At 70.8% G+C, this 57,671-nt stretch carries 48 protein-coding genes and 4 pseudogenes; 24 read left to right on the top strand and 28 right to left on the bottom strand.

The window, feature by feature from the left end:
- Positions 1-1,441: 1,441 nt before the first annotated feature.
- The gene (locus tag ACGFIG_RS29840; protein ID WP_393008556.1) at positions 1,442-1,894 is read right to left on the bottom strand and encodes a hypothetical protein; all 453 of its coding nucleotides are present in this window, start codon (positions 1,892-1,894) and stop codon (positions 1,442-1,444) included.
- 65 nt (positions 1,895-1,959) lie between these two features.
- Between ACGFIG_RS29840 and ACGFIG_RS29835 the strand changes: the two are divergent.
- Both ACGFIG_RS29835 and ACGFIG_RS29830 read left to right on the top strand, forming a co-directional pair.
- A pseudogene (locus ACGFIG_RS29835) lies at positions 1,960-2,447 on the top strand (transposase); the annotation flags it as partial.
- A gap of 308 nt (positions 2,448-2,755) precedes the next feature.
- A complete protein-coding gene (locus ACGFIG_RS29830) occupies positions 2,756-3,343 on the top strand; it encodes an LmbU family transcriptional regulator (RefSeq protein WP_393008553.1) in 588 nt (195 codons plus the stop codon).
- A gap of 190 nt (positions 3,344-3,533) precedes the next feature.
- On the opposite strand, the gene ACGFIG_RS29825 is transcribed toward ACGFIG_RS29830, so the two are convergent.
- Positions 3,534-4,562 carry a radical SAM protein gene (locus tag ACGFIG_RS29825; protein ID WP_326564258.1) on the bottom strand — a complete coding sequence of 343 codons (1,029 nt, stop codon included), beginning with the start codon at positions 4,560-4,562 and terminating at the stop codon, positions 3,534-3,536.
- Positions 4,563-4,675: 113 nt separating this feature from the next.
- A complete protein-coding gene (locus ACGFIG_RS29820; RefSeq protein WP_393008551.1) occupies positions 4,676-5,554 on the bottom strand; it encodes an alpha/beta fold hydrolase in 879 nt (292 codons plus the stop codon).
- 104 nt (positions 5,555-5,658) lie between these two features.
- Here ACGFIG_RS29820 and ACGFIG_RS29815 point away from each other — a divergent pair, with 104 nt between their 5' ends.
- Positions 5,659-6,876, top strand: coding sequence for a macrolide family glycosyltransferase (locus ACGFIG_RS29815; protein ID WP_393008549.1), 1,218 nt, complete (start codon positions 5,659-5,661; stop codon positions 6,874-6,876).
- 12 nt (positions 6,877-6,888) lie between these two features.
- Here the strand turns inward: ACGFIG_RS29815 and ACGFIG_RS29810 are convergent, their stop codons facing one another.
- Together ACGFIG_RS29810 and ACGFIG_RS29805 are read right to left on the bottom strand one after the other, a co-directional pair.
- Positions 6,889-8,637, bottom strand: a complete 1,749-nt coding sequence (locus ACGFIG_RS29810; protein ID WP_393008547.1) for an ABC transporter ATP-binding protein — start codon at positions 8,635-8,637, stop codon at positions 6,889-6,891.
- Positions 8,634-10,319, bottom strand: coding sequence for an ABC transporter ATP-binding protein (locus ACGFIG_RS29805; protein WP_393008545.1), 1,686 nt, complete (start codon positions 10,317-10,319; stop codon positions 8,634-8,636). The genes ACGFIG_RS29810 and ACGFIG_RS29805 overlap by 4 nt, the downstream gene beginning before the upstream one ends.
- Before the next feature lie 233 nt (positions 10,320-10,552).
- On the opposite strand from ACGFIG_RS29805, the gene ACGFIG_RS29800 reads away from it, so the two are divergent.
- The 11 genes from ACGFIG_RS29800 (at position 10,553) to ACGFIG_RS29750 (ending at position 19,908) form a co-directional block, all read left to right on the top strand.
- A complete protein-coding gene (locus ACGFIG_RS29800; RefSeq protein WP_393008543.1) occupies positions 10,553-11,329 on the top strand; it encodes a hypothetical protein in 777 nt (258 codons plus the stop codon).
- Positions 11,330-11,334: 5 nt separating this feature from the next.
- Positions 11,335-12,384, top strand: a complete 1,050-nt coding sequence (locus ACGFIG_RS29795) for a pyruvate kinase (protein WP_245715991.1) — start codon at positions 11,335-11,337, stop codon at positions 12,382-12,384.
- Positions 12,374-12,649, top strand: a complete 276-nt coding sequence (locus ACGFIG_RS29790) for a phosphopantetheine-binding protein (protein ID WP_091632298.1) — start codon at positions 12,374-12,376, stop codon at positions 12,647-12,649. Before ACGFIG_RS29795 ends, ACGFIG_RS29790 begins: the two co-directional genes overlap by 11 nt.
- Positions 12,646-13,803 carry a nucleotidyltransferase family protein gene (locus ACGFIG_RS29785; protein ID WP_091632293.1) on the top strand — a complete coding sequence of 386 codons (1,158 nt, stop codon included), beginning with the start codon at positions 12,646-12,648 and terminating at the stop codon, positions 13,801-13,803. The genes ACGFIG_RS29790 and ACGFIG_RS29785 overlap by 4 nt, the downstream gene beginning before the upstream one ends.
- 14 nt (positions 13,804-13,817) lie before the next feature.
- Positions 13,818-14,804 carry a nucleoside-diphosphate kinase gene (locus ACGFIG_RS29780; RefSeq protein ID WP_393008541.1) on the top strand — a complete coding sequence of 329 codons (987 nt, stop codon included), beginning with the start codon at positions 13,818-13,820 and terminating at the stop codon, positions 14,802-14,804.
- 169 nt (positions 14,805-14,973) lie between these two features.
- Positions 14,974-15,438: a flavin reductase family protein gene (locus ACGFIG_RS29775; protein WP_393008539.1), complete on the top strand. Its 465-nt coding sequence runs from the start codon at positions 14,974-14,976 to the stop codon at positions 15,436-15,438.
- A gap of 345 nt (positions 15,439-15,783) precedes the next feature.
- The gene (locus ACGFIG_RS29770; RefSeq protein WP_326564252.1) at positions 15,784-16,554 is read left to right on the top strand and encodes a hypothetical protein; all 771 of its coding nucleotides are present in this window, start codon (positions 15,784-15,786) and stop codon (positions 16,552-16,554) included.
- Between the two features lie 17 nt (positions 16,555-16,571).
- Positions 16,572-16,829, top strand: coding sequence for an acyl carrier protein (locus ACGFIG_RS29765; protein WP_091632279.1), 258 nt, complete (start codon positions 16,572-16,574; stop codon positions 16,827-16,829).
- Positions 16,826-17,971, top strand: a complete 1,146-nt coding sequence (locus tag ACGFIG_RS29760) for an acyl-CoA dehydrogenase family protein (RefSeq protein WP_393008537.1) — start codon at positions 16,826-16,828, stop codon at positions 17,969-17,971. The genes ACGFIG_RS29765 and ACGFIG_RS29760 overlap by 4 nt, the downstream gene beginning before the upstream one ends.
- Positions 17,972-17,973: 2 nt before the next feature.
- On the top strand, positions 17,974-18,888 hold the full coding sequence (locus tag ACGFIG_RS29755; RefSeq protein ID WP_393008535.1) for an aminoacyl--tRNA ligase-related protein: 915 nt from the start codon (positions 17,974-17,976) through the stop codon (positions 18,886-18,888).
- A gap of 87 nt (positions 18,889-18,975) precedes the next feature.
- Positions 18,976-19,908 carry a hypothetical protein gene (locus tag ACGFIG_RS29750; RefSeq protein WP_393008533.1) on the top strand — a complete coding sequence of 311 codons (933 nt, stop codon included), beginning with the start codon at positions 18,976-18,978 and terminating at the stop codon, positions 19,906-19,908.
- Here the strand turns inward: ACGFIG_RS29750 and ACGFIG_RS29745 are convergent.
- Positions 19,871-20,368: pseudogene (locus tag ACGFIG_RS29745) on the bottom strand (IS5 family transposase); the annotation flags it as partial. The gene ACGFIG_RS29750 and the pseudogene ACGFIG_RS29745 overlap by 38 nt on opposite strands.
- Here ACGFIG_RS29745 and ACGFIG_RS29740 point away from each other — a divergent pair.
- Positions 20,289-20,636 (top strand): annotated as a pseudogene (locus ACGFIG_RS29740) (MFS transporter); the annotation flags it as partial. The pseudogenes ACGFIG_RS29745 and ACGFIG_RS29740 overlap by 80 nt on opposite strands.
- A gap of 382 nt (positions 20,637-21,018) precedes the next feature.
- On the opposite strand, the gene ACGFIG_RS29735 reads toward ACGFIG_RS29740, so the two are convergent.
- The 4 genes from ACGFIG_RS29735 to ACGFIG_RS29720 form a co-directional block, all read right to left on the bottom strand.
- Positions 21,019-22,656 (bottom strand): ABC transporter permease, encoded by a 1,638-nt coding sequence (locus ACGFIG_RS29735; RefSeq protein ID WP_393008532.1) that lies wholly within the window; start codon positions 22,654-22,656, stop codon positions 21,019-21,021.
- Positions 22,653-23,543 (bottom strand): ATP-binding cassette domain-containing protein, encoded by an 891-nt coding sequence (locus ACGFIG_RS29730; protein WP_393008531.1) that lies wholly within the window; start codon positions 23,541-23,543, stop codon positions 22,653-22,655. Before ACGFIG_RS29730 ends, ACGFIG_RS29735 begins: the two co-directional genes overlap by 4 nt.
- A 295-nt stretch (positions 23,544-23,838) precedes the next feature.
- The gene (locus ACGFIG_RS29725; RefSeq protein ID WP_393008529.1) at positions 23,839-25,470 is read right to left on the bottom strand and encodes a sigma-70 family RNA polymerase sigma factor; all 1,632 of its coding nucleotides are present in this window, start codon (positions 25,468-25,470) and stop codon (positions 23,839-23,841) included.
- A 266-nt stretch (positions 25,471-25,736) separates the two neighbouring features.
- Entirely contained in the window at positions 25,737-26,207 is a 471-nt protein-coding gene (locus ACGFIG_RS29720; RefSeq protein WP_393008527.1) for a TspO/MBR family protein, read from the bottom strand.
- A gap of 579 nt (positions 26,208-26,786) precedes the next feature.
- Here ACGFIG_RS29720 and ACGFIG_RS29715 point away from each other — a divergent pair.
- On the top strand, positions 26,787-27,362 hold the full coding sequence (locus ACGFIG_RS29715; protein ID WP_393008525.1) for an NADPH-dependent F420 reductase: 576 nt from the start codon (positions 26,787-26,789) through the stop codon (positions 27,360-27,362).
- A gap of 52 nt (positions 27,363-27,414) precedes the next feature.
- Here ACGFIG_RS29715 and ACGFIG_RS29710 read toward each other — a convergent pair whose 3' ends face one another.
- Positions 27,415-27,582 carry a hypothetical protein gene (locus ACGFIG_RS29710; protein WP_393008523.1) on the bottom strand — a complete coding sequence of 56 codons (168 nt, stop codon included), beginning with the start codon at positions 27,580-27,582 and terminating at the stop codon, positions 27,415-27,417.
- Between the two features lie 65 nt (positions 27,583-27,647).
- Here ACGFIG_RS29710 and ACGFIG_RS29705 point away from each other — a divergent pair.
- From ACGFIG_RS29705 to ACGFIG_RS29695, 3 genes and pseudogenes are all read left to right on the top strand, one after another.
- Positions 27,648-27,716 (top strand): annotated as a pseudogene (locus tag ACGFIG_RS29705) (hypothetical protein); the annotation flags it as partial.
- A gap of 154 nt (positions 27,717-27,870) precedes the next feature.
- A complete protein-coding gene (locus ACGFIG_RS29700) occupies positions 27,871-28,338 on the top strand; it encodes an SAM-dependent methyltransferase (protein ID WP_393008521.1) in 468 nt (155 codons plus the stop codon).
- A 353-nt stretch (positions 28,339-28,691) separates the two neighbouring features.
- A complete protein-coding gene (locus ACGFIG_RS29695; protein WP_393008519.1) occupies positions 28,692-30,338 on the top strand; it encodes a cellulose-binding protein in 1,647 nt (548 codons plus the stop codon).
- A gap of 110 nt (positions 30,339-30,448) precedes the next feature.
- On the opposite strand, the gene ACGFIG_RS29690 is transcribed toward ACGFIG_RS29695, so the two are convergent.
- Both ACGFIG_RS29690 and ACGFIG_RS29685 read right to left on the bottom strand, forming a co-directional pair.
- On the bottom strand, positions 30,449-31,501 hold the full coding sequence (locus ACGFIG_RS29690; RefSeq protein ID WP_393008517.1) for a S1 family peptidase: 1,053 nt from the start codon (positions 31,499-31,501) through the stop codon (positions 30,449-30,451).
- 422 nt (positions 31,502-31,923) lie between these two features.
- Entirely contained in the window at positions 31,924-32,487 is a 564-nt protein-coding gene (locus ACGFIG_RS29685) for a hypothetical protein (protein ID WP_393008515.1), read from the bottom strand.
- Between the two features lie 87 nt (positions 32,488-32,574).
- Between ACGFIG_RS29685 and ACGFIG_RS29680 the strand changes: the two genes are divergently transcribed.
- Positions 32,575-32,856, top strand: coding sequence for a hypothetical protein (locus tag ACGFIG_RS29680; RefSeq protein WP_393008514.1), 282 nt, complete (start codon positions 32,575-32,577; stop codon positions 32,854-32,856).
- 36 nt (positions 32,857-32,892) lie between these two features.
- Here the strand turns inward: ACGFIG_RS29680 and ACGFIG_RS29675 are convergent, their stop codons facing one another.
- The 3 genes from ACGFIG_RS29675 to ACGFIG_RS29665 form a co-directional block, all read right to left on the bottom strand.
- The gene (locus ACGFIG_RS29675) at positions 32,893-33,828 is read right to left on the bottom strand and encodes a hypothetical protein (protein WP_393008512.1); all 936 of its coding nucleotides are present in this window, start codon (positions 33,826-33,828) and stop codon (positions 32,893-32,895) included.
- 149 nt (positions 33,829-33,977) lie between these two features.
- Entirely contained in the window at positions 33,978-37,100 is a 3,123-nt protein-coding gene (ileS, locus tag ACGFIG_RS29670) for an isoleucine--tRNA ligase (RefSeq protein ID WP_393008510.1), read from the bottom strand.
- 326 nt (positions 37,101-37,426) lie between these two features.
- Positions 37,427-39,295, bottom strand: coding sequence for an ABC transporter ATP-binding protein (locus ACGFIG_RS29665; protein ID WP_393008508.1), 1,869 nt, complete (start codon positions 39,293-39,295; stop codon positions 37,427-37,429).
- 190 nt (positions 39,296-39,485) lie between these two features.
- On the opposite strand from ACGFIG_RS29665, the gene ACGFIG_RS29660 reads away from it, so the two are divergent.
- The 3 genes from ACGFIG_RS29660 to ACGFIG_RS29650 all read left to right on the top strand — a co-directional run bounded on the left by ACGFIG_RS29660 (position 39,486) and on the right by ACGFIG_RS29650 (position 42,203).
- Positions 39,486-39,980: a pyridoxamine 5'-phosphate oxidase family protein gene (locus ACGFIG_RS29660; protein WP_393008506.1), complete on the top strand. Its 495-nt coding sequence runs from the start codon at positions 39,486-39,488 to the stop codon at positions 39,978-39,980.
- Positions 39,981-40,254: 274 nt separating this feature from the next.
- Complete coding sequence (locus ACGFIG_RS29655; RefSeq protein ID WP_393008504.1) at positions 40,255-41,022, top strand: RluA family pseudouridine synthase; 768 nt, start codon at positions 40,255-40,257, stop codon at positions 41,020-41,022.
- A gap of 230 nt (positions 41,023-41,252) precedes the next feature.
- Positions 41,253-42,203 (top strand): alpha/beta fold hydrolase, encoded by a 951-nt coding sequence (locus ACGFIG_RS29650; protein WP_393008502.1) that lies wholly within the window; start codon positions 41,253-41,255, stop codon positions 42,201-42,203.
- Here ACGFIG_RS29650 and fxsT read toward each other — a convergent pair.
- From fxsT to ACGFIG_RS29590, 12 genes are all read right to left on the bottom strand, one after another.
- Positions 42,197-46,108, bottom strand: coding sequence for an FxSxx-COOH system tetratricopeptide repeat protein (gene fxsT / locus ACGFIG_RS29645; protein ID WP_393008500.1), 3,912 nt, complete (start codon positions 46,106-46,108; stop codon positions 42,197-42,199). The two genes, ACGFIG_RS29650 and fxsT, sit on opposite strands and share 7 nt — an antisense overlap.
- Entirely contained in the window at positions 46,105-47,304 is a 1,200-nt protein-coding gene (locus ACGFIG_RS29640; RefSeq protein WP_393008498.1) for a TIR-like protein FxsC, read from the bottom strand. Before ACGFIG_RS29640 ends, fxsT begins: the two co-directional genes overlap by 4 nt.
- On the bottom strand, positions 47,291-47,968 hold the full coding sequence (locus ACGFIG_RS29635; RefSeq protein WP_393008497.1) for a TIR-like protein FxsC: 678 nt from the start codon (positions 47,966-47,968) through the stop codon (positions 47,291-47,293). The genes ACGFIG_RS29640 and ACGFIG_RS29635 overlap by 14 nt, the downstream gene beginning before the upstream one ends.
- A 77-nt stretch (positions 47,969-48,045) precedes the next feature.
- The gene (locus tag ACGFIG_RS29630; protein WP_393008588.1) at positions 48,046-48,843 is read right to left on the bottom strand and encodes an aminoglycoside N(3)-acetyltransferase; all 798 of its coding nucleotides are present in this window, start codon (positions 48,841-48,843) and stop codon (positions 48,046-48,048) included.
- The gene (locus ACGFIG_RS29625) at positions 48,840-51,185 is read right to left on the bottom strand and encodes an FxsB family cyclophane-forming radical SAM/SPASM peptide maturase (RefSeq protein WP_393008586.1); all 2,346 of its coding nucleotides are present in this window, start codon (positions 51,183-51,185) and stop codon (positions 48,840-48,842) included. Before ACGFIG_RS29625 ends, ACGFIG_RS29630 begins: the two co-directional genes overlap by 4 nt.
- A gap of 242 nt (positions 51,186-51,427) precedes the next feature.
- The gene (locus ACGFIG_RS29620; protein WP_393008496.1) at positions 51,428-52,330 is read right to left on the bottom strand and encodes a DUF4231 domain-containing protein; all 903 of its coding nucleotides are present in this window, start codon (positions 52,328-52,330) and stop codon (positions 51,428-51,430) included.
- Positions 52,331-52,389: 59 nt separating this feature from the next.
- The gene (locus ACGFIG_RS29615; RefSeq protein ID WP_393008495.1) at positions 52,390-52,836 is read right to left on the bottom strand and encodes a SitI3 family protein; all 447 of its coding nucleotides are present in this window, start codon (positions 52,834-52,836) and stop codon (positions 52,390-52,392) included.
- Between the two features lie 12 nt (positions 52,837-52,848).
- Positions 52,849-53,271: a hypothetical protein gene (locus ACGFIG_RS29610; protein WP_393008584.1), complete on the bottom strand. Its 423-nt coding sequence runs from the start codon at positions 53,269-53,271 to the stop codon at positions 52,849-52,851.
- A 200-nt stretch (positions 53,272-53,471) separates the two neighbouring features.
- Complete coding sequence (locus ACGFIG_RS29605; protein WP_393008493.1) at positions 53,472-53,999, bottom strand: DUF6244 family protein; 528 nt, start codon at positions 53,997-53,999, stop codon at positions 53,472-53,474.
- A gap of 161 nt (positions 54,000-54,160) precedes the next feature.
- The gene (gene trpS, locus ACGFIG_RS29600) at positions 54,161-55,219 is read right to left on the bottom strand and encodes a tryptophan--tRNA ligase (RefSeq protein ID WP_393008491.1); all 1,059 of its coding nucleotides are present in this window, start codon (positions 55,217-55,219) and stop codon (positions 54,161-54,163) included.
- 85 nt (positions 55,220-55,304) lie between these two features.
- The gene (locus ACGFIG_RS29595) at positions 55,305-55,481 is read right to left on the bottom strand and encodes a hypothetical protein (protein WP_393008489.1); all 177 of its coding nucleotides are present in this window, start codon (positions 55,479-55,481) and stop codon (positions 55,305-55,307) included.
- Positions 55,482-55,522: 41 nt separating this feature from the next.
- Positions 55,523-55,972, bottom strand: coding sequence for a PRC-barrel domain-containing protein (locus ACGFIG_RS29590; protein ID WP_393008582.1), 450 nt, complete (start codon positions 55,970-55,972; stop codon positions 55,523-55,525).
- Between the two features lie 831 nt (positions 55,973-56,803).
- Here ACGFIG_RS29590 and ACGFIG_RS29585 point away from each other — a divergent pair.
- Entirely contained in the window at positions 56,804-57,076 is a 273-nt protein-coding gene (locus tag ACGFIG_RS29585) for an SCO4848 family membrane protein (protein WP_393008487.1), read from the top strand.
- Positions 57,077-57,671: the final 595 nt, after the last annotated feature.

Below are 57,671 nucleotides of genomic sequence, written 5' to 3'. Positions count from 1 at the left end.
GCGGGAGATGAAGGCGGTCATTGGGAAGCGTGCGTGCTACCCAATTGTCGACATCGCCAGAACCCTCGGCGCTCAGATCCGAGGGATATCGCGGCCTGCATGGTGCTCCGATGGTGCTCGGATGTTCGGCACCGGTCGAGCACGGGCGGGTCGAAATCAGCACGGTGAGCCCGGCAGCGGCGAGCCCATCACCCTGCCCGTCGCCTGCAGCGCGTGGACCAGCCGAAACAAAAAGCCCTCCGCGTGGACGAAGGGCTTGCAATACAGTACGAGCTATGAGACTTTGTATTCGGTGGGGAAGGTGGGTTACCCTTCCTCCTACGGATCAGAAGGTTAGGGGTTCGAGTCCCTTCGGGCGCACCACTTGAGCAGGGAATATAGCCGATCGGCTATATTCCCTGCCTTCGTATGGGTCATGTGTGGGTCGCGGTTGTGACCCACGTTTGAGCAGCTCAGAGGCGCTTTGGTTCGCGGTCGCGCCGCTCGGGCGGCTTCTGGGCAGCCGAGCACCATCGGAGCACCACGGTCTCGGTATGTGGGATATCTGAATGTGAAAATGGGAGGCCCAGGAGGCGGGGGCGCATGTTTTCGCAGGTAGCGGCCTTAGTCCGGCATGCGCTGGCGGCACCCCTGCGGCCCGACCCATCTGATTACTGCTCAGATGCTTCCAGTCACGAGAGACGACATCGACCGAGACCGCAGGCTGGGCGAAGAGCCGCTCGTCGAGCATCTTGTCCACCTCGTCGGCGACCCTGCTCGCGTTGGCGTGTTACGTCTGCTCAGCGAGTCGGCGAGGCGGGGCAGGAACCGTGTCGGTGGCCTGGTCGCGTCGTGGGGATGGTCTGTTGGCCGCATGGTCGTGGGGCCGGATCGCGTTTGGCCGACGCCGTGTCAGCAGTGCAGTAGTCCCAGCCGCAGGTGAACCTATGGCTGGGACTCTGTGTGAACACTGGACCTAGTGACTTGTGGGAGCGGGTTGTCCGGCGAGCTCCTGGTGGTTGGTGAGCTGTCGGCTGGTGAGCACTCGTCGCGCTTTCGCGCGCTGTTGGGTGCGGCGCCGCGGCACCCTCAGTTGGGGTGTGTGCTTCGGTGGCTTTCGGGCTCCTGCCCCGGTGATGTCCGGTTCCGGGTGTGGCTTGGTCGGCGCTGGGGCGGTGCCGTCGTCGGTGTCTCGGGTGCGGTCGATCTGTCGTTTGATCTCCGCGCCGGGTTTGCCGGCCTCGATGAGGTAGGAGGCCGTGATCTCGGCGGCCTTGTGCGCGGCTGGCGGTAGGACGGTGGTGTAGATGTCGGCGGTGACGCGGATGTTGGCGTGTCCGAGTTGGTCCTAAACGGTTTTGATGTCCGCGCCAGCGGAGTGGGCGAGTGAGGCCGCGCCGTGTCGGAGGTCGTGCAGCCGGATCGGTGGGAGTCCGGCGCGGTCGACGAGCAGCCGCAGGCGTTAGGGGAGGTAGCCGGGGTGCAGGGGTAGTCCGTCGGGGCTGGTGAACACGTAACCGCTGTCGTGGCACACCTTGTTGGCGTCGACGCGTCTGGCGCGGCGATCCTGCTGCCGTTGTCGCTGCTGGCGCAGCACCTGCACGGTGTGCTTGTCGAGCGCGACCAGGCGGCGGCTGGCCGCGGATTTCGGTGGTCCCTCGTGCACGTCGTACCCGGCCGTGGTCCGCTGCCGGACCACCGACAGCTGCCCCTCGTGCAGGTCGACGTCGGCCCATCGGAGCCCGGCGGCCTCGCCGCGTCGCAGTCCGCGCAGCGCGATCAGCCACCACAGGGCGTAGAGGGTGTCGTCGCGGACGAAGTCGAGGAAGGCGGCGAGCTGCGCGGCTGTCCACACCGCGATCACCGGGCGCTCGCCGATGGCCTTCCACTCGGCGACGCGGGCGTCGGTCCACACCTCGGGCTGGAGGCGTTCCCGAGGGGGTAGTTCCAGACCTCGGGCCGGGTTGTCGGTGATCAGGCGCGAATTACCACAAGCTGCACGGGTCCGGCAGTTCCACGGCTGCTACTCCGTCGGCGACGACCAACTCTGGGGCGTCGTGCGGCGGCGTAAGAGCGCCGCGAACACCCTCGCGGCGCTCAAGTCGATCCGCGCAGCCCGCCCGGACGGGGCACCGATCTACGTCATCCTGGACAACCTGTCCGCGCACAAAGGCCTCAAGATCCGCAGGTGGGCGGCCCGGAACAAGGTCGAGCTCTGCTTCACCCCGACCTACGCCTCCTGGGCCAACCCGATCGAGGCCCAGTTCGGGCCGCTACGCACCTTCGTCATCGCCGGCTCGAACCACTCGAACCACCCGGCGCTGACCCGGAAACTGCAGGCTTACCTGCGCTGGCGCAACGCCAATGCCCGCCACCCCGACGTCCTGGCCGCCCAACGCCGCGAACGCGCCCGCATCCGCAGCGAACGACAACGACGCTGGGGCCAGCCAGCTACCCGCGCAGCCTGACCAACACCGTCAACGTTCGTGGTCACGGCACTAGTCGATCTTTCGGCGCGCACAGACAGTCGCCCGCTGCTCCGACCGCGGCAACTCGCGAACGCTTCGCTGCGGAGTCCGCCAACCGCCGGGACGAGTTCCCGCCGCATAAGAACCAGAGCGCCACAAGACAGTACCAAGTGGACAAGCAGGATGCCGACAAGTGTCACTGATGGAAGCACTTCGAGCGGTGCGTCCCTTCGGATAGGCTTCCTTGCAGTTTGTAACAGATCCAAAACGGGGAGTGAATCTGCGTGGTTAGCGCCAGGAAAACGGCCGTGGAACGGGGCAACGGAGGCACCGGAATCTTGACGACGCGGACAGGCCTGGTCATACCCTCCGACCTCGCCTTCGACGACTGGGCCGACGCCGGCTTCCGGATCAGTCGGCTGGTCGACTCCTTCGCGTGGTGCCTCGGCGACTGGTTGATCTACGGGCAGGAACGCTACGAGCGCAGATACGCCGAGACCGTGGAGCGGGTTGGCCTGGAATACCAGACATTACGTAACTATGCCTGGATCGCCCGCAAGTTCCCCATCGGTCGCCGCCGTGAGGAGCTGAGCTTCCAGCACCACACGGAGGTGGCCGCGTTGCCGGAGCCCGAACAGGACCACTGGCTCGACCTGGCAGCCGAAAAGGGATGGTCGCGTAACCGACTGCGGATCCAGTTGCGCAATCACCGACGAGCCGCCCAGCGCGCTGACCGGAAGGCCGCCGAGTTGCCCCGGGTCCGGGTGTCGACGGACCGGATCGACACCTGGCAGAAGGCCGCCGCCGAGTTGAACACCTCGTTGGACGCCTGGATCGTGCAAGCCCTCGATCGGGCTGCGGCGCAGGCCCTTGGCGCGACCGGCGGCCAGCGGTAGCACCCATGAAGGGCGTCGACGGCGTGGCGGGGGTGAGACCTCCGGCGAGGCGTGGGGCGCCGACGTCCACACCGAAACCGGAGGTCTCAATACCCGCCGACGTTCACGGCCGGCGCCCGCAGCACGCCCGGTCGACGCGCTGCGCCGGCATTCAGCGGCTTTCCTGCGCCGCCGCATCCTGCTCGCGACGTCAGGACGCGACCGCTGCCGCGGGCCGCAAATCGTGGGTCCGGCACATCACGTCGAACGAGTCCGGTGTCGACCTCGCGTTGTCGACGTCGGCCAGAATCGCGGTCACCCGCTCGGTCAACTGCTCATCGCTGAGGTCAGGATGCAGCAGGTTGCCAAGGTCCTCCCGGTCACTCGGGCAGGTGGTCAGCCACCCCTCCACCGAGTGTTTGATGCCGTAGATGCCCTCCTGGCAGTAACTGGCACAGCCCTCACACTTGGGCGCGCGCATCGTGGCGCTGTAGGAGTCCTTGAGGCGCACGCTGAAGCCGTTAGCGTCGTACCAGTAGAAGCGGCATCCGAACCGCTCCTGGATCTCCGGCTCGCCGTAGCGGTCGGTCAGCAGTTCGAGGACCTTGTCGGTAGGCAGGTAGTCCTCCTGCCACTCGGCCCGCCGGCTGGGTGAGTAGTAGAAGTCGAGCAGGCTCAGGTGCACTGGTGAGCGCGCGTCGGACACCAGGTCGGCGACAAAATCGATGGTCTGGTCCAGGACGTCACGGGTGCGACGCATCAGGACCGCGTTAAGAGCAAGGGGCACACGTTCGCTGATCGCCCACTGGATCGATTCGGTCGCGTGGGCGTACGCGAAGCGGCGGCCGGTGATCTGCAGGACGTCGGATTGCCGCACGCTGTCCAGCGAGATCTTCAGCAGATCGATGTGCCGGCTCACCGCGTCGGTGATCTTCGGCAGGCGGGCGCCGTTGGTGGTCAACTCCACCCGTTCGTACATGGGGCGGACCGCCTCGATGATGTCACCCAGGTCTGGGCGCAACGTCGGCTCGCCACCGGTGAACGAGATGCCGCCAATGCCGGCCGAAGCGATCGCCGCGGCGTTGCGCAAGTATTGCTCAGTGGTCAGTTGCTGTCCGGCGTACCTTGCCGGTACACGATTTTCCATTCCCTCTTCGACCGGGCAGTAACGGCAGACCAGATCGCATTTCGGCCAGACCGAAGCGCGCACGTAGACCGGGTCTTTCTGAGGTTTCTGCATTCGTCTCTCCCAGCACTTGTGAAGAGGGTGATGAGCATGCGCCGAACGCCCTTCCAAGGGGGTGGGCAATTGCCGGGCGCCGATTCCTATCCTGGGGCCTCGACGTGGTCGACTCAAGTCGGGGGAGGTCCGAACCGATGTCCCGCCGGCGAGACGAATCCGGCGACCTGAGCCGCGATCTGCGGAGCCACGAGCGGATGTATCAAGTGAGCCATGTCGGCGAGGGTGACGCGGCGGGAGGTAGGAATGGACGCGGTCAGAATGGCCGCACAGGGCGGCGGATTAACCGGGTCGCAGGACCCCTCCAGCACCAGTGTGGGCACCCGCACGCGGGCGAGTTCCGGGCGGCGGGCCAGTCTGCCGGGATCGGCACGGACGTGCGGGCCCAGTAGCGGTCCGGCCGGCCCTCGTGCGGCGGCGGCACGACGCTCCAGCCGGCGGTAGGCGTTCTCGGCGAAGGGCAATCGCGGCCCGTTGAGCAGCCGCCACTGCTCAACTTTCCACTCCACCACCTCCGCAGGGTCGCGAGCTTCCGCCAGGCCGCGCCACACCCGGGCCAGCGCGGGCGACGGGCCCGGGTGGTCGGACTGCCGAGCGTCGGGCATCGGCAGCGCCGCCGCGCAGAGCAGGACGGCCGAGGCCACGCGATCGGCGGCGTCCAGCAGGAGAAGCTGGGTCAGCTGCGCGCCGAGCGACGTGCCGACCACGATCGCGCGGGAGATGCCGAACGCGTCGAGCACGGCGACCGCGTCGGTGGCGAGGACGGTCACCGGGTACGGGTCCCGGTCGAAGACCCGGGTCGAACGGCCGGTGTCGCGATGGTCGTAACGCAGGACCCGGTGATGGCGGGTGAGCTGCGACACCAGGCCGTCCGGCCAGCTCGACCCGGCGGCATTCGCCCCCGCGACCAGCAGCACGACGGGCCGGCCGGCCGGCCCGTCCAGCCGTGCGTACAACTGAATTCCGGGGGCGACGTCGACATATTTTTCCATTTTTCTCCTCGGTCGGGAATGGTTGTTCGTAGGGCATGCGGCGATACTGGACCGAGGATATTGAATTCCTCCGCCACGGCGGGCCGAACATTCGGGAGATTTCCATGAGAAAGATCGCCGACGAGCAGGTCGGCCGGCACCTGCTTTTTGTGTGCCTTCCCGCAGACGGCCACGTGAATCCGACACTGCCGTTCGCCGCCGAGCTGGTCCGTCGCGGCCATCGGGTCACCTACGCGACCAGTGATCGATTCGCCGCCGCAGTGACGGCAACCGGGGCAGAATTCCTGCCGATCGGGTTCGCGCTGCCGCCGGGCACTCCGACGGCGGACAGCGGACCGACTCGATACGTCGAAAGAATGCGCCTCTACGCCGACCTCGTCGAGAACGGATACCAGGCGCTGTATCAGTGGGCCGTCGCGCACGGACCGGACAGCGTCTGTTACGACATGTCGACGCCGCCGGGCCGGATGATTGCGGAGCGCCTCGGCCTGCCCGGGATCCGAATGTTGCCGACGATCGCCGGCAACGAGCACACCCGGGCACAGTTCCAGGCCGCCGGCATGAGCGGCCCGGAGCGCGCCGCACTGCGACCGGTCTGGCGGGACATGCGCCGCCTGGCGGTGCAGCACGGCGTCAACACCGCCGCGGTGATGATGGCGGAGCCCACCCCCGGGTTGAACATCGTGTTCCTGCCTCGGGCCTTCCAGCCGGCCGGTGAGACCTTCGCCGACGATTTCGTGTTCGCCGGACCGAGCGCGATGCCCGCCGGCACGGACGACGGCTGGCAACCACCGCCGGGCGAGGCGCCCCTGGTGCTGGTCGCGCTCGGCACCGCGTCGAACCGTCCGGAGGTGTACCGGGCCGCGCTGGGCGCGTTCGGCACCGCCGACTGGCGGGTGGTGCTGGCCGTCGGTGAGCATCTCGACGTCGCGGCTCTCGGGCCGGTCCCCGAGGGCGTCGTCGTCGCGTCGGTGGTGCCCCAACCGGCCGTCCTGCGCCACGCGGATGTCTTCGTGTCGCACGGCGGGATGAACTCGGTCATGGAGTCCCTGCTGGCCGTGGTGCCCACCGTCGTCGTGCCGGAGCGCCCGGAGCAGAAGGTCAACGCGGCCCGGGTGGCGGAACTCGGCCTCGGTCGCCGGCTCACGGCGGGAGAACTCTCCGCGAGCGCGTTACGGGACGCCGCCACCGCCCTGCTCGGCGACTCCCCGGAGCGCGCCGCCGTACGCGGCTTCCGCGACCGGCACCTCCGCGGCGACGGGGCGATCGTCGCGGCCGACGCGGCCGAGGCCTTCCTCGCCCGACGTGCGGTCGCTGTCTGAGCCACCCCTGCCTCATCCGTCCGTACGCTGCGCGCGGTGCAGCCGCGCATAGGCGCCGTCAAGGGCGAGCAGGCCGGCGTGGTCGCCACTTTCGACGATCCGGCCCTCGTCCAGCACGGCGATCCGGTCCGCGTCACGGATGGTGGCGAGTCGGTGCGCGACGATGACCGCGGTGCGCTGGTGCGTCAGCCGCCTGATGGCCTGCCGGACGAGGCGCTCCGTATGCGAGTCGACCGCACTGGTCGCCTCGTCCAGCACCAGCACCGCGGGATCGCGGAGGAAGGCCCGGGCGATGGTGACCAGCTGCCGCTCACCGGTGCTCAGATAGCCGCCGTCCTCGATGACCGTGTCGTAGCCGTCCGGCAGCGCGCGGATGATGTCGTCGACGTGGGCTGCGCGCGCTGCCGCCTCGATCTGCTGGCGAGTCGCGTCGAGCTGCCCGTACGCGATGTTCTCGGCCACCGTGCCGTGCCGCAGCCAGACGTCCTGCGGCACCAGCGCCACCACCGACCGCACCTGCTCGCGGGGCAACGCATGCAGGTCCGCCCCGTCCAGGCGGATCGTTCCGTGGTCCGGGTCGTAGAAGCGGAGCAGCAGGTTGACCAGCGTCGACTTTCCGCCGCCGCTGGGGCCGACCATCGCCAGCGTCTCGCCGGGCGCGACCGTCAGGTCCAGCTCGCGGAGCACCGGGGTCGCCGGGTCGTACCCGAAGCGAATCCGGTCGAAGACCAGCTGACCGGCCGGCCGGGTCCGCTGGACCGCGACGCTGGGCCGGCTGTCCAGCTCGGGCGCGTCGAGTAGTTCGAAGATGCGGTCGAGGGACACCAGGCCCGACCGGATCACCGCATTGAGCGTGGCGAGCTGGGTAAGCGGTCCGTTGAACTGGCGGGAGTATTGCAGGAACGCCTGGACCTCGCCGATCGTCACGGCACCGGCCGCGACGCGTGCGACGCCCACCACTGCGATCAGGACGAAGCCCAGGTTGGACAGCAGGGTCATGGCAGGTGTCACCAGTCCGCTGGTGGTCTGGGCCCGGAGCCCGTCGGCCCGGAGCCGGTCGTTGAGGCGCCGGAAGCCGCGCAGCGCCTCGCCCTGCTGCTGGAACGCCACGACGGTGGCGTGGCCGGTGTACATCTCGGCCACGTGTGCGTGCAGGTCACCTGAGGTGGCCCAGCGTGCGCCGAACCGCTCCTGGGCCCGTCTGCTGAGCGCGATGTTCAGGACGACCAGGACCAGCACCGTGGCCGTGATGACCGATGCGAGCAGCGGCGAGATGATGATCATCATGGTCAACAACCCTGCGCAGAGCAGCAGCGAGTTGGTGATCTGGCTGATCGTCTGCTGCAGGGTCGCCGCGGCGTTGTCGACGTCGTTGGTGGCGCGGCTCAGCATCTCACCGCGTGGCTGCCGGTCGAAGTATCTGATCGGCAGGCGGTTCACCTTCGCGGCCAGATCGGTTCGCAGCCGGAGCACGGTCTGCTGGATGAGCCGACTGGTGACCCGGCCCTGCAACGCCCAGCAGGCCGCCGAGAGCACATAGGTGGCCGCCGCGAGCAGCAACACGCGGGCGAGTGCGGAGAACGGGACGCCCCGGTCGCTCGTCACGCCCGCGACGATCAGGTCGGTGGCGCGGCCGAGCAGGGCAGGGCCGAGCACGTTGAGCGTCACGCTGGTCAGCCCGAGCAGGAACAGGCCGACGAACAACCGGCGGTGGGCACCCAGGCGAGCGGTCAGTCGCCGTGCCGAGTCCGAGCGCTTCACGCGGGTATGTCCATGACGTCGTCGTGGCTGGGCTCGGCCGCCACGATGTCCCGGTAGATGGCGTTGCCGGCCAGCAGCTCGGCGGGTGTCCCGAGGCCGACGACCCGCCCGGCGTCCAGCACGACGACGCGGTCGGCATGCCGGATCACCTCGGCACGTTGGGCCACCACGATCCTGGTGGCGTTCGCGTGCGCCAGTGCCAGCGCCCGTTCCACCGCGGTCGCGGTGGTCTGGTCCAGCGCCGAGGTGACATCGTCGAGCAGATAGATGTCGGGGCGGCGGACCAGCGCGCGGGCGATGGCCAGTCGTTGCCGCTGGCCGCCGGAGAGGTTGGCGCCGCCGGGCCCCACCTCGGCCCGCAACCCACCGGGCAGCCGTTCGACGAACTCCCGCGCCTGCGCCACGTCGAGCGCCTCCCAGAGGTCCGCGTCGGTGGCCCCGGTGCGGCCCTGGCGCAGGTTCGTCGCGACGGTCCCGGAGAACAGCATCGGCCGCTGCGGTACGAGTGCCACCGCGCGCGACAGGACCGTGGGGTCGAGCTGCCGGACGTCGGAGCCGCCGACCAGCACCGCCCCGCTGGTGCTGTCCGCCAGCCGTGCCACCAGGTGCAGCAACGTCGACTTGCCGCTTCCGGTCGCGCCGATCACCGCGACCTGCTCGCCGGGCCGGATGGTCAGGGTGACGTCCACGAGCACCGGCCGGGCCGCGCCCGGGTAGCCGAAACGGAGGGCACGCGTCTCGACCGAGCCAGGGGTGGGTTGCGCGGTCCGTGGCCGGGCCGGCGCGACGACGTCGGGCCGCTCGGCAAGCACCTCGCCGATCCGGACGGCGCACACCTCGGCGCGCGGAAGCGTGGTGAACAGGAAGCTGAGCGTCGTGATCGAGCTCAGCACCAGGGCCAGATAGCTGATGAAGGCGATCAGCTCACCGATCCCCAGGGAGCCCTGGGCGATCCGGCCCGCGCCGAGCCAGACGGTGACGGCGCTCAGCAGGTTCACCAGGAGAGAACCCGCCGGGAGCACCAGTGTGGACAGCCGGCCCGCGCGCAGGGCGACCCCGGCGAGCTCGGCCCCGGACCGCTGCAGGCGTTGCTCCTCGTGCGACTCGGCGCCGAACGCCCGGACGACGCGTACGCCGGTGATCTGCTCGTCGAACAGCCGGTCGATGACATCGATGCGACCCTGCACCACCGAGGTGAGGGGCCGCATGGCGCGGAGCACGCCGGTGGTCAGCAGCATCAGCGCCGGGATCGCGGCCAGCAGGATCACGGTGAACTGCACGTCGCGGAAGGCGGCGAGCACGATGCCGCCGACGCAGATCATCGGCACCGGCACCGCGACCGCGAGCAGCATCTGCAGCAGTTGCTGCACCTGCTGGACGTCGTTGATGGTGCGTACCGTCAACGAGGACGTCCCGAAGCGGGCCACCTGCGCGATGCTCAGCCGCTGGGCGGCGACGAAGACCTCCTCCCGCAGGTCCCGCCCGATCGCCTCGGCGATCGTGGTGGCCGTCCGTACGGCGACAGCGGCCGCGAGCGCCTGGACGACGGCCACGCCCAGCATCACCGCCCCGGTCACCGCGATCCGTCCGCGGTCCCCGAACGCCAGGCCGTCGTCGACCAGGCGGGCGGTCAGCAGAGGCAGCCACAGGGCGGCGGCCGCCTGCACGAGATGGGACGCCATCACCACACTGGTGCCGCCCCAATGGTCACCGAGGCGGCGCAATATTGTGCCGATGCGCATAGCGGCGACACTACCCGCAGTCTGTTCGACCATGCCGTTCGCCGATGAGCCACGGATGCGGAAACTTTGACGATCGTCTCGTCTCGCCGGCGAGACAGGACGTGTGCAGAATGGCGAAAGGTGCGCCACAGCGGTGCGAGATCTCCCGATGACCGGAGAGAGCGAGCCTTGGAATGATTACCGAACCCCCACCTGCCCCCGAATCGATGCGTATAAGGCGGTCGGCGCTGGACCGGATGGCGGTCTCCGGCACGGCAGTGAAATTGCCAGCATTTACCGACATCACGGTGCGGATCTCTGATCACGGCGGTGATGTCACCGCTCCCGCCCTGGTCGGTGCCGTGGTGGATCGGCTGCTGCGTCCGGCGGAGCGGCCAGCCGCCGGTGCCGCCGTGGTCGACGGTCTGCCCATGGCGGACGTCGCCGACGGCCGCCGACTGCACCGCGTTCTGTTTTCCGCAGTGTGGGAACAATTCGTCACCCGATGCGACGAGCTAAGTTCTTCCGCTACGCCGATTGTCAAGGAATCAGTGACCCGCGATGGTGTCATTCCGCCGGAGCAGTACGGCAGCAGCTGGAGCTTCAAGGCACTGCATACGGACCGCGATGCGATGCTCTTCTCGCACTTGTACGGTCCGGTCCGCGGGTTTGTCGGCGGCGAGTTTCTGCTGGTCGACGCGCGGGCCCTCATGCAGGCGCGAGAGCTGTCCTTCGACGATGCGTTCGAGTGGTCCGTCGAGCCCACACCCGGCAGCAAGCCGGTGCTGCGCGCGGAGTACGGCGACGCGGCGACACGTGAGTTCGGCATCAACCTGGGAGCTCCCGCACCGGGCCAGGTGTTCTTCGTCAACAACACCTACGGCGCCGGCATCCTGCACGGTGTCACCCCGGTGATCGCCGACGACCCGGGCCGCATGGTGCGCGAGTACCACCGATGCAGCGCGCGGTGATGGCCGTGAGCACAGCGACGGCCGCCGTACGGCGTACCCGGATAGTCGCAACCATCGGCGCGGCCAGCGCCGACCCCGCGTGCCTCGCCGCGCTGATCAGGGCGGGCGTGGACGTGGTGCGGCTCAGCATGGTCAACGGCAGCCGCGAACGGCACCTCGCCACGGTCCGTACCGTGCGGGCGGAAGCCGACCGGCAGGGCCGGACGGTCAGCGTCCTCGCGGACCTGCAGGGCCGCAAGAACCGGATCGGCCGCCTGCGTGACGGGGCGGCGCGGTGGGAGCCGGGCGAGAAGGTGGTCCTGGCCGCAGCACCGGGCGATCTCGATTCGCACCGCACCTGGCTCATCCACGGCTGGCGAGCGGTGCCGCAGGCGGGCTCGCACGTGCTGATCGACGACGGTGCCGTGGTGCTGCGGGTGGAGGAGGCCGACGACAGCACCATGACCTGCACGGTCACGCAGGGTGGCCCGGTGACCGACGGGCGCGGGGTGACCCTGCCGGGCCGGCAGCCGATTCCGGTGGGGCTGACCCCGCGGGACCGCGACGATGCCGCCTTCGCCCGTCACCTGGGGGCGGACATGATCGCGCTGTCCTTCACCGCCCATCCGTCCGACCGGGAGGCGCTGCACCGGATCGCGCCGGAAGCGGCGTTGATCGCCAAGATCGAACATCCGGATGCGGTACGCGCGCTCCCGCCGCTCATCGATGCCTTCGACGGGCTGATGGTGGCCCGGGGGGACCTGGCCCTGGAGATCCCGTTCGAGGACGTGCCGGTGGTGCAGAAGCAGGTCACCGCGAGCTGCGCGGCCCGCGGACGTAGCTCGATGGTGGCCACTCAACTGCTGCACTCCATGCGGACCGCGGCCAGTCCCACCCGCGCCGAGGTCGCCGACATCTTCAACGCCGTACTCGACGGTGCCGACTACCTGGTGCTGGCGGGCGAGACCGGATTCGGCCGCCGCCCGGTCGACGTGGTGGACGTCTGCCGACGGGTGATCGAACGCGCCGAACGCCACCGGACCGAACAGATGGAGAGGGAGACCCATGCCCGATAGCTGGCCGTCCGCCTTCGAGAAGATCATGCGTGCCCACCTGCCTCGGCTGGACCCGGCCGCCCCGCTGACCGCGACCCTGCGACCAGCCGATCAGGGCGTCGACTCGCTCGCCCTGGTGAGTCTGCTGCTCGAACTCGAGGAGGAGTTCGACGTCCCGGTGCCCGACGACGCACTGCTCGATCTCCACTCCGTCGATGTCGGTCAGCTCGCCGCCCTGATGGGCTGTGCCGGCAACGCACCCGGCGAAGCGGAGGTCGGCCGATGACCGGTCCTGAGCTCGAGTTGCCGGCGGAGGCGCGCCTCCTGGTCGCGCTGGCGCGGCTACGGCCCGACACCGACGTGCGTGGTCGGGTCCATGACCTGTTGACCCGACACGAGGAGTTCGACTGGGGACGGTTCGTCGATCTGGCGAGCCGGCACATGGTGCTGCCGCTGATCTCCCGGAACGTCCTGCGCAACCGGCTCTCGCACGACGACGACGGACGCCAGCAGATGCCCTACGCGTGGCTCTACGCCGACGTCTACCAGGGCACCCGGCGTCGGAACCTGGCCCTGAGCGACGAGTTCGGCCGGGTGCTCGGGCAGCTCAACGCCGCCGGGCTGCGGTATGTCATCCGCAAGGGCCCGGCCCTCACGGACGGCCTCTATCGGGATCCCGGCACCCGGCGGATGTCCGACCTCGACGTCCTCATCCGGCGTACGGATCTGCCCGTCCTTGCCGAGGTGGCCACCACGGCCGGCTACGACGTCGGGAAAGTGACGCCCACGGGCACCCGGATCGCGCCCTTCGACCGGCGCACCACGCTCTATTGGCAGGTCAACCTGGGCAACGTGGCACTGCCCTATCTCAAGCTGGGACACCGGCCCGAGGTGGAGACCTTCATCCTCTCCCCGTGCTTCAGCCTCTTCCAGCCCAACGCCGGCCTGCCGCTGAGCCCCGACCCGTTCCTGGAGCGTGCGACGCCCACCGTGATCTATGGCCAGCCCGCCCGGGTGCTGGACCCCGCCGACCAACTCATCGACGCCTGCGTGCAGTTGCACGCCGAAGCGACCCTGCTCTACTACATCGAGAGCGACAAGGACCTCACCTTGCGCAAGTTCGTCGACCTCGTCGAACTGCTGCACGTCAGCACGGCGCAGGACCTGTCCCGGTTCCGTACTCGAGCACACGAGCTGGGCTGCGGGCCGAGCGTGCACTACGCCCTGCACTACACGCGGCAACTCTATCCGGAGGCCGTGCCGCCGGGGCTCGCCGAGGAGTTCCAGCCGGCCGACACGGCCTATCTCGACGAGTACGGCGGCTTCGACGGCACGCCGAAGCGGTGGGACGTCGGCTTCACCGAGCGCATGTTCGACCGCGGCCGGCGCCACGCCGTCGAGGTGCGCAGCAACGTTCCCGGCACGAGATCGAGCGTGTAGCAGTGTCATCGATGGTGGATGTGATCGATGCCCTGCCGCTCGACGACGGGGCCGTGACCCGGTTACGGGCGCGGCACGGCGAGCACTGCACGCCCCTCGCGTTTCTGCTGGTCCGGCCCGACGCGGTGCGACAGGGGTTGAGCTGGGCGATCCTGGACGAGCTTCGCCGGGAGGGCCTGACGCCGCTGGAGATCGGTGTGGTCCGGCCACACCCTCGGCAGCTCGAGGAGCTGTACCTGTCGACCCAGATCCGGATGGCCGAGGCGGGACAGCGGCCCATGTGGTGGTACATGCCCCGCTACTACGAACTGGCGCCTGCGGTCGCGGTGCTGCTGACCGGTGGGCCGAACGAGACGGGAGCGGCCGAGCGGCTGACCGTGCTGAAGGGTCCGGCCAACCCGGCGCAGACGCGTCCGGGGCAGCTCCGCTACCGCTACCGGTCACAGAACATGCTGATGTCGATCGTCCACTCGTCGGAAGACGCCGACAGCGCGATCCGGGAGGCGTGCCTGTTCTTCGGCGAGCAACGGGTCGACGAGGCGATCAGCCGACGTTGCCCGGCCGTGCTCGACGCCGCCGAAATCCCGGCCGTGCCGGCGATGCTGCCGACCTTTCACCAGATCGTGGCCGCCACCCAGATCGCCCTGCTTGACCGGCTCCAGCCGCGCATCGAGTGCCGCCGGGAGGCAGTCATGGTGCGCACCGCCCTCCAGCAGGCGCACGGCGGTGACCTGACGGACCCGGTCTACCGACGCCGGACCCGGGCGTTGCGGGCACCGTGGCGGTACGCCAGCCCGCTGCGCGAGGAGCTGAGCAGCCGCCGCGACCCCGAGTCCGTCTACCTCACCTGGTCGATGCAGATGTCGCAGACGGCGGCCACCTTCGGCGACGGTGTCGTCGGCCACCTGCGGAACCTGCGCGTGGACCTCGACGACTGGGCGGAGACGGTTCTGGTCAGCGGCTGGGGCTTCCACTCCCTCATAGAAAGGACAGGGCCATGACCGAGCCGAGCGCCTCCCGCGTCACCGGCAGCAGACGCGACATCGGCACCGCGCCGGGTGGGCTGCCGAAGCTCACCCCGGCCAGTTGATCGGCTGAGCCGTGACAACCGACTGCTCGCCACACCACATGTCATCCGGACGGCCGGACGCTGCCGCCTTCCGGGAGGTGATGGCGCTGTTCCCGACCGGCGTCGTCGCCGTCACCGCCCAAGGCGACGACGGCCCGACCGGCTTGACGATCGGGTCGTTCTTCTCGGTGTCGATCCACCCGTGCCTCATCGGGTTCTGCGTCAACCGTTCGTCGCGCACCTGGCAACGGATGAGGAAATCCGTCCGACTGTGTGTGAACGTCCTCGCCGAGGACCAGCACCGGGTCAGCAGGATTCTGGCCCACCAGGTGGATCCCGAAGGCTTCTCCCTGGTCAGTTGGCCGGCGAACGGTGCGGGCATACCGGCCGTTGCCGGCGCGCTGGCCTGGATCGCGTGCGACATCGTCGACCTGCACGATGCCGGCACGCACTCGGTGGTCATCGCAGCGGTCGGTGACCTGGCCATCGTCCGATCCGGCGGCCCGCTCGTCCACTGCCAACGCCGCTACCACTCGATCACCCGCATTGTCGCGCCCACGTCGTAGTTCGTGCCTAGGCCATCCCGCCAGCGAAGGAGAAGACATGCTGAACCTCCGTGCCGATGCCGCGCGTTCGGCGGCCGACGAGCCCCCGGACACGGTCCCATCGATGGCGACCGTCCGTCACCGACGTCCGCGACCGGTCGGCCCGGCAACCCCCACCACGACTGGCCTGGCCGCCACAGCCCGGCCGACGACGACGGCATGACAACGCCCACCGGACCGAGCATCGTCATTCGAGGCCAGGCACCCTTCGGTACCTGCTTCATGCAGGCGGTCGCGGCGGTGGCCACCGAGCACGGAGTGCCCGACGCAGCGGCTCGACTCGGGCCCAGCTGGGGTTTTCGGCGGGTGGCGGGACATCGGCTGGGCGGCGGGGAACGGTGGCTCGCGGGCACGGCCCGGCTCACCGGTCTGCGGCTGCAACGATTCGCGCAGACCGACTGGGCCGAGCTGGCCCAGGCCGAGCGGGCGGCCCTGGCCGACTCGGCGCAGCTGATCGTGGCGGTCGACTCGTTCGACATCGAGTCCCCGTACCGGGATCACGAGCACCTGACGCACGCGTTGGTGCTGCACCGGTATGCCGGGGACGAGGTCGTCGTGGCCGACATGACGAACCGCCCTGAGCCGCACTCGCTCCCGCTGCACGTGTACCAGAAGACCCGGCTCAGCCCGGTCGCCGGCGGATTCGGCATCGTCTGTCGCGGCGTCGTCGGCGTACCCCCGCCGTCCGACATCGTGGCGGACAGGTTACGAGCAGAGCTGCCCGCACACCGGGGTGAGCTCGCTGTCCTGGAACAGTTCATCACCGACGTCCGCGAGGGACGCACCGGCCCCGACGTCGACATCGCGGACGTGGCCGCCGAACGGCTGGCACTCAGCCAGGTCGTCGCCCCGCCGAACGGACCAGACGATCGGTGGACGCCGGTAGCCGAGGCGTTCGCCGATCTGTCCCACCGTTGGTACATCGTGCACGCGATGGCCTGGGCGGCCACCCGCGGCACCGGCACCCTTCGGCCGGCCCGACTCGTCCGCATGCTCACCGACCTGGCGACCCGCGAAGCCGACCTGAACACCCGGCTGAGCGCGATCATGCAGGTCGGCTCCCCCTGTCCACGTTGACCGATGAGGAGACACCAGTGGAAGACCGTGTATCCGCACTCGTGTTGCGGTTCGCCCAGCTCGATGCCGCGGCGGATGCCCTCGACCCGAACACCGACCTGTGGGACGCAGGCATGTCGTCGATGCACAGCGTCAGCGTGATGATGGCCGTCGAGGAGGAGTTCGGCGTCGAGTTCCCCGAAGGGCTACTGACCCGCGCGACGTTCACCTCGGTCGCGTCCATCGCACACGCGGTGCGGAAGCTGCGCGACTCGGATCCGGCGGTGGCCCGATGACGGCCACGGTGACGGAAACGCCGAGCGACGTGGTGGCCGCCGCCCGACACGTCGCTGCCACCCTGGCAGAGCATGCCGACTCAGTCGACAGCGAAGCGGCCTTCCCTGCGGCGTCGGTCGCGGCACTGCACCGGGCCGGTCTGCTCGCGCCAGTCCTCGATCGCTCCCTGTCGGACCTCGTCGCGATCGCCGCCGAGCTGGGCAAGGCGTGTGGCTCCACCTCGATGATCTGGGCGATGCATCAGGTCCAGCTGGCCTGCGTCGCCCGCCACCACGGTGGATCCGCGCCGTTACGCACCGCGCTCAAGGACATCGTCATCGACGGGACACTGATCGCCTCCGTCACCTCAGAGGCCGGTATCGGCGGCAGCCTGCGTACCAGCGGCGCGGCTCTGGAACGCCACGGAGATCGGGTCCGCCTGACAAAGCGGGCACCTACCGTCTCGTACGGCGCTTACGCCTGCGCCTATCTGGTCACCGCCCGGCGGGACGCGCAGGCCGCGGCCGGCGACCAGATCGCTGTGCTCGCCCCGGCGGACGCCTGTGCGCTCACGCCGGCCGGACCCCCGTGGAATCCCATGGGCATGCGGGGCACCTGTAGTCCGGGGTTCGAGTTCCACACCGAGGTGCCGGCCGGATACGTCCTGACCGACCCCTTCGAGCGGATCGCCAGCGCGACCATGGTGCCGCTGTCACACCTGCTGTGGGCAGCATGCTGGTTCGGCATCGCCGCTGCCGCGTTCCGCCGTGCGCAACAGGCCGTCCGGGGACGCATGCGCGGCAACCCCGACCTGGTCGATCCGCGGCTGGCGGAGGCCGCCGGGCGGATGGACCAGATGGAGGCCGCGCTAGCAGCCACCGCCCGCCGCTTCGAGCCGATCTGGGCGGACCCGGGTGCCGTCGACGAGCACGGTGGCCCCACCCTCACCTTGGCCGTGAACAACCTCAAGGTCACCGTCTCCACCCTCGCCGTCGACGTCGCGGTTGCGGCCCTCGAAATCTGCGGGATGCCCGGCTATGCCGAGGCCGGCCCCCTATCGGTCGCTCGGCCGCTGCGCGACCTGTACTCCGCTCGCCTCATGATCGGCAACGAGCGCCTGATGAACGCCAACGCCCGACTCAGCCTATGGAAACGAGCCTAGCCGTGACCGACACCTCCATCGCGGCCCAGCCGCACCTGTCCACCGCCGATGCCGCCCTCATCCCGACCGAGACACCGGGCATCGCCGTCGCCAACCGATCCTTCGACGCGATCGTGGCTGCCCTGCGATCGGCGCTGCTGACGCTAAGCGCACCCCAGCAGCCGGTGTCAGTGGCCGTACCACCGGTCATCGCCCGGGCCCTGCTGGAGCGGGTCGGCTACGTCGACGGGTTCCCGAACCTCCTGGGAACGGTACACAGCTTCGCGGGAAGTCCCGCGCGCTGGCACGAGTTGCAGCTCGCCCGGGACGAACAGAATGCGCCGTGGCACACCGCTCAGCAGATCACCGACGTAGCGGTGCTGCCGGCGACGTGCTATCACCTCTATCCGCTCTTTGAGGGGAAGGACCTGACCGAGCCGGTCGTCGTCACCGCGGAGGCGTACTGCTACCGCAACGAGGGCACCCATGAGCACGGCCGGCTCCGGAGCTTCCGGATGCGGGAGTTCGTCCGGATCGGCGTGGCCGACGAGGTCACGGAATGGCGGGACGCCTGGGTGGCCCGCGCCGAGCGGTGGCTCGGCGACCTCGGTCTGGACGTTTCAGTCGTGCCGGCCTCGGATCCGTTCTTTGGTGGCGCCGGCCGGCTGATGGGTGCCACCCAGCGCGAACAACAGCTCAAGTGGGAACTGACGGCACCGGTCGGTGACGGTGCGGTCCAAGCCGTGGCCAGCGCCAACTACCACAAGGACCACTTCGGGACGCCGTTCTCGATTCGAATCGGCGGCGAGACCGCACACACCGCCTGCGCCGCGTTCGGCCTGGAACGCATCACCCTCGCCCTGCTCGCCGCGCATGGCCCCGATCCTGCAAGCTGGCCGGCCCGCGTCCGCGCCACCCTGGCGGTAGGTCCGCGGTGACCGGCCCGCCTCGCCGCGCTGGTGGCTCCTTCGACGGCTCGCCAGATCGTCGGCAATTCGACGGTTACCGCAGGAAGGTGAGGCGCGATGACGTACCCGGCTCCGATCCCACACGCCCAGGGCGTCCAACACCTGTGCTGGGCGCCGCTGACGGGTTGGCGGTGGATCCGGGCCAACTCCGGCCACGAGGAGCTGCCCGGCGGTCGGGTGGTCCGAGTGGTCACCGGCCTTCGGGCGTACCGCTGGGACCGTGGCCGCGTCTCACTCTTCCGCCCCCGTGACTACGCGGGGCTCATCCGGCGGGCCTGTCGTGAACGCTGCATGCCGGTGGTGCCGGCCTCGCTGTTGCTCGCAGCCGCCGAGGAAGCGGTACGCCGCGCCGACCGTATCCCCGGTGGGGCATTGGACTCGCTGCATCTGACCGTGGAGCTGCGCGAGGAGGCACCCGGCCCGGGACAGCGGCGGTACTGCTGCCGACTGAGGCCGGTGATCGAGCCGTACGCCGACCAGTTGTTGCCGATCACACTCCAGATCGACCACGCTGTGGCGGGCTTGGAAACCACCCACCATCCGTTCTTCGTTTTCGGTGACTCACGCAACGCGCGGGTATTCAGCCCGGTGCTGAGCGACGGTCCCACCATTGCCCGGGACACCGTCGAGCAGCTCAGTCGGATGCTCGGCTTTCCCCTGCGTGAGGCGAATCTCGGCCTCCATGCCTGGCGTGAGCTGATCGAGAAGGGTGTGGTGCGCGAGGCCTTCGCCTGCAGCGCTGCCCCCTTGGTCGCACCCGTGGCGGTGGTGGAGTCCCCAGTCGGCAAGATGCGAGTGGGCGATGGCCAGCCCGGCTACGTGACCATCAACATCCGGCGGGCGATGGCCCGGCTGGTACACGGGGCAATGCGCGACGCGCTGGGATGGAGTCATCTCGTGCAGCCGCCGCTCTCCACTCGGCGAGGACGTCAGACAGGACGACTTACAACTCCTAACTCTTTGAGCGTTGGAGTCGGCGCCAGCAGATGATGGCGCAGGCGAGGGTGAGGAAAGCCTCGTGGATGTCGTCGCGGATCTCCCAGCGGATGCGAAGGCGGCGGAACCGGTGCAGCAAGGCGATGGTCTGCTCGACGACCCAGCGTCGGGTACCGAGGCCGGAGCCGTGGCCGACGCCGCGTCGGGCGATGACGGGTGTGATGCCGCGCGTGCGTAGCTCCCGGCGGTACTTGTCGAAGTCGTAGCCTCGGTCGGCGTAGATCCGCTCGGGCCGTTGCCGAGGCCTGCCGCGGACGCCCTTGATCCGGGGGACCTTGTCGACCAGGGGCAGCAGTTGGGTGACGTCGTGGCGGTTGCCGCCGGTCAGTGCCGTGGCGAGGGGGATGCCGCCCGCGTCGGTGATGACCCTGCTGCTCGGTCTGGTCACTATTCCGGTCGGTTTGGGCAGTGGCGAGTGGTGGCTGCTGGCCCTGGTGCTGCTGCCGTCCGGGGCGCTCACCGCGCCGACCGTAGCCGCCACCGCCGACGCGGTGAGCCGGCTGGTGCCGGCAAGCGTACGGGGTGAGGCGATGGGGTTACACGGCTCGGCGATGGTGGTGGGGCTGGCCCTCGGCACCCCGCTGGCCGGGGCGGTGATCGATGCCTCCGCACCGGCCTGGGGCTTCGCCGCGACGGGCTTGCTCGGCGCGGTAATCGCACTTGCGGTGGCACCGGCCGAGTTGCGTCACCGGCGGTCCGACGCCCACGGATCAGAAGGTTAGGGTTCGAGTCCCTTCGGGCGCACAAGATCAAAGGACGTCTGACCTGCGGAAACGCGGTCAGGCGTTTTTTGTTGATCGTCCCACGTGGATGGCGGGCGTCGGCCATTCGTCATAGGCCTCGCTGGCGGCGGCCTTGGACCGGAATCCGCCGCGTCGTGCGCGTGCCCTCCCGCCGAACGCGTCGTGGCGGAGCAGTCGAAGTGCCAGCTGCCGTGGCCGCGTTCCGACAGCCGACGCTGGAGCGCCGGGCAGTAGCGGCAGCCGCGAGCGGCCGTCGTGTCGGTCCAGCGCCGCCTGCTCGACCTCCAGGCGATCGACGGCCGCGCCGAGTCCCTTCGACCCCGCGATTGGGAGCCGCGCGAGACGGTCGTGCCGTGGCTGGTCAGGTGCGTAGGTCGCGGTGTTGGTAGCCGGTGACGCCGAGGACGGCGAGGACGGCGGCACCGGTAAGCATGCCGATGACCCCTGGCCAGTCGGGTGCTGCGTCGGGCACGGCGGCGAGGTGCGTGAACGGGGACAGCGTGCCGATCCAGTGGGGTGCGTCGGTGCTGTCCGTGACGACCTGGAGCAGGAAACCGCCTGCGGCGGGTAGCGCGCCGACGAGCGCGACGGCGCGGGGCAGCCAGCCGAGCACGAAGATCGCGGCCCCGAGGCAGAGCGCCGCAATCGGCAGGACGTTCACCGCGCCCGCGAGTGCCGCCCCGAGGCGCAGGGGTGCGCCCACGCTTGTCGCCCCGATCCAGGTGGCCAGCCCGGCCGTGGTGGTGAGTGCCACGGCACCGGTGGCGGCGGTGGCGGCTTCGGCGGTGATCAGTCGGAGCCGAGTGACGGGGCCGGCGTAGATGAGCGTGAGCCGGCGGTCGGCTTCGGCGGCGGCGATGGTGGCGACGTGGACGGCGGCGAAGATCCCGGCCGGGATGGCGAGTAGCGCGAACATGGCCGCCACGTAGCCCTCGACCGAGCCGAGACCGGCGAACCCGGCCTGTGCGGCGAGGTCGGCGAACCGTGGGTTGTCGGCGAGGAAGTCGGTCATGGAGACCGCGAGCAGCCCGATGAGCAGGTAGTAGGCGCCGACACCGGCACTCCAGCCGGCGAGCGGGCGTAGCAGGCGCCGGAGAGCGAACGCGGGGATCGAGCCGAGGAGTCGCAGCTGTGGCGCGCGGCCGGTGCGTGGTGCGAGCCATCCGCCCCGCACGTCGCGGCGTGCGGCTGTGGCGGGAATGGTGGCGAGTACGGCGGAAGCGGCCAGGGCCAGCACGACCAGCGGGAGGATCCGGTTGTCGTGGTACGGCCGGGAGATCGCGGTGAGGCCGAACGGGGACAGCCAGCGCAGCCACCCGAGTGCGTCGACGCCGTCACCGATCATGCGGAGGAGCAGCCCGGAGCCGAGCAGCGTGACGGTGGCTCCGCTCGCGGCGGCCCGGCTCGGGAAGGTCTGTGCCGCGAGGGTCCCGGCCGCGGCGAAGAACACGCCGACCAGCGCGAGACCGGCGCCGTGCAGGACGGCACCAGCCGGTGGGGTGCCGGCGGCGGTGAGGGCGGTCGCGGTGGCGAACCCGACGAGCAGCGCGGCGGTGACGACCACGGTGGCGTGGCGCATCACGATGCTGGACAGGGGGACCTTGCCGGCCAGCAACAGGTCCCAGTGGCCGGCGTCTTCGGCGCCGCGGGTGATCCGGGTGGCGGTGAGCAGCGCCCAGACCCCGACCAGGACGGCGAGGATGGTGCCGGTGCGCCACACGGTGAAGCCGCCGGCGGAGTCGAGGGCGACGGGCTGACCGAACAGGGTACGGATCGCCGGGTTCTCGGCCAGTGCGGCGAGGGCGTCGGCGTCCATGGCGTCGCCGACGGTGCTGGCGTAGGTGGAGGCGACCATCGCCGACATGCCGCCGACAAGGACGATGACGATGAGCGCTCCGCGCCGGATGTGGCGGACAGCCAGCCAGGTCACCGCGTTCCTCGCGCCGGTGTCCCCGGCTGCCCGGGCGGCCTGCGGGGCCCGTGCGTCGACGGCGGTCACCGGGACACCTCGTTGTAGTAGTCGAGGAATATCTCCTCGAGTGTCGGCTCGTGGATCGTCAGCGAGGTCACGTCCGCTGTGGCCAGCGCCCGCAGGGCCGGCGCGGGCGGGCCGGTGAGGGCGAACCGTAGCCGCGCGGGACCGACCCGTTCCACCGCATCGACGCCGGGCACCTCGTCCAACCGGGGTGCCGTGCCGGTGAAGGTGACCTCGACCTGGCCGCGATGCAGTCGTCGGAGGTCCGCGACGTCGGCGATCTCCACGAGCTTGCCGGCGCGGAGGATCGCGACCCGGTCGCACACGGCTTCGACCTCGGCGAGCTGGTGGGAGCTGAGAAACACCGTCTGCCCCCGCTCGCGGGCCTGCGCCACCGCCCGCTGGAACTCGCGTTCCATCAACGGGTCCAGGCCGCTGGTCGGCTCGTCGAACACCAGCAGGGGCGCGCGGGTGGCGAAGGCCGCCACCAGGGCCACCTTCTGCCGGTTTCCGGTCGAGTACGTCCGGCCGGGTTTCGACACGTCCAGCGCGAACCGTTCGACCAACTCGTCGCGGTAGCCCCGGTCGACACCGGGACCGGTGCGACCCAGCAGCTCCAGGGTCTCGGCGCCGGTCAGTTGTGGCCACAGCGCCACGTCGGCGGGCACGTACGCCAACGACCGGTGTGCGGTGCGTACGTCCTGGGCGTCGGTGTCGAAGATCCGGGCGTGCCCCGCGGTCGGTCGGGCCATGCCGAGCAGCAGGCGGATGGTGGTCGATTTGCCGGCACCGTTCGGGCCGAGGAACCCGAACACCGACCCGGTCGGCACGGCGAGTTCGAGCGCGTCGAGCGCGAGCAGTCGCCCGTAGCTTTTGGTGAGACCTTCGGTGCGAACGGCGAACGCATCCATGGGAGCCCTCTTCGGTCGACGCGACATGACCACTGCCGACCAGACTTCCCGGCGCTCCTCAGCGGAGCGTACGCCCGGAAGTCACCGTTCGGAAGCGTGTGTCAGATAGGCGCGGGTGATTGGCGCCGCAGGTCGTCCGCCTCGTCCGCCTCGGACGCCGTCGGCGTCGCTGTCGCGCTCCTCGACGGGTAGGCGCGCGCTGAATAGTGGCACCGGGCGTCCGGCCTGGCGCCGATCGGCGTCGGGCCGGACGCGCCGTCGGTGCTGCGCCACTCTCCCGTACGTGCGGGAGGCGTCAGTAGTCGATGTTGATGGCAGCGACTTGGCGGGTGCCGTTGAAGACGATGGCGGGGCCGGCAAAGCGGGAGCTGGAGTAGGTCAGTGCCGTCTTGTGCCCCGGACTGTTGAACCAGGCCTCGATCATCTGCTCCGGTGAGGAGTTGCCCGAGGATGCGAACAGGACCTCATGGCCGCAGTGCTTCATGGTGCCCGCATCCAGGTTCTGCTTCACGCAGACTTCCGCGGCGCGATGCTGCGTCGTGCCGAGCTTGACCTCGGGCAGCCCGAGCGCGCGGCGCCGCTCATTGAGCAGCACCAACAGACGTCGTTCCGCGGCAGACACGCCGCTCGACGAGGCGGTGGACGTGCTGGCCGGCTTGGTCGGTGTCCTTGTCGGCGTCGGCGCCTTGGTCGGCGTCGTTGACCTGGTGGGGGTGGAGGTCGCCCGCGAGCTGGCCTGCGACGCCCCGAGCGCCGTCGGGGAAGGCGACGCGAGGGCGGATTCGGTGGTCTCGGAGGCGGGCGCGGTGATCGGGGTCGAGGGCTGCACGGCCGTCGCGCTCGCCGGCTGTTGCCTCGGCCCGTCCTGGTGGCCGGCGAGGATGATCCCGCCCCCTCCGAGCATGGCGAGGGCCGCGAATGCTCCGACCAGGGACCTGGGCAGGGCCAGGGCCGTGACGCGGGCCTGCTGCCACATCCCGGCGGTCTTCGCGTACGCGCCTGCCGCCGCACCGCCCTGCGATGCGCTGGAGACGGTGTGCGCCTTGTCGGCGATCTTCGAGGCGAGGCCGGCTGGCAGCGGCGTGAGCGCCAGACCGGCCAGCAGCCGCTCGGCCGGAACCAGATCCGACGTGGCGTTCGGGCAGTACGCGCAGGTGCGGACGTGCCGCGCCAACCGCTTGCGCCACACCGGTGCCGGTCGACCGTCCCAGTGGGAGGCCGTGTCGATCAGGCCGGCGCAGCCGGGCCGGGCGACGAGGGCTCGCACCACCAGCCGGGCGGTGTCCAGCTGCGCCTTCATCCGGGCCACGCGCACGGTCACGTGGTGCGGGTCCAGTTGCAGGGCATCGACGAGGTCGGCACGGGAAAGGTGACCGGCCTCGACCAGCCACCACAGGGACAGCAGGTGGCGATGGTCCTCGTCCAGCCAGCGCGTGGCCAGGACGACCTCCCGGCGCTGATCGGACAGGCGAAGCTGGGTCAGGGTCAGATCCTCGAAGTCGGACCCCGGGGCGATCATGTTGTCGATGTCCTCCGGCGGCGCCGGCGTGGTGTTCTGGTGCTGCTTGTAGGCGCGGACCTCGTTCATGGTGACGGCCACCAGCCACGACCGGAACAGCTGCGGATCGCGTACGCCCGCCAACCCCCGCACGACCCGCAACATCGTGTTCTGCACCACGTCGTCGACGTCCGCCGATCGATGTAGCGCCCGGCCCACGATGTTGTACACCAGTGGCAGATAGTGCGAGACCAACTCGTCCATCGCCGCCTGGTCGCCGCGGCGTGCCGCGTCCACCACCGTCGACATGTCGTTCTTGTTCGGGTACGCGTGATGGGTCACGCTCACAACCTCGCCTTCACGAGACGTCCTCGTACAACGTGGAGACTGGCTGGCACCCGTCGAAGTCACACAAACTGGCGTCGTCACCGTCGAAGCGCACCGACAGTACCGGCAACCAGCTCGGCGAACTCGTCCGCAGAAAGAAGGCGGTCGCGGTTGAGAGGTCTCGCAGCGGGGAACATGGGCAGCTTGCATTCGACGCCGCCGCGTCCACGGGCGCCCGAACCGACCGCAGGCTGAGATAGCCCGGGAGCGGCGCAATGGGGCCGCGCTCAGGGCAGGCCCGACCCGACCGACGTCAGCGGAGGGCCGGGCGTGCCCACGGCGACCTTGCGCTCAGGATGACCAGTGGCTCACCTGTCGCTGTTGAGACGGACGATGGCGCCGTTCAGCGCGGTGGCGAAGAGCGTCCACGCGGTGTACGGGGCCAGCGCGGCACCCGCGACGCGATCGGCCCGCGAGGCGCGGCGGAGCAGCACGAAGTTGGAGGCGTTGAGCGCGGCGATCTCGGCCAGCGCGGCGGTGGGCCTGCGGGCCTTGAAGAACAGCGCGCTCCACCCGAAGTTGAGGGCCAGGTTGAGCGCGTAGGCGCGGGTGAACGCGGCGCGGTCGGCTTCACTGGTGCGGTCCAGCACGCGGGCGCCGGCCACCGCGATCAGCGCGTACAGCGGCGTCCACACCAGCGGGAACGCCACGGGCGGCGGCTGCCAGGTCGGCTTGCGCAGCCTCTTGTACCAGCGATTGGAGGTGTCGTTCACCGCCGTGCCGGCCGCAGCCGTAACGGTGACCGCCGCTGCGGTCTTGACCAGGGTAGGTAGGGGCATGGCGTTCAGCTACCCGGCCTGCGCGGGATCAACCGCGCCCGGTCCCCGGGCCGCGAGTGGTGCAGGGGGCGACGACCGCCACGTGACGGCCCAGGACGAGAGGGTCCCGCCAGCACCTCGCGCTCCGCGCGATGATCGGGCTGGCTACATCCAGATGTACTCCTCAGCAATGGCCCCGTCCTGCCACTTTGCCACCGTCACCATCCGGCTGCCGTCATCGAACTCGCCCACCACGCAGGTCCACTCTCCCGATCCGAAACCGATGGGGTGCGACTTGATCTGCGCTGGCTCTCAGGGCGAGGCTACCGGGACCTGCGAAAACCGTCAGGCCAAAGCACGCAGCAGGTTGGATGACCAAGTCGCCGCGCCGCGTACGGGGGGCGTGGGAAGATGGCGACGCGGTGTTCGGGCGCGGCTGTCGTTTCCAGCGCCCGAGCGGGTGTTTCGCATGCACGCGGAGCAGGTGGCATTGCCTTCGGAACTGCGCGGGCCCGTGTCACGGCGACATTCGGCCCGACCGTCATGTCGCTGCGGGCTCAGCTTCTTATTGAATCCCCAACCATTTGTCGAGGAAGCTTCATGGCGCACATCTCGATCATCGGTGCCGGCAAGATGGGACAGGCCATTAACGCCGCTCTCGGCAGGGGTGGCAACACGATCGATCTGCTCGGCAAGAAGGATGCCGACAAGCCGGTCAACGGCGACATCGTCGTGCTCGCCGTGCCCTACCCGGCCGTGGAGCAGGTGCTGGCCCAGCGTCCCGGCCAGCTCGACAACAAGATCGTCGTCGACATCACCAATCCGTTGAACTTCGAAACCTTCGACTCCCTGGTCGTCCCCGCCGATTCCTCGGCGGCCGCGCAGATCGCCGCGAAACTGCCGAACGCCCGACTGCTCAAGGCATTCAACACCACGTTCGCCGGCACCCTCGCCGAGGGAACGGTCGGCCCACTGGCCACCACGGTTCTGATCGCCGGTGACGACGCAGACGCCAAGGCCACCCTCGTGGACGTGGTCACCGCCAGTGGTCTGAGGGCGATCGATGCCGGGTCGCTCAAGCGCGCCCGGGAGATGGAGGCTCTCGGATTCCTGCAGATAAGCCTGGCTTCGAACCAGAAGGTCTCGTGGTCCGGCGGCTTCGGCGTCGTCGACTGAGCGGCAGTTCGCAACTGACTTCATAGGTCGGGCTTACAGGGCCTCGCGCCTTTCACGGCGTGTCGGCGATCCTGGTGACGAGGAAGTCGAGTCGTTCCTCCTGTCCGTCTGCGGGGATGCGTCCGCTCTCCGACAGGACGGCGATGCCGTGCAGCGTGCCCCAGAGGACTTCGGCCCACAGTTCGCGCCGTTTGTTGTCCGGGCGGAAGCAGTTGGCCAACTCGTCGTGGGGCTCTTCATCTTCATCCTGCTGGCGGGAGCGACACCCACCTACTGGGTTGGTTCATGCTGGTCGCCGTCGGCGTACCCACCGGTGACGCACTCATCGTGTGGCGCAGCAACGGGCCCAAGGCCGCCGTCTACGGGATTCACGGAGCCGCCGCCGTGGTGATGCTGGCGATCGGCGTGCTTCTGCTCGTCGCCAAGCCGCGTGTCACTCCGCTTCCGCCGGGTCCGGCGAAGGCCCACAGTAGACCTGGAACAGATCCCGCCCGAAAGGTGTCCAGCCGTGCTCAGCTTCGAGATCACCCCGATAGGTACGGTTCGAAACGACCGGACGGATGTCCAGCACACGGACAACTGGGGTGCCGTCCGCAGCACCATCGTCGTCGACGAGCGCTTCGGCGAGGCGTGCCTCCAAGGGCTGGAGAGCTTCTCCCACGTCGAGGTCCTCTTCGTCTTCGACCAGTTCCCGGAACACGGCGAGTACCGCGAGCCCCGCCCGTACCGCGGCCGTTCCGATCTCCCGCCCGTCGGCGTGTTCGCCGGCCGTGGCCCTCGCAGACCGAACCGCATCGGGGTGACGTGCTGCGCCATCGAATCCGTGCGCGGCCGCGAGTTGACGGTGGTGGGCCTCGACGCGGTCTCGGGCACCCCGGTCGTCGACCTGAAGCCGACAATGACGGAGTTCCTGCCGGTGGACGTCAAGCAGCCGGAATGGGTCAGCCGCCTGATGTCGGAGTACTTCAGGCCGTAATCGGGGCAGGGCCCGTAAGTCATCGTGTGCTACGCCCCCGGCTCGGCGGAACGGCGTGCTGGCCGACCCCCAGCCCGATGCGGGGCTGGTCACGACCACCAGAACCCGCGTCGCCGCCGGAGCGGTCCTGGCACCGGAGGTGCGGACGGCAGCGTTTCGTACGCGGGCTGGTCGCCGTATGCAACAAACCTGCATGCCTCCCCTCTTGCTACGCAGGCAAGCGCTTTCCTACCCTGGTGTTTCATCGATGTTTCGATCCTTGACCGGGCTGAGGGTGCGGACACGAAGCCACCTGCGGTGTCGGGCTGTGAGGGCGGTGCCCTTCGCCGTGCTTACTCCTGAGGAGTCCAACAGTGAGAACCGCAGTGCGACACAAGCTTCTTGCCGGCGGCGCAGCCGTGGTCGCCGCAGCCGCGGTCGCCGCGGCGCTGCCGATGACCCAGGCGTCGGGGGCGTTCGGCGGCCCCGATCCCGCGTCGGTCGGCGCCAACGCGACCAATCTCAGCCTCGGGGCCGGCTCCGACGGTTCCAGCAAGGCCAGCGGCACCAGCTACGGCAACGTGCTCGACGGCAACATGAGCACCTACTGGTCGCCGGTCGGCTCGACCGGTCGTATCTCGATCAAGTGGGGCTCGGCGACCACGGTGGCCTCGATCAACATCAGGGAGGCGGCCGGTGCCGTCGGGGCCATCGGCTCCTGGCGGGTCGTCGACAACGACACCGGCAGCGTCCTGGCCAGCGGCACCGGGGCAGGGGCCATCACCTTCACCGCCACCTCGCTTCGCAAGATCAACTTCGAGATCACCAGTTCGACCGGTACGCCGAGGGTCGCGGAGTTCGAAACGTACGCCTCGGGTGCGACCACCCCGCCGCCGACGACCGGACCCACCACCCCGCCGCCGACCACGCCCCCGCCGTCGAGCAGCACGCTGTACGTGGCACCAACCGGCACCGACGGCGCGGCCGGCACGGAGGCCAACCCGACGACGCTCACCTCCGCGATCACCCGGATCGCCGCTGGCGGCACGATCTACCTGCGCGGCGGCACCTACCGCTACTCGCAGACCGTCACCATCGGCCAGGGCAACAACGGCACGTCGAGCGCGCGCAAGGACATCTTCGCCTACCCGGGCGAGACCCCGATCCTGAACTTCTCGGCCCAGGCTGAGGACCCGGCGAACCGTGGCCTCGCGGTGGGCGGATCGTACTGGCACATCCGCGGCATCATCGTCGAGCGGGCCGGGGACAACGGCATCCTGCTCGCCGGCAACAACAACATCATCGAGCGTACGGTGACCCGCCACAACCGGGACTCGGGGCTCCAGCTCTCGCGACTGGTGGCCGACGCGCCCCGCGACCAGTGGCCCTCCAACAATCTCGTGGTCAGCACCGTGTCGCACGACAACGTCGACTCCGACGGTGAGGACGCCGACGGTTTCGCCCCGAAGCTCACCGTCGGCCCCGGCAACGTCTTCCGCTACACCGTGGCCCACAACAACATCGACGACGGCTACGACCTCTACACGAAGAGCGACACCGGGGCCATCGGCGCGGTGACCATCGAGTCCTCTCTCGCCTACGACAACGGCACCCTGAGCAACGGCGGCCAGGCCGGGGCCGGCGACCGCAACGGCTACAAGCTCGGTGGCGAGGACATCGGGGTCAACCACATCGTCCGGGGCAACATCGCCTACGACAACGGCAAGCACGGATTCACCTACAACCGCAATCTGGGCACCATGCAGGTGTCGAACAACGCCAGCATCGGCAACACCGAACGCAACTTCACCTTCGACGGCGGGTCCTCGGTGTTCCGGAACAACACCTCGTGCGACGGTGGCTCGAACGACAAGATCATCGGCAACTCCGACAGCTCGAACCAGTTCTGGTCCGGCACCAACGGATCCCGGTGCTCCCAGTACTCCGGCGCCCTGGGCTGGTCCTTCGCGTCCGACGGCCGCCTCGTCGTGACCTTCGGCGGCAGGGTCGTCACGCCGTAACGAGCGGTACGACGCCGGCGTCACCGCAGCGGTGACGCCGGCGTCCCGTTTGCCATGCAACGGGGGGCGGGGCCGCCGGTGTCCCGGCGGCCCCGCTCGTGTGACGACTCTCAGACGATCTCCACGCCGTAGACGCTCAGCGCCTCCGTGACCGGCTGGAAGTAGGTGGTTCCGCCGGAGGAGCAGTTGCCGCTGCCACCCGAGGTCAGGCCCAGGGCGGTGCTCCCGCTGAAGAGCGCGCCGCCGCTGTCGCCCGGCTCGGCGCAGACCGTGGTGCGGATCAGCCCGCTGACGCTGCCCTCGGCGTAGTTCACCGTGGCGTCGACCGCCTCGACCGAACCGCCGTGCAGACCGGTGGTGCTGCCGGAGCGCTGCACCGACTGCCCGACGAAGGCGTCGGCCGCGCCGGTGATGTCCCGCGTGGTGCCGTCGTACAGGTCGACGCTGCCGTCGGCGGCGGACGCGTCGGTGTGCTGCACGATGCCGTAGTCGTTGCCGGGGAAGCTGCCGGTGCCGCCGGTGCCGAGCAGGTTGCTCTGCCCGGAGTCGGCGTACCAGTTGGCGGTGATGTCGGTGCAGTGCCCGGCGGTGAGGAAGTAGTGGGTGTCGCCGCTGCGGACGTTGAAGCCGAGCGAGCAACGGCCACCGCCCTCGGCGTAGATGGCCTCACCGCCGGCGGCCCGGATGCTGAGCGTGCCGGCCTCCCGCTGGATGCGGACGGTACCGCCGAGCCGTTCCGCGACGGCCTCGACGCGTGCCAGCTTCGCGCCGGTCACGGTGCTGTCGACGGAGACCACGACCTGGTTGGTCGCCGGATCGGTCCACCAGGCGGTGCCCGGGACCTTCGCGCCGCCGTCCAGCGCGGCGGTGGCCCGGGCCAGGTCGGCCGCGCCGTGGGCGACGAGCTTCGGGGTCGCGCCGGCCGCGCGGACCTTGCGGGCGGCGGCGTCGTCGGTCACGGTGACGACCATGGTGCCGTCGGCCCCTGCGTACGCCCCGCCGGAGCGGTCGCCGAGTGCGGCGGCGAGCGCGGTGGCTTGATCGGGGGATGCGGGCGTAGCGGGTGCTGCCTGAGCGGGACTGCTGGTCAGCGTGCCGACGACCAGCGCGCCAGCCACCGACAGTGCGGTGGCGCGGCGCAGCGATGACCCGGAGAGTCGCATGTGGTACCTCCATGGAGCTGAGCACGGGCCTGCCTTACGGCTGGCCCCGGGCACCCGATCGGTTGGATCAAGCTCATCCGACCGGAGGCGTCGAAGTATTCATAGGTCTCATATTGATTGCAAGAGTGATGGTTGGCCTGACTCCGCCGCTTCTCATACCTTGGGTCCAGACAGCCCGACGAGTGGCGCCTGCGGCGATTAGGGAGTATTCGCCGAGAATTTGCAGGTCAACAGGATCAGGTGCGACCCGCCGGGCAACGTCGGTCACCCGCCCTGACCGGATGGCGGGACAGGACCGGAATATCTCAAACAGGTAACGCCGAGGGTCGTTCCGGCGGTCCGCTGGCACCCTCGCGACGGCAGGGGCGGGCGCTACGGGTGGAGCGCTGTGCGGCCGAACCGGCGCCGGTACTGCGAGGGCGTCAGCCCCGTCTCCGCCAGTCCTGCTGAGGACCGGAGGTCAACAGCACGGGCGGGCCGGCGTATTCGATGCAGATTGCCTGGTGCGCGTAGTAGGCAATGACGACAGCGGCATCACGGGTCGGGTTGTCGATGCCGACGGTGACGCATTCGCCGGTCCGAGTGCCGATGCTGTGCAGGGTGATGCCGCGGTTGTGCCAGTACGGGCGGTCGGAAATCATTTCCGCGTGCCAGGCGGTGAGTTGTCGTTCGGGGTGGTCGGCATCGGCGAGTCGGACGCGCACGGTCGGCACGAGGGCACGAATTGCCTGGTCGACGGCAGGGTCGGAGGGTATTCGGTGCACTATCAGTTCGTTGCCGTCGAGGTTGAGTTCGACCCCGGCATACGTCTGGGGCCAGCTACGAGGGCCGGCCTCGGAGACTGCCGCAGCGGCATCCCCCAGACTGTCCTGATGCGGCCAGTATGAGCGAGCCGGTGCCGCTCCGGGCTGCGGTGGTGTGCCGCTGGGCTGGGCGTTGATGGCGAGCGCCGGCAGGGCCAGCGTGAGTACGGCGAAGACTGGCACGGCCAGGAGTGTGAGCGGGGTGGGCGCACGCATTCAGACCTCCTCGGCGGAGGAGCCGCCTGGCGGTCTAACGATCGAGAGGGCGCAGTGGTTCTGGCTTTTGTGATGACGGCTGCTCCAGTGGCCGGCTGGTACCTGCCACCACGGATGCTGGACCGGTCGTGGTCGATGCTGTACGCGCGCGGCACGCTCCACATGTCGACGACGATGAACACGGTCAGGGTGATCAGCGGGATGGCGCAGCCGACGTTGGCGATGACGGCAGACGATGTCTGGTCAGCGGTGAGCTTGCCGTCGGCGTCCGTCCAACCGCCGTCGTTTCCGATGTTGTCCGGGTCGGTCAACCACATCTACGACGTGGTGGCGTAGCGGTGTTCGTCCCCTGGAGTTTGAGGTCACGCCCCTTCAGAAACCGGTCGGGGGATAGACGCGTCGCCGGCCGGTGGCCGGCGGTGGGTCCGCCTTGGCCACCGGCGTACGGGTGACGACCGGAGGTGGCGCGACGGCCGTCAGGGGCCCTGGGATGCCCAGCTCCTCCACCACGCGGATGTGCCCCGCCGGTACCGCTGCCCTGGTCTGGAAGTTGTTCGGGTTGCCGCTCTTGTCCTGGCGCCACTGGTCGTTGCCGTCGACGGTCGCCTTCAGCAGGTCGAAGGCGAGGACGAGGCCACCCTCGTCGGCGACGTCGCGCAGGGTGGGCTCGTTGCGTTTCATCCCCATGGCCCACTCGGTGTGCTGCCGGGCATAGGACAACGCCAGCTCGAAGTCGAGGGTGACGGTGTTCCAGCCCTGGTCCTTGCTCTCGCTGGCGATGTCGTGCTTCTCCCAGCGCTTGCAGCCGATGGCGCTGCCGGCCTTGCTCGGGGTCAGGCCCGTGGCCTGGATGCCGCCGCCGTAGTAGTTGCACCGGTTGGTGCCGTGATAGAAGCGGTACACGTCCGCGGGCGGCCGGTCCTGTGCCGGGTTCGCCAACCGCCACAGCCCTTGCTGCCGCCCGTTGTACGTCTGAAGTGCCTCCGCGTCGCTCGCGTTCACGCCGAGGCGTTCGAACGCCGTGGCCGACCGGTACAGGATCAGCTTGTCGGCGACGTTGGCGAGCCCCGGTGCGGCGTACTTCGTGGACAGGACGATGGTGTTCATGGTGGGCAGGTAGTCGCTGCCGACGGGCGTGTCGAGAAGTGTGACGGTCAGCGGCGTGCCGCGGGCGGTGTCGATGGCTCCCACCACGTCGGCGAGCACCTGATGGGTCGCGCACAGGTACGCCAGCCGCGCGGTCAGCGCCTGATGCGGGTGCGGAGCCGGTAGCTGGGCCGGTGCGGGGGATGCCTCGTTCGGCTGCATTCCGTGACGCTAGGCGAGGCGATCGCGGAGCGTCATGGTCAAGTCACCAATCGGACGCGAACCGGCGTACGTTTCACGTCTCCACACGAGACCGGGGGCCGGCACCCACCTGAGGCGGGTGCCGGCCCCCGGCCGGGAACTTCCGACCGTCAGACCCGGCGGAGCCAGAAGGTGAGGCCGGCCGACTCGTCGGTGAACGGGCGGGGGTCCGGCCAGGACGGCTCCCCCTCGGCGCAGTCGCTGGCCAGCACCTCGTCGGCCACCAGGTCGCGGTGCTCCGCGAGCGCCAGGGCCGTCTCCTCCCGCGTGGTGGTGTACCGCAGCGCGATCCGGTCGGTCACCTCCAGCCCGGAGGCCTTGCGGGCCTCCTGGATCTGCCGGATCGCGTCCCGGGCCACCCCGGCCCGGCGCAGCTCGGGCGTCAGGTGCAGGTCCAGCGCCACGGTGGCGCCGGCGTCGCTGGCCACAGCCCAGCCCTCGCGGGGCGTCTCGACGACGACGACCTCGTCCGGCGCGAGGGTGACCGGCTCGTCGCCGACCAGCACCGTCGCCGTGCCCGACTCGCGCAGGGAGTCCCGCAGCGCCGCCGCGTCCGCCGCCGCGATCGCCTTGGCCACCTGCTGTACGGCCTTGCCGAACCGCTTGCCGAGGGCCCGGAAGTTGGCCTTGGCCGTGGTGTCCACCAGCGAGCGGCCGGCGTCGCCCACCGCGTCGACCGACCCGATGTTCAGCTCGGCGGCGATCTCGGCCAGCAGGTCGGCGGGCAGTTCCTCGAAGCCCTGCGCCGAGGCCAGCGCCCGGGACAGCGGCTGCCGGACCTTCATTCCCGAGTCGGCCCGTGCCGCCCGGCCCAGCTCGACGAGCCGACGCGCGAGCGCCATCTGCCGCGACAGCGCCGGGTCGATCAGCGACTCGTCCGCGACCGGGTACGACGCCAGGTGCACCGACGGCGGGGCGTCCGGGGTGACCGGCACGATCATGTCCTGCCAGACCCGCTCGGTGATGAACGGCGTGAGCGGGGCCAGCAGCAGGGTGACGGTGCCGAGCACCTCGTGCAGGGTGGCCAGGGCAGCCGGGTCGCCCCGCCAGAACCGCCGCCGGCTGCGCCGCACGTACCAGTTGGAGAGGTCGTCGACGAACGCGGCCAGCAGCCGCCCCGCCTGGTGGGTGTCGAACGCGGCCAGCGCGTCGTCGACCGCCCGGACCAGCAGGTTCACCTCGGAGAGCAGCCAGCGGTCCAGCACCGGCCGGTCCGCCGGGGCCGGGTCGGTCTCGGACGGCGACCAGCCGGCGGTACGGCCGTACAGGGCCTGGAACGCCACGGTGTTCCAGTAGGTGAGCAGGACCTTCCGCACCACCTCCTGCAGCGCGGTGTGCCCGACCCGCCGGGCCGACCACGGCGAGCCGACGGCCGCCATGAACCAGCGCACCGCGTCCGCGCCGTGCTGCTCCATCAGCGGGACCGGTTCGAGGATGTTGCCGAGGTGCTTGGACATCTTCCGGCCGTCCTCGGCCAGGATGTGCCCCAGGCAGACGACGTTCTCGTACGACGACCGGTCGAAGACGAGCGTGCCCACGGCCATCAGGGTGTAGAACCAGCCACGCGTCTGGTCGATGGCCTCACAGATGAACTGTGCCGGGTACCGGCTCTCGAAGAGCTCGACGTTCTTGTACGGGTAGCCGTACTGGGCGAACGGCATCGAGCCGGAGTCGTACCAGGCGTCGATGACCTCGGGGACCCGCCGGGCGGTGGTGCCGCAGTGACAGGCGAAGGTGACCTCGTCGATGAACGGCCGGTGGGGGTCGAGCCCGGTCACGTCCGAGCCGGTCAGCTCGCTCAGCTCGGCCAGCGAGCCGACGCAGGTCAGGTGCCCCTCCTCGCACCGCCAGATCGGCAGCGGGGTGCCCCAGTAGCGACGCCGGGACAGCGCCCAGTCGACGTTGTTGTTCAGCCAGTCGCCGTACCGGCCGTACTTGACCGTGGCGGGGTGCCAGGTGGTGCGGTCGTTCTCGCGCAGCAGCGCGTCCCGCACCTCGGTCGTGCGGACGTACCAGGAGGGCTGGGCGTAGTAGATCAGCGCGGTGTGGCAGCGCCAGCAGTGCGGGTAGCTGTGCTCGTACGGGACGTTGCGGAAGAGCAGCCCACGGGCGGTCAGGTCGTCGACGAGCGGCCCGTCGGCCTCCTTGAAGAAGAGCCCGCCGACCAGGGGCAGGTCCGCCTCGAACCGGCCGTCGGGGCGCACCGGGTTGACCATGGGCAGCCCGTACGCCCGGCAGCTCGCGAGGTCGTCGGCGCCGAAGGCCGGGGCCTGGTGGACCAGACCCGAGCCGCTGTCCGTGGTCACGTAGGAGGCCAGCACCACGATGTGCGCGTCGGGCACGTCGACCAGGTCGAACGGCGGCTGGTACCGCCACCGTTCGAGCTCCGCGCCCTTGAACGACTCGCCGGTGAGGTCCCAGCCGTCACCGAGCACCTGGGCCAGCAGCGGCTCGGCCACCACCAGCTGCTCGTCGCCGTCGGTCGCCACCACGTACGTCACGTCGGGGTGCACGGCCACCGCGACGTTCGACACCAGGGTCCACGGCGTGGTGGTCCAGGCCAGCAGCGACGCGCGACCGGCCAGCGGCCCGGAGACGAGCGGGAAGCGGACGAACACCGACGGGTCGACGACGGTCTCGTAGCCCTGGGCGAGTTCGTGGTCGGAGAGGCCGGTCTCGTCCCGGGGGCACCACGGCGCGACCCGGAAGTCCTCCACCAGCAGGCCCTTGTCGAAGATCTGCTTCAGCGACCACCAGACGGACTCGATGTACTCCGGGTCCATCGTGCGGTACGCGGCGTCCATGTCGACCCAGTAGCCCATCCGTTCGGTGAGCTGGGCGAAGGCGTCGGTGTGCCGGGTGACCGACTCACGGCAGCGGGCGTTGAACTCGGCGATGCCGTACCGCTCGATGTCCTGCTTGCCGGTGAAGCCGAGCTCCTTCTCGACGGCGAGTTCCACCGGCAGGCCGTGGCAGTCCCAGCCCGCCTTCCGCGCGACGTGGAAGCCCTTCATGGTCTTGTAGCGGGGGAAGAGGTCCTTGAAGACCCGGGCCTCGATGTGGTGGGCGCCGGGCATGCCGTTGGCGGTCGGCGGCCCCTCGTAGAACACCCACTCCGGGCGGCCGCTGGACTGCTCCAGACTGCGCGCGAAGATGCTGTTGGCGTGCCAGAAGTGCAGGATCTCGCGATCGAGTTCGGGCAGATCCACCTGGGTCGGTACGCTGCGGTACATCGCTCCTCCGTCGGGCGTCTGTTGATGCTCCGGCGGAGGGACGAGGCCGTACGGCCCCGCGGTACCACCCTCCTTGGCCGCGTTGCGGCCCGCTCGTTTGGGCTGCGGTCGGTTCTACTCGGCCGGTTGGCCTTTCCTCCGACGGCTCCGGGGTGATCTTCCCGCCGCGCAACGCCCTCGGGCTTCCACCATCCCCGAGTCGCTCGCGGCTGCGTGCGACGGTACTCGTCCCCATCTGCGCCTTGCGCCGCCATGTTAGCCCACCCGCGGGCCGGCCGGACCGACTCGGGTACGGCGGCCCGGAACCGCCCCCGCCACCCGGTTCGTCAGGCCGGCACCGGCTGGTCGAACTGGGTGCGGTACAGCTCGGCGTACCGGCCGCCCCGGGCCAGCAGGTCGGGGTGCCGGCCGCGTTCCACGATCCGGCCCTGCTCCAGCACGAGGATCTGGTCGGCGGAGCGGATCGTGGAGAGCCGGTGCGCGATCACCACGCTGGTCCGCCCGGTCAGCGCCTCGGCAAGCGCCGCCTGCACCGCCGCCTCGGACGTCGAGTCGAGGTGCGCCGTGGCCTCGTCGAGGATCACCACACGCGGGCGCGAGAGCAGCAGCCGGGCGATGGTGAGCCGCTGGCGTTCGCCCCCGGAGAGGCGGTACCCCCGCTCGCCCACGACCGTCTCCAGGCCGTCGGGCAGCGAACGGATCAGGTCGGCCAACCGCGCCCGGTGCAGCACGTCCCACAGCTCGTCCTCGCCCGCGTCCGGCCGGGCGTAGAGCAGGTTGGCGCGGATCGTGTCGTGCAGCAGGTGGCCGTCCTGGGTGACCACCCCGAGGGCGTCCCGGATCGAGTCGCCGGTCAGGTCCCGCACGTCCCGCCCGGAGAGGCGGACGGCGCCCGCCTCGACGTCGTACAGCCGGGGCAGCAGTTGCGCGATGGTGGACTTGCCGGCGCCCGACGAGCCGACCAGGGCGACCATCTGCCCGGGCTCGGCGTGGAACGAGATCCCGTGCAGCACCTCCTCGCCGCCACGGGTGTCGAGCTTCGCGACGTCCTCCAGCGAGGCCAGGGAGACCTTCTCCGCCGACGGGTAGCCGAAGCGCACGTCGTCGAACTCGACCGCCACCGGCCCGTCGGGCAGCGGCCGGGCGTCCGGCCTGTCCTCGATCATCGGCTTGAGGTCCAGGATCTCGAAGACCCGCTCGAAGCTGACCAGCGCGCTCATGATCTCCACCCGCGCGCTGGCGAGCGAGGTCAGCGGCGCGTACAGGCGGGACAGCAGCAGGGCGAGCGCGACCACCGCGCCGGCGTCGAGCTGCCCCCGGATGGTGTACACGCCGCCCAGGCCGTACACCAGGGCCAGCGCGAGGGAACCGACCACCGTGAGGGCCGTGATGAAGACGGTCTGCAACATGGCGGTACGGACGCCGATGTCGCGCACGCGCCGGGCGCGGACGGCGAACTCGGCCGACTCCTCCGCCGGCCGCCCGTAGAGCTTGACCAGGGTGGCGCCGGGCGCGGAGAACTTCTCGGTCATCCGGGTGCTCATCGCCGCGTTCAGGTCGGCGGCCTCCCGTTCGAGGCGGGCCAGCCGGCGGCCCATCCGGCGGGCGGGCAGCACGAAGACGGGCAGCAGCAACAGCGCCAGCAGCGTGATCTGCCAGGAGAAGGTCAGCATCACCGCGAGCGTGAGGAGCAGCGTCACCGCGTTGCCGACCACGCCCGAGAGCGTGTCGCTGAACGCCTGCTGCGCCCCGATCACGTCGTTGTTGAGCCGCGAGACCAGGGCGCCGGTGCGGGTACGCGTGAAGAACGCGACGGGCATCCGCTGCACGTGGTCGAAGACGGCGGTCCGCAGGTCGACGATCAGGCCCTCGCCGATCCGCGCCGAGAGGTAACGGGTGAGCAGTCCGAGGCCGGCCTCGGCGAGCGCGATCACGGCGATCGCCACGGCCAGCCGTACCACCGTCGAGGTGTCGGTGCCGGACACGATGGCGTCGACCACCCGCCCGGCCAGCACCGGCGCGGCCACGGTCAGCACCGCCGCCACGACGCTGCCCGCCAGGAACCACCCGAGCAGGCGGCGGTGCGGGCGGGCGAAGCCGCCGATCCGCTTGAGGGTCGCCCTGGAGAAGGGCCGCTGGTCGCGCTGGTGCATCGCGTGGTGCAGGGACATCCAGGCGGTGACTTCCATGCTCATGCGGCGAACCTAGGACCTGGAGCGAGGTTGAGGTCAAGCCGTTTCCCCGTGCGGGCACCGGGACGCGGGCGGCGGTGGGCACCTTCCGACACGCCGTGCGCCGCGGGGTTGCCCGCTCGCGGACAGGGCCGCCTGGCGATACCCTGCGTGCTGCACCCGTCACGCCGTCGTCGTTCGAGAGGAACCCGTCGTGAACCGTGAGCCGGTCGCGGAACCGTCCTTCGCCAGCGAAGGAGCCGAGCCGATGCCCTGGTCGCGGGCGCACGAGCGGCTGACGGAGGCGGGAGAGTTCTTCCTGTCCACCGTCCGTCCGGACGGCCGACCGCACGCCGTGCCGTTGCTGGCCATGTGGCTCGACGACGGCATGTACTTCTGCTCCAGCGGGTCCGCCCACAAGGTCGGCAACCTCGCCGCCAACCCGCACTGCGTCCTGACCGTCGGCAGCCCCGAACTGGACCTGTCGATCGAGGGCACGGCGTCGCGGATCAGCGACCCGGCGACGCTGCGGCGCGTCGCCGAGGCCTACGGGAAGAAGTACGGCTGGGAGGTGACCCCGGTCGACGGCGGGATCGACGGCGACGGGATCGGTCCGTCGCCGTACGTCGTCTTCCGGGTGACCCCGGCCAAGGTGGTCGGCATGGACAAGGGATCCGGCTTCAGCGCCACCCGCTGGAGGTTCGACTGACGAGAGCGGTCCGGCGCGTCGGCCGGGCACCCCGGCTGGGCGCGGTGGCGAGATGCGGCGGCGGCCAGCGTCGGCCGCGGAGGGCGGCCGCGCACGGTGGCGGCGAAGCAGCCCGGGGCGCCGGTCGACCCTGGGAGGCGCGGTCGTCGGGTTGATATCCTCGCCGGACCGGCCCACCTGACCGGTGCGGACCCCGCTCCGCTCGTCACCGCTGCCCCGAGCGCGGCCGACGGCGACCCGGAGCAGCTCAGGACAGTCGAGAGCCGAGGCGATGATGACCACCTTCAGTTGGTCGGAGCTTCGGCGCCGGCCCGTCTACGAGGACGACCAACTGCTCGTCCTCGACAAGCCGCCGGGCATCTCCGTGATGGGTGAGCGGCACGCCGACTCCCTGACCGACCTGGCCGCCGCCGCCGGGGAGCCGGTGCACTGGGTGCACCGCATCGACAAGGTCACCTCCGGGCTGCTGCTGCTGGCCAGGACGCCGTCGGCGCACGCGTCGCTGACCCGGCAGTTCGCCGACCGGGGCGCGGACAAGCGCTACCTCGCCTGGGTCGAGGGGGCACGGCTGCCCGACCGGGGCACCATCGACCTGCCGCTGCGGCCGGGTCGCAAGGGCACCATCCGGATCGCGGGAGAACGCGAGGCCATCCGCTACGACGCCGACCGCCGCCGCTTCGAGCTGCCGGAGTCGGCCGTCGACCGGTCCAAGCCGTCCTACGAGTCGCGTACCGAGTTCGCCACGGCGCTGGTCAGCGGCGACCGTACGCTGCTGGCGCTCAAGCCGGTCACCGGGCGGCGCCACCAGATCCGCGTCCACCTGGCGTGGCTGGGCTTCCCGATCGTCGGTGACCCGCTGTTCCACCGGGGGCAGGCGGAGCAGCGGACGTACCTGCACTCCTGGGGCTGCGAGATCACCTGCGACTGGCGGGACGAGCCGCGTACCCGGTTCTGGGCCCCGCCCGGCGAGGAGTTCCTCGACGCCTTCGCCGACGGCCGCAAGCCCCGACTCGACGACGCCCTCGAGGCGCTCGCCGGCTGACCGGCGCGCCCCCCGCCGGGTGCCCGGTCGCGCGCGTTCGCCGGAAGTTCCAGCTCAGGTGCGCGGTAGGTGTCGTTTCAGACAGATCCGGCCCCATGTTCCTTCTCGGCATAGCGGCGCGGCGGGCTTGACCATTAGGCTCGATTGCTGAGTGGAGCTGCCGGATATCGCCTCCACTCGATGCCGGGTTGCGAGTATTGGCTGGTTGCGGCACCGAAGGGCAGGACGGAGTGACCCGAGACGGCGAGCCAGGGGCCAACTTCGCCGAACGCGAGGACAACCGACGCGTGGCGTACGAGGTGACCGGCGCGCCCGACGGCTTCCCCGTCTTCCTGCTCCACGGAACGCCCGGCAGCCGGCGCGGCCCGAAGCCCCGCGGCATCGTCCTCTACCGCATGGGCGTCCGGCTGATCGCCTACGACCGGCCCGGCTACGGCGACTCCGACCGTCGGGAGAACCGCGACGTCGCCGACGCCGCCAGCGACGTCGAGGCGATCGCCGACCACCTGGGCGTGGAGGAGTTCGCGGTCGTCGGGCGCTCCGGCGGCGGCCCGCACGCCCTCGCCTGCGCGGCCGACGCCCGCCTGCGCGGCCGGGTGACCCGGGTGGCGGTGCTGGTCAGTCTCGCCCCGTGGAACGCCATCGAGCTGGACTGGGTCGGCGGCATGAACACCGGCAACGTCCGCGGGTTCGGCGTCGGCAGCCCCGACACGGCCGCCGTCGTCGAGGAGATCCGCCAGCGCGCCGAGCGGGCCGCCGCCGACCCGCGGCTGCTGCTGTCCGACCTGCGGACGGAGATGAGCACGGCGGACCGTCGGGCGGTCAACGATCCGGCGCTGCGCCGGCTCATCACCGACACCTACGCGGAGGCGCTGCGCTCCGGCCCGTACGGGTGGATCGACGACGTGCTGGCGTTCCGCCGTCCGTGGGCGTTCGACCTCGGGGCGATCGACACCTCGGCGACGCCCGTGCGGCTGTGGCACGGCGCCGACGACAACTTCGCCCCGGTCAGCCACGGCCGTTGGCTGGCCGCGCAGATTCCCGGCGCCGAGATGGAGGTACGGCCCGGGGCGGCGCACTTCGACGCGGTCGAGGAGCTGCCGCGCATCCTGCGCTGGCTCGTCGACCCCGCCGCGGCGCTCGACGCCGACCTGCTGATCGGCGCTCGGCCCGGTCAGTAGGGATGCGGGTCGAGCACCCGGCGCACGTACCGCCCGTCGCGTAGCACCACCACGCTGGGGTGGTGCTGCCCGATCCGGTTCGCGAGCCGGTCGGCGATCCGCATCCGGCCGATGCTCACCCGCCCGCCGGACAACGCCTGCTGGGCCGTCTCCAGGTTGCCCCGACTGCGCAGCGTGTCCGGGTGGTTGGCCCCCAGCACCTCGGTGAGCTGGTCCACCACGGCACGCAGCCGGTCACGCCCCTTCTCCGTCTCCCCGGCGAGGATCGTGAAGACCGCGACGTTGTTGGCGGCGGCCATGGCGAACGGGTGCCGGTCGCCGAGCGTCGTGAGCATCGTCCGCGTCGTCTCGTCGGTGAGGGAGCGGCCGGTGCCGGTGTCGCCGGCGTCCCACAGGGCCACGCCCAGGTTGATCCGGCACACCAGCGAGTACGGGTGCTCGGCGCCGAACACCCGGACGAACTGCTGCTCGACCTCGCCCAGTTCCGTCAGGGCCTGCGCGCTCTGCCCCAGCAGCATCAGGTTGGCCGTCCGGCTGAGATGGCTGAACAGGGTGTCCGGGCTGACCGGCCCGAGGGCGGCCAGCAGCCGCTGGTGGGTCTCGTCGAGCAGTTGGGTCGCCTCGGCGATCTCCCCGGTGCTGCGCAGCGAGACGGCCAGGTTGGCCTGCGCGGTGAGCAGGTCACGGGAGTGCTCGCCGTAGAGGTTCCGGTAGCCCGTCACCACCTCGCGCAGCAGCGCCACGGAGCCCTCGTAGTCGCCGGTCTCCCGCAGGTCACGCGCGAGGTTGTTGGCCGACGCCAGCGTGTTGGGGTGCTCCGGGCCGAGGACGACGCGCAGCCGGCGGTGGGTGGCCTCGTCGCCGTCGAGGGCCTTGTCGAACATCCCCATCAGCCGGTAGGACGCGGCCAGGTTGTTCGCCGCCGTGAGGGTGCGCCGGTGGTCCTCGCCGAAGACCTCGACCGAGGCGCCGTACGTCCGCAGGTCGCGCTCCAACGCCTCCTGGTAGCGACCGAGGGTACGCAGGTCGGCCCCGTAGCCACCGGCGGTCATCAGCGTGTGCGGGTGGCTGTCGCCGATCAGCTCCTCCTGCTCGCGCAGGGTCTCCTCGTCCAGCCGGTGGGCCTCCTCGAAGCGCCCGAGGCTGCGCAGCACGTTCGCCCAGTTGAACCGCAGGTGCAGCAGCTGCACGCGCAGCTTGCGGTGCGCCGGCCCGTCCGGCGGCAGCTCCGCCAGCAGGCCCGACCAGACGGTCTCGGTCTCGCGCGCGTAGCGCTCGCCCTGCTCGTAGCCGCCGCTGACGTAGATGTAGCGAATCCGGTCGATGACCAGCTGCCGGACGTTGTCGTCGCGGCAGGAGATCGCGTCGGAGCCGTCGAGGTGCGGCCAGAGCATCCGGAACCGCTGCCGGTTCGCCGGATCCTCCACCTCGCCCTGCGGACGCGATCCGGCGAGGATCTGGTGCACCTCGTGCTTGGCCTTGGCCAGCTCGTCGTCGGACATGCGGGCGCGCAGGGCGGCCTGCAACAGCCGGTGCACCTGCACCCGGTGGGCGTGCGGGTCCAGCTTGATCAGCGCGAGCTTGTTCATCCGCTGCACCAGCGCCGCCGCGATGTCGCGTTCGGACACCCGGTCGGCGACCCGGTCGGCGACCACCGGGTCGTGCGGGGCGATGACCTGGGCCACCTGGTCGCTGTAGAGCAGGTCGAGGGAGATCTCCGGGGCCAGCACCGAGGCGAGTTGGAGGAGCCGGTAGGCCCCCGGCGAACTCTCCCGCAGCCGTTGCAACGGGAGATCCCAGACCTCCGTCTCCAGGCCGGTGCGGCGGAGCCGGGCCAGGTATTCGTCGACCGGCGTCCGGGTGTCGGCCAGCCACGCCCCGACCGTCGCGACGAAGATCGGCACGTTCTCCACGGCGTCGGCGACCTGCTCGGCCTCGGCGGCGCTCATCAGGTGCTCGCCCAGCCGGGCGCGCAGGTGTGCCACGCTCTCCGCCCGGTCGAACGCCTCCACGTCCACCGCCCGCGCCAGGTCGCCCCAGTCCGGGTTGCGGGTGGTGACCAGCACGTGCCCGTTGCCCTGCGGCAGGTACGGCCGGACGTCCTCGTACTGGTCGGCGTTGTCGAAGACGAGCAGCCAGTGCGGCGGCGCGCTGCCGTCGGCCCGGCGCTCGGTCTGGCTCAGCCGCTGCCGCAGGGCGCGGTTGGTCTCCGGGATCGTCGTCTGGCTCGGCAGACCCAGCTCGTCGCTGAGCTCCGTCATGATCACGTCGACGAACTGCGGCGGGTCGGCCGCCACCCACCAGATGATGTCGTACGCGCCCCGGAACCGGTGTGCGTACTCGATGGCGAGCTGCGTCTTGCCCAGACCGGGCCCGCCCCGCAGGGCGACCGGGGTGCCCCCGCCGCCCGACGCCCGCAGCTCCTCCCGGAGCCGGCGCAGCAGATCCTCGCGCCCCGTGAAGCGGGCGTTGCGGGCCGGCGCGTTGAAGACCGTGGCGCGCACCCCGGGGAAGCGGGCGGGACGCAGGCCGGCCGTGCCCACCGTGCGCCCCACCAGCTTCAACAGGTGGGTCGCCGCGTCCTCGGCGGTGAGGTCGTGCACCGCCGCCCAACTGCCGACCGGGACGTCCGGCACGGGCGGGGTGTCGTCGACGTGCAGGGCCAGCCAGCCCGACGCGGCCCGCCCGCCGCCGCTGCCGGGGCGGGCGCGCTGGGCCGCCAGGTAGGCGCGGGAGACCAGCCGGACCTCGCGGAACGCCGTGCCCGCCTGCTCGGGTGCCGGCCCGTCCACCGGGGCGGTGACCACCCGCAGGTCCGCCGAGTTCAACACGGTCTGCGCCCACTCTGCCCAGACCTGGTCCTCGGGCACGTGGCGCAGCACGATCAGCTCGTCCACGACCGTCGGCTTGCGCTCGAAGCGCTGCACGGTACGGCGGCGCAGCTGGTCGTCGATCCGGGGCAGGCCGGTGATCCTGCCGTTGGTGATGTGGCTCGTCAACGTCTCGTACGCGGACAGCAGCGTGGTGCGGCCGCCCGGCTCGTCGCCGAACGTCGCCAGCGTCTCCTCGTAGGCGTAGTACGCGCGGTAGGGCACCTCGACGGTGAGCCAGTAGGCCTGCCGCTCGCTGTCGGTCATGCCGCCCGGCAGGCCGGCGAACTTCTGCATGGCCAGTGACCGCCCGGCGTCCCGCTTGCTCTTCTCCCCGTCGTCGACGCGCATCGGCACGGGCAGCACCCGCCGGGCCCGACGTCCCTCGTAGTCACGGACCCGGGCGGCCACCGCCGCGGCGCCGTCGATGCCCTGGTCGCTGAGGGTGAAGCAGTCGACCAGGACGTCGGGCAGGTGGATCGTGCAGATCTCGGCGACGTCGCTGATCCCGGTGCGGCTGTCGATGAGCGCGTAGTCGTAGTGCCGCTTCATGTCCTCGCGCAGCGCGTCGAAGAACTGCGCGCCGCCGAGGCGGTTGTAGAAGTTGTCCCAGTTCAGGCCGGTCACGCTGGTCGCGTAGTCGGGGTTGTGCCGGCCGGCCAGGAGCAGGTCGAGGCTGCCGCCGCCCGGGAACTCCCAGCCCACCGAGAACGCGTAGCGGTGGACGCGGGCGAACTCCCGGTGCCAGTCGCCGGGCCGGGGGTCGGCGCCGGTCTCCTCGCGCCGGCGGGCGTTCTCCCACTCGTAGTCCAGGATCAGGTCCATGACGCCCCCGGTGGTGGCGACCTGTTCCCGGTCCAGGAACGGGGCATAGAACCGGTGCAGGCCGGGAGACTCCAGGTCCCAGTCGGCGACGAGCACCCGTTGACCGTTCGCGGCGAGGATCCACGCGGTGTTGGCCAGTGCCATCGTGCGGCCCGTACCGCCCTTGTAGGAGTAGAAGGTGACGACCTGCCCTTCGCGCGATGGCGTCATCGCTCGTCCTTCCCTCGCGTCGTGTCGAACGGCCGCAGCGGCGGCAGGCCCGGCCCGGACGCCGGCGGGCCGTGGGACGGCCGCAGGCTCGGCTTCGGGGTGGCCGGGCCGTCCGGTGGGTCCACCGGGCCGTGCCGGAGGAACTGCTTGCGGGCCTCGGTCACCAGCAGCGGGGCGCAGCGCTCGAACTCGTCGATCGCGCGTGCCGGCAGTACCCGGGGAAACCCGGCGTCCTGCAACGTACCGGCGATCTCCTCGGGCGCGGACTCGCCACGCGCGTGGTCGGCGGCGATGACCAACGGGACGGCCCAGCGCGGCAGGCCGTCCAACGCGGCGCGGGCGGCGGCGGCACCGGCCGAGGCGTCCACCAGCACGACGGTGGGGCAGCCCGGTGCCAGGGCGCGGGCCGTCGCCAGGCCGACGACGCGGGTGGGCAGCCCGAGCCGCTCGGCGGTCGCCGCCACGTAGTCGGCCACCGCCAGTTCGTGCTGCCCGGCGTACGGGCGCCACTGCGCGTGGTCGGTGAGGGCGGTGACCACCAGCACCGGGCCGTCGCTGTCGGGCACCGGGTGACTGGACAGCGTGGCCGCCCGCGATCGGGCCAGCGGCTGCGTCTCGGCCACCGTGACGATCCGCTGCGCCAGCGTCGTGAGGATCCGCCGGTACTGGTCGTGGTAGGCGCCGAGCTTGCAGAGGGCACGCAGTCCGTTCTCGGCGTAGTCGGCGCGGTCGTCGGGCTGCCGGACCAGGTCGAGGGCCTGCGTCGTCTCCGGCTGGTCGCCCCACGACGGCAGCGGCAGCCACAGCACCGGCAACAGGTGCCGCTCGGCCTGCGCCGGGGCGAGCCGGGTGAGTCGACTGCGGAACGACTCGCGTTCGCCCAGGGCCCACGCGTTGCGGAAGTAGTTCGGCGAGTGCAGCGGTACGAAGACGTGCGTGAGGCTGAGTGCGTCGGTGAGCGTCTGCCGGAGGTCGGCCCCGGGGCTGACCTGGCCGTCGAAGAAGCCGGCGTCGAGGTCGACGCCCCTCGTGGCGGCGTGCCGGACGGCGGTGGCCAGGTCGTTGAAGAACCGGTTGACCCAGTAGTCGGTGTCCGGCCGGACAGCGGCCGACAGTGGCACCGAGTGTGCGTAGCTGAGGAAGAAGTAGGTCTCCCGGCGGGGCGCGCGGGGCGGGGCGGGGTCAGGCCACGTCATGGCCGCCCTCCTCGAACGTGGTGCGCAGCTGCCGCACGTCGGTCGGGACCTGGGCCTGCACCCAGTGCGTCTGGTACGCCCGGGCGATGCGCTGCGCCAGCCGCCAGACCACCGCGTCGTAGGCGGCCCTGCCGGTCTCGCCGAGGCTCAGCAGACCGTAGATGCCCTCTTCGTGGTATTGCGGGGCGATCTCCGGAGGCAGCCGGGTGGGGGTGAACATCTGCCGCCGCGACACGGCCTCCGGCAGCCGCCGACGCTCCACCTGGGACCAGTTGACCGGGATGACCGGCGTCTCCCCCGCGGACGGGTCGGCACCCGGCCGGGTCAGGACCGTCCGACGGGTGAACGCGTCCCACTCCCGGGCGCACCAGGCGCTGTTGAGGTAGTGGGTGGAGATCAACGGAATGAAGACCTGGCAGTGCCCGGCGGCGAAGGCGAGGTCGTCGGTCCACACCTGCCCGCCGTCGAGCAGCCGGTCCATGAAACCGGCCGTCCGCCCCGGGCCGAGGCCGAGCAGCTCGACGACATGGTCGGACAGGTCGACGAAGAGCTGGAAGACCTTCTGGTTGGTGTCCCGGGGTGCCGCGACCTGGTTCTTCTTGTGGGCATAGCTGAGGAAGAACACGGGGGCGCTCTCGTCCTCCCAGAACTTTTCCTCTGCCACCTAGGGCTCCCGACCGGTGCAGCGACTCCCAGCCGTCCACATTATCGACCGGGGCCAACCCTGCGCTGCCCCCTCCGTCACTGCCGGTGTTCATCCATCCATCCCCGGGCGAAGTCGACGGCCACCCGGAGACCCGTGAGCCGGCAGTCGGCACCGCCGACGCGCCCGCGCCGTACCGCACCGGTGGCCGCCAGGGCCCGGCCGATCAGGGGGAAGTCGGTGTCGTGCAGATCCGGGGCCCGGAAGTCGCGCCGGACCCGCCGCCCGGCGCCGTCGCGCACGTAGCAGCGGTACGCCCGGTCGGCCGGCAGCCGGCGCAGCCGGTACTCGGCCAGGTGGAACGCCGTGCAGACGGACCAGTCGACGCCGAGCAGGAGCACCACGGCGTCGGCGGCGTAGAGCGCACCCAGGGGAGACCGTTCACCGAGGTGGCAGTCGAGGTCGTGGACGGCGGTCAGCCGTACCGCGTCGGGGCCGAGGGCCGCGAAGGAGGTCTGCGGGTGCCGGCTCCGGGACGTGCCAGGCTGCCGGCGTACGTGTTCGGCGAAGACCCCCATGCCCTCCGCCGGGCTGCGCCGCGGGTCGAACGGCACGATGGCCGCCTCCGCCGCCGCGACCTCGGCGGCGCCCATGCCGGCGGTCGCCAGCCGGAACGCCCGCGACGTGGTGGAGTTGCCGGCCGTCTGCGCCGGTACGACCACCGTGCCCGCGCCGCCCAGCACGTCCCGCAGGGCGGCCAGCAGCGCGGCCGGGCCGCCCGCCAGCCGACCGACCCGGGACAGGGCGCAGTGCACCAGCACCGTGGCCCCCGGCGGCAGGCCCAGCGCGCGCAGGTCCGCCGTCAGCGTGTCCCGCCGCAGCAGGCCGGTGGTCACTCCCACCCGTCCACCGTGGCGCGCATCCCCTGTACGAACCGCTCGCCGGTGGCGGTCAGGGCGTCGAGGCCGAGCAGGGCGTCGAGGGCCCCCTCCGTCCAGGCCCGGTAGCGCCGGAAGTGGCCCTCGGCGGCCGGTCCGGGGCGGCGGCGCCACACGTCGGCGACGGCCAGGTGGGCGTAGACGCCGTGCAGCACGCCCTCCACCGGGCGGGGATCGTCTCGCCACGGCACGCGCAGCGTACGGGTGTCGGCGCGGTCGAACAGGTCGCAGACGTCCAGCACCGCGCTGAGCTTGAGGTGCTGCACCTCGTGCACCAGCAGCACGGCGAGGGTCGCGTCGTCGGGCACGGGCGTGACGGCCACCGCGCCGAAGGCGACGCCGGCGGCGGCACTGCGGAACCGGCCGGTCGGCTCCGCGCGCAGTGGCACGACCGCCCGCAGCAGCGTGCGGATCCCCGCCGCGTAGTCGGTGGCCTCGGTGTCGATCCGCCGCACCGCCTGATCCAACTGCCGCGTCCATCCGAGCGCGGCGGCGCCGGACAGGCGCGGTTGCACCGGCAGGTCGAAGCAGTCCCGGTGCGGGTCGGTGTCCTCCAGCAGCAGCCGGTCCCCGCCGGGTCGGACGGCACGCACCGGCAGCCAGCCGTCCGACCCGTCCTCGCGGGCCGGGTCGCCGCCGTGGCCGGGGTCGGCCGTGATCCGCCGGTCGGCGAGCCGGATGTCGCCGTCGTCGGTGCCGAGCCGGACGACGCCCCGCTCGAAGCCGACGGCGAGCGCGCCGAGCGTCGGGAGGCTGACCAGTCCGTCGCGCACCGGGACGGGCAGGTCCACCCGCACCCGGGCCCGGACGGCGGCGGCGGCCGCCACGCAGGCCAGGTAGGACAGCTCGGCCGCCCCGTCCCGGCACCGCCGGACCCAGCGGCGCACGAACGGGTGGGTCAGCACGGCACCCACGGCGTCGGGGTGCGCGTCGTCCAGGTGGACCAGCAGCCGCCACCCGTCGGCCGCCACCGGGTCGCCGGCGGCCCGCTCGCTGAGCGTGACCAGCAGGGCGCGTACCAGCGCCAGGTGGACGGCGGCGAGCTGCGCCGCCGAGCCCGCCGTGCCCGGACCGGAGGCGAGGTCGTCGAGGACGCGCGGGCTGAGCGAGTCGGTGGGCTGGGCGGGCCCGTCGGCGACCGGTGCCGCCGTCACCACCCGGACGAGCTTCAGCAGGTCCGGACAGTAGACGGACGGGTTGTCGAAGCCGTTGCGGGCACGGTAACGGTGGGTGTAGAGCCCGCCGCCGCAGTGCCCGACCACCGGGCATGCGCGGCAGGCGTCGCAGAGGCCGGCGAGCCCGGTCTGTCGTACGGCGATCCCCGGGTGGGCCGCGGCGTCGTCCACCCGGTGGCGGAAGACGTCCAGGCCGGTGGCGGCGGCGCCGTCGAAGGCGGACTTGAGCGTGTCGACCTGCTCGAAGCTGCCGTCGGTCTCGACGACGACCAGGTCCGCCGGGCCGAGCCCGACCGCCTCGCTGCGGCTGCCGTGCCCGGACGCGCTGGCGAGCAGGGACTCCAGCAGGCGGATCGGCACCGGGCGCCCGTCGGCCAGCCAGCGCTCGTGGACGGCCAGCAGCCAGTCGGCGTACGGCGTGGGGTGGCCGTCGGGCCGGCCGGGCGGGCTGTCCCAGTTGGCGTGGGGAAGCAGGAAGTCGATGTGCGGCGGCTCCTCGGCCAGCAGCGCCTCGTAGACGCGGATCGGGTCGTTGGCGAGGTCGACGGTGCAGAGGATGCCCGCGTAGCTGGTGCGGTAGGCGGGGCTGCGCAGCAGTGACAGTGCCCGCAGCACCTGGTGGTGGCTGCTCGCCCCGTTGGCGTGGCGGCGGTGCCGGTCGTTGGCGGCGCGGTCGCCGTCGAGCGAGATCCCCACCTTGACGTCGTGGGCGACCAGCACGTCGCAGATCGTCGGTGTGAGCAGCACGCCGTTGGACTGCATCCGCAGGTCGAGGCGGGCCACCGGGCCGATGACGCGCCGCAGGGTGGTGGCGGTGGCGTCGAGCCGGGCGGGGCCGGCGAGCAGGGGCTCACCGCCGTGCAGGACCACCCGTAGGACGTCGAGTCGGTGCGCCGCCGCGTGCTCCGCGATCCGCTCCGCGGCGGCCCGCACGGTGGCGGGGGACATCATCCGGGGCTGGCGCCGCCAGGACTGGTCGGGGTGTTCGTAGACGTAGCAGTGGTCGCAGGCGAGGTCGCAGCGGCTGACCAGCTTGAGCACGTACTGGGTCAGCGGGGCGACCTGAGCTGGCGGCCGGCTGTCCGGCCCGGCTGGCTCAGATCGCAGAGATGAAGGCCGCGACATCGACACGGGCCGGGCGATCCTCCCTGCGGCTGGTCACGCGGGCGACGGAGCGGGCCCGGTCGAGCGGGATCCGGCCGAGCGGGGTGCGCCGGAGGTCGTCCAGTGGCGGCGGAGTCGGATCGGGCTGGCGTACGGTGCGATCCACGTCGGTTCCCCCAGATGGAGTCGGGAGTGGACGGACGGCCGCCCACGCGACGGTCAACGACGACTATCGACGATGCTATATGGCACAACCTGTGATGTCACGGCTGCGCAGCGCCATCCTGCTCGACGACTCTCGCCATCCAGCCCTCGTTGGACAGCGAGATGATCCGCTCCGCCTCGGCGACGAACGCGTCGTCGTCGGCCCAGCCCAGCCCGGCCTCGCGGGTGGTACGCAGCCGGGTCAGCTGGTCGGCGGTGCGGGCGTACTCGATCTGGTGGTGCTCGTACTGCTGGGCCGAGCCGTAGCCGACCAGCGCCGTGGTCACGGCCGCCGCGACACCGATCCAGGCGGTCAGCCCGAAGTTGTCGCCGAGCACCCCGACCGTCGCGGAGACCAGCGCGGCGACGATCGTGAGCCCCGTCGCCGCGTACCGGACCCGCCTCGCCGCGTGGGCCATCCGGCGGGCCGCCGGCAGGTAGTACCCGTCGATCTGCCGTTGCACCCGTTCCGTCAGGTACGTGGGCACGTCGGAGACCGCCGGCAGCTGCCGGGCGACCGGTGGCGCGTCCAGGGTGCGGCCGACCAGGTCACCGGCGTCGTCCATGAGCGCGTCGAACCGGCCGAGCAGCACGGCGTCCCGGTCCGCGCCGGCGAAGGGAGCGACCCCGGCCAGGTAGCGGTAGGTGTCCGCCTTCAGCGCCTCGGAGACCGAGCGGAGCCGGGTCCACGCGTGCACGGCGTCGCGGGAGGACCACCGGGCGGCCAGCGGCACCACGAGCAGCGCCGCCGCCGCGACGATCGCGAGCGCCCGCCCCACGCCGGGATGGGCGTGCCCGAGCTGGTCGGCGAGGGTGCCGCACACGGCGGCTCCCACGGTGAGCGCGGCGACGGTCAGGCGCGCACGGATGATCGCGCGCTTGGCCTCGCCGGACGCCCAGGACCAGGCGGCCTGCCGCTGCCAGACCGTCGCGACCGCTGACCGGACATCGAAGTTCGCCACGACCGAATGGTAGGACGGCCGCGCCCGTGCCACGGGGATCCGAGGCCGCCGGGCGGTGGTCAGCGTGGCAGGAAGCCGTCGTACGCCTCGTCGTACCAGTCGGCCTCGTTGTGCCGGCGGATCACGCCGTCGACCCGGGTGAGCATCAGCCAGTTGTCGTTGAGCACCAGCGCCGCGTCCTCGGACCGGTCGGTTAGCACCCGGCCCACGGCCCGCAGCATGTGCGGCCTGCCCTTCTCGGCCAGCGTGTCCTTGCGCATGTGGAAGCCGATGTCGACGTAGGCCTCCGGCTCCCACGCCCACACAGCCCCGTCCGCCTCCGCCTCGTAGTAGCCGTGCCTGCCCGACGTGATGCTGACGACGAATCCGCTCGCGTCGTTCAGATTGGCGCTGAGCAGGCGGTTGCCGGCCGGCGTCGGTGTCTCGGCGGCACCTGGGGCGACGAGTCCGGCCACCAGTTCCAGTGGGACGTCGCCAGCGAGCGTCAGTCGGTAGGTGATGGACATTGTTCGGTCTCCTCAGTCCCGCCGGACGATCTCAACGAACGTGCCGTTCCGTGTGATTACCACCAGTTCCTTCAACGCCGGCACGGGCCAGTCGTCGAACTGTTTCCGCAGGGCGGCGAGGTCTCCCCTCCAGTCCTGGAGATTCACCACCACGCGCTGCGTCTGGGCGTCCGCGACCTTCCTGGTGACCGCGCTGCCGATGGCGCGGACCGAGGTGGTGGGACCGGGAGCGTAGCAATCGAAGACGAGTCCTTCGACGACGTAATCCGGCGACCTTTCCGGGTCGACGACGTCACCGGCGTTCAGCTTGGCCGTCGCGACTTCCTGCTTCGTGGGGTTCTGGTGCACCCGGTAGCCCTTGTAGGCGAGCGTGTCGGCGGTCTCGTTCTCCAGTTCCAGGCTGCGGCGTTCCGTCGGCCTCTCCTTGCGTGCGATCCGGGTGCGTGGTCCGGTCGGTGTGTCGCCAGGGGGTCCGGTCGCCGGCCTGGTCCAGGGTGCGTGGCCGCCCGTGGGGTCGCGGATGGACTCCGCGTCCCCGGAATCGTGGCCGGTGGTGTCGGCGGTGTCCCCCGAGGAGGTGGTGGGGGCGGGCGCTGCCGTGCCGGGGCTGGTCGGTGTGTCGCCGCCAGCCCCGCTCAGTTTCCCGCCGACCCCAGCTGGCGGGCCTCGGCGATCGCCGTCTCGACCGCCTGCCGGGCGCCGGTGGTGCGTTGGGCGACCGCCGTCAGGACCTGCGTGATGCTCTCCAGGGACTGCACGAGAGGGCCGGGTTGGCCGCCGTGCAGGACGGTGGTGACGAGCTGTCGTGTCTGGCGTACCTGGGCGATGGTGGCGGCGGCGCTGTCGCGGATGCCGTCGCACGCGTTCTGCACGGGTGCCAGGCCGGTGATCGTCTCGTGCGGGCTGGCTTCCTGCGGGACGGCCGCGGTGGTCTTCGTGGCCTCGCCGATGGTGGTCGCGAGGCTGCCCAGGCCGCCGCGGATGGTCGAGATGCCGTCACGTACGCGCGTCAGCCCCGCCGCCACGGCGGCGAAGCCGGCGCCGGCCGCGCGCAGGGCCACCTCCTGCGCCTGGCTGTCAGCGGCGGACGCCAGGGCCTGCGCCCTGTCGACGCCGGTCGCCAACGCGCGCAGTTCCCCGGTGATCTTCTCGATGTGCGACACGCGGCCGACTCCCCGATCGACGACGATGGGACACCCGAGAAACTAGCGACATGTGCCCGGGGCCCGCCAGGTGATTGGGGTGGGGCAGGGCCGCGTCGGGCGGCCTCCGACGCCATCACGCGGCCCGCCTCCCGCGGCGCCCACTCCGGTCGTACGCCCGCTCAGGCCGGCGTGGCGGTGGCCTTGCGGTGCCGCTCGGCCCGGCGACGCACCTGCGTGTACGCGCTGGTCAGACCCATCGCCCGGCGGACCTCGACGAGCGTCTGCCGCACCTCGTGGCGGGTCCGTTCCGTGCCCTCGAAGATCAGCTGGTCGACCAGTCCGGGCTCGGCCTCGATCCGGGCCCGGCGTTCCCGGATGGGATCCAGGAACCGGTTGAGCGCGTCGACCAGTTTCTCCTTCACCTCCACGTCGCCGACCCGCCCGGCCCGGTAACGCTCCTTGAGGTCGTCGACCTGCGCCCGGTCGGGGTTGAAGATGTCGTGGTACGCGAAGACCGGGTTCCCCTCGACGGTGCCGGGTACGTCGGCGCGGATCCGGTTGGGGTCGGTGAACATGCCCAGCACCGCGCGACGCACCGTCGCCGGGTCGGCGGAGAGCGCGATCGCGTTGCCCAGGCTCTTGCTCATCTTCGCTTGGCCGTCCGTGCCGACCAGGGTCGGCGTGTCGGACGCGATCATCTCCGGCACGGGGAACACCTCCCCGTAGAGGTGGTTGAAGCGCCGGGCGATCTCCCGGGTCACCTCCACGTGCGCCGCGTTGTCCTTGCCGACCGGGACGACCTGCCCCTTCACGCAGAGGATGTCGGCGGCCTGGAGCACCGGGTACCCGAGCAGGCCGTACGGCATCTCCTCCTTGCCGGCGTCGCGGGCCATGTCCTTGAGCGAGGGCACGCGTTCCAGCCGGGGCACCGTGACCAGGTTCTGGAAGAGGGTGTTCAGGTCGCCGACCTCCGGGATGGCCGACTGGAGGTAGAAGGTGGCACGCGCCGGATCGACGCCGGCGGCCAGGATGTCGGTGACCATCTCCCGGGCGTTGGCCGCGACCCGCTCGATGTCCTCGCGGGTGTTCCGCGTGGTGAGCATGTGCAGGTCGGCGATGATGAAGAAGCTCTCGTAGCGCTGGTGCAGCCGTACGCGGTTGGCGATGCTGCCGACGTAGTGGCCGAGGTGCAGCCGCCCGGTGGGGCGGTCCCCGGTGAGCATCCGTGCAACGGACATGGTGGTACGCCTTTCGTGCCTGGTGGACGAGATGTGCGCGGGCACGCGCCGACCACGGGTGTCTTCCGGGTCGGTCAGGGTCGACTCAGCGAGTCGAACGCCATCGCGCGCCGTCGCGGAACCGCAGTCCACCGGCACGAAGTACGTCGATCATCCGCTCGCGGCCGTCACCGGAGCGGGTCGGAGAGATGGTCACGACGCCGAGCGGGAGGCCGTCGATCCGGTCGACGGCCTCCGGCGCGTAGCTGATCGGCCGGACCATGCCCCCACCGTAACCGGTCCGACCGCTTCCCGTGCCCGCGCTCAGCCCTGCCGGTAGGTCTCCCGGTAGTAGTCGCCGACCTGCTCCCGGTAGCCGGGCTCGCCGTACGCGTCCGGGTCGAAGGCCGGGGACTCCTTGACCTGCTCACGGGTACGGTCCACGTGCACCGCGCGGTCCAGGTGGTCCACCCGCGTCACCGTGCCGGCGGGCAGCAGGACCTTGCGGCCGAAGATCCACGGGCCGGTGTCCACCACCAGCCAGCGGGCGTCGGTGTCGTCGTTGGCCTCGTCGACCGAGCCGATCCGCCCGTCGGTGGCCTCCACCTGGTAGCCGACCAGGTCGAGCGGGGTGCCGGGGCCGGGGGCGTCCGGTCCGTCGCTGCCGGGCTCCGGCCCGTCCGGGGGTGCGGAGCCGGGGTTGGCCCCGGAGTACCCGCCGGCGAGGGCGGACGGGTCACGCCAGTCCCAGGGATTGAACGTGGATGGCTGCACGGTCACCTCCGATGACGGTCTGCGGCGGTCCCGGTATCCAGTGCCCCACCCACACCCGGGGGAAACAGCATCGCAATTATCGGTTCACTGAAATGTCATGGTGCGAAGTACGTCATATTCGTCGTCCGTCGATGAACGGGACGGCTGCGCCGCAGGTCGGGGCGATGGGAAATGGGCGCCGCACATTCGGCGCGGATGCGGAGTGTCCACCCGGCACATTCGCTCCGTCATCGGGAGCCGGCCATTCTGGGCCCGCAACCGACCGACAGGAAGAAAAAAGGGGACATGAATGTACCGCACCATTCGCCGACTCGGGGTCGTGCTCGCCGTCGCGCTCGGACTCGTCGCCGGGGCCGGGGCCAGCGCGCAGGCGGTCGTCGTCAACCCGGTCACGCCGCAGTCGCTCTGCGGGCTGGGCTACGTGGTCCTGGACCAGGACCCGATCCGGCACGCGGAGACCGGCGTACGGCTCGGCACCGTCTACCTGTTGCACAACCCGCTGCTCGGCTACGGCTGCACCGTCACCGTCAAGTCCGCCTATCTGGGCACGCTGACCCGCACCCAGGTCTACCTCGCCGCCCAGCACCTGCCCACTCATGCAGACGACGGCGACAGGCTCTGGGCGGCCGGGCCAACCCGGGCGTACGTCAAGGGCGGTTGCGTCATCTGGGCGGGTTCATGGCCGACCAGAGCGGGACGATCCACTACCACGACCGGGCGAACCCCGCGATCGGCGGCATCGGCACCTGCTTCTGACTCTGACGAAGCGGTTCGGGAGGCCCGCGATGATGCGGGCCTCCCGAACGGATCGCGCTGGCATACTCGGCAGCCATGGTGCTGTCGCGCGGCTGGGCGCTCTTCCTCGCCGGGGTGGGAATCTGGACCTGGGTGATCTGGCCGAGGTTCGCCATCGCCATCTGGAAGGACCCGCGGTCCTGGGCCACCGGCACGGTGGGCGAGTTTCCGGCCACCGGCTTCCTCTGGATCCACGCCCTGCTGATCGCGGCGTCCCTGGCCATCGGCACCACCGTCGGCGTGCTTGGCGTCCGGGGCTGGCGGGCGGCCCGCCGTCGCCAACTGCCTGGCGCGGACCAGGCCAGCTGAGGCAGGCGCGCTGAGCAGGCAAGATAGCCGACCGGGAATGATGTGACCCGGGACGCTACCCCCGGATTTGACGTTCAAACCCGCAGACGCGTAACTTTCTCTCTGCCAGCGCGGAACGGGGCAAACGGGACGAAAGTCCTGAAGCTCCGGGCCGGACTGGCGCCGGGTCGGACAGGGTCGACATCCTGGACGACGCGGCCCCCGGGCGGGGCTCGCCAGATGTGCCGCGAGGCGGATTTGGCGCAGCGGGACCGACCGGGTAAGGTTCACGGCCGGCAGGGAACCGGGCGAGCTCGCGGGAGACCGCAGAGCGGCCGGTCTGCCAAATCCGATCATCAAGCACAGCGGTACGCCGCTGCGCGTTCATCGGTGCCAACCCGTACGAAGCACGACAGACCGGCACAAACGGTTTGACACGGCGGAGACGGTGAGGTAACGTAGTAAAAGTGCCCGGCCGCGAGAGCAGCGGGGCAGCGAACGAAATGCCCCGGGCCGGGGCCCCACGGTGTGGGGTTTCCGGGCGGTGTGTGGTTGTTCTTTGAGAACTCAACAGGGTGCTTGATAAGCCAGTGCCAAATTGTTTATACCCCGGACT

This window comes from Micromonospora sp. NPDC049048 (assembly GCF_043197615.1).
In the GTDB taxonomy this organism is placed as follows: Bacteria; Actinomycetota; Actinomycetes; order Mycobacteriales; family Micromonosporaceae; genus Micromonospora.
The sequence above is the reverse complement of the archived record's forward strand: the minus strand, read 5'-3'. Positions and strand labels throughout refer to the sequence as shown.

Excerpts from the sequence above, each read along its gene's own strand:
- ACGFIG_RS29800 (WP_393008543.1), top strand. The coding sequence starts at position 10,553 with ATGATTACCGAACCCCCACCTGCCCCCGAATCGATGCGTATAAGGCGG.
- ACGFIG_RS29615 (WP_393008495.1), bottom strand. The coding sequence starts at position 52,836 with ATGTCCATCACCTACCGACTGACGCTCGCTGGCGACGTCCCACTGGAA.
- ACGFIG_RS29815 (WP_393008549.1), top strand. The coding sequence starts at position 5,659 with ATGAGAAAGATCGCCGACGAGCAGGTCGGCCGGCACCTGCTTTTTGTG.
- ACGFIG_RS29775 (WP_393008539.1), top strand. The coding sequence starts at position 14,974 with ATGGCGCTGTTCCCGACCGGCGTCGTCGCCGTCACCGCCCAAGGCGAC.
- ACGFIG_RS29640 (WP_393008498.1), bottom strand. The coding sequence starts at position 47,304 with ATGACGTGGCCTGACCCCGCCCCGCCCCGCGCGCCCCGCCGGGAGACC.
- ACGFIG_RS29675 (WP_393008512.1), bottom strand. The coding sequence starts at position 33,828 with ATGCAGCCGAACGAGGCATCCCCCGCACCGGCCCAGCTACCGGCTCCG.
- ACGFIG_RS29715 (WP_393008525.1), top strand. The coding sequence starts at position 26,787 with ATGGCGCACATCTCGATCATCGGTGCCGGCAAGATGGGACAGGCCATT.
- ACGFIG_RS29825 (WP_326564258.1), bottom strand. The coding sequence starts at position 4,562 with ATGCAGAAACCTCAGAAAGACCCGGTCTACGTGCGCGCTTCGGTCTGG.
- ACGFIG_RS29785 (WP_091632293.1), top strand. The coding sequence starts at position 12,646 with ATGACCGGTCCTGAGCTCGAGTTGCCGGCGGAGGCGCGCCTCCTGGTC.
- ACGFIG_RS29690 (WP_393008517.1), bottom strand. The coding sequence starts at position 31,501 with ATGCGACTCTCCGGGTCATCGCTGCGCCGCGCCACCGCACTGTCGGTG.
- ACGFIG_RS29790 (WP_091632298.1), top strand. The coding sequence starts at position 12,374 with ATGCCCGATAGCTGGCCGTCCGCCTTCGAGAAGATCATGCGTGCCCAC.
- ACGFIG_RS29595 (WP_393008489.1), bottom strand. The coding sequence starts at position 55,481 with ATGGTCCGGCCGATCAGCTACGCGCCGGAGGCCGTCGACCGGATCGAC.
- ACGFIG_RS29730 (WP_393008531.1), bottom strand. The coding sequence starts at position 23,543 with ATGGATGCGTTCGCCGTTCGCACCGAAGGTCTCACCAAAAGCTACGGG.
- ACGFIG_RS29720 (WP_393008527.1), bottom strand. The coding sequence starts at position 26,207 with ATGCCCCTACCTACCCTGGTCAAGACCGCAGCGGCGGTCACCGTTACG.
- ileS (WP_393008510.1), bottom strand. The coding sequence starts at position 37,100 with ATGTACCGCAGCGTACCGACCCAGGTGGATCTGCCCGAACTCGATCGC.
- ACGFIG_RS29665 (WP_393008508.1), bottom strand. The coding sequence starts at position 39,295 with ATGAGCATGGAAGTCACCGCCTGGATGTCCCTGCACCACGCGATGCAC.
- ACGFIG_RS29655 (WP_393008504.1), top strand. The coding sequence starts at position 40,255 with ATGACCACCTTCAGTTGGTCGGAGCTTCGGCGCCGGCCCGTCTACGAG.
- ACGFIG_RS29820 (WP_393008551.1), bottom strand. The coding sequence starts at position 5,554 with ATGGAAAAATATGTCGACGTCGCCCCCGGAATTCAGTTGTACGCACGG.
- ACGFIG_RS29625 (WP_393008586.1), bottom strand. The coding sequence starts at position 51,185 with ATGTCGCGGCCTTCATCTCTGCGATCTGAGCCAGCCGGGCCGGACAGC.
- trpS (WP_393008491.1), bottom strand. The coding sequence starts at position 55,219 with ATGTCCGTTGCACGGATGCTCACCGGGGACCGCCCCACCGGGCGGCTG.
- fxsT (WP_393008500.1), bottom strand. The coding sequence starts at position 46,108 with ATGACGCCATCGCGCGAAGGGCAGGTCGTCACCTTCTACTCCTACAAG.
- ACGFIG_RS29750 (WP_393008533.1), top strand. The coding sequence starts at position 18,976 with ATGACGTACCCGGCTCCGATCCCACACGCCCAGGGCGTCCAACACCTG.
- ACGFIG_RS29760 (WP_393008537.1), top strand. The coding sequence starts at position 16,826 with ATGACGGCCACGGTGACGGAAACGCCGAGCGACGTGGTGGCCGCCGCC.
- ACGFIG_RS29585 (WP_393008487.1), top strand. The coding sequence starts at position 56,804 with ATGGTGCTGTCGCGCGGCTGGGCGCTCTTCCTCGCCGGGGTGGGAATC.
- ACGFIG_RS29805 (WP_393008545.1), bottom strand. The coding sequence starts at position 10,319 with ATGGCGTCCCATCTCGTGCAGGCGGCCGCCGCCCTGTGGCTGCCTCTG.